Source organism: Microbacterium azadirachtae (assembly GCF_000956545.1).
Classification (GTDB): domain Bacteria; phylum Actinomycetota; class Actinomycetes; order Actinomycetales; family Microbacteriaceae; genus Microbacterium; species Microbacterium azadirachtae.
In genome coordinates this window covers 1-57,671 of record NZ_JYIT01000075.1, presented here as the reverse complement: position 1 = coordinate 57,671, position 57,671 = coordinate 1, and the positions used below count along the sequence as shown (strand labels likewise).

49 protein-coding genes, 1 tRNA gene and 1 other RNA gene (1 of these 51 running past the window's edge) are annotated in these 57,671 nt (G+C 67.6%); 40 read left to right on the top strand and 11 right to left on the bottom strand.

What is annotated here, in order from left to right; genetic code table 11:
* A protein-coding gene (locus tag RL72_RS09380; RefSeq protein WP_045250565.1) for a DUF3817 domain-containing protein crosses the window boundary here: on the top strand, positions 1-119 show its final stretch. The gene continues 367 nt to the left of window position 1, outside the view; only the last 119 of its 486 coding nucleotides appear in the window; its start codon lies beyond the left edge, outside the window; the stop codon is at positions 117-119.
* Positions 116-1,702 carry a glutamine-hydrolyzing GMP synthase gene (gene guaA / locus RL72_RS09375; RefSeq protein WP_045250564.1) on the top strand — a complete coding sequence of 529 codons (1,587 nt, stop codon included), beginning with the start codon at positions 116-118 and terminating at the stop codon, positions 1,700-1,702. Before RL72_RS09380 ends, guaA begins: the two co-directional genes overlap by 4 nt.
* Positions 1,703-1,745: 43 nt before the next feature.
* Here the strand turns inward: guaA and RL72_RS09370 are convergent, their stop codons facing one another.
* Positions 1,746-2,420, bottom strand: a complete 675-nt coding sequence (locus tag RL72_RS09370) for a DNA alkylation repair protein (protein WP_045250563.1) — start codon at positions 2,418-2,420, stop codon at positions 1,746-1,748.
* Positions 2,421-2,537: 117 nt separating this feature from the next.
* On the opposite strand from RL72_RS09370, the gene RL72_RS09365 reads away from it, so the two are divergent.
* A complete protein-coding gene (locus RL72_RS09365) occupies positions 2,538-2,963 on the top strand; it encodes a YciI family protein (RefSeq protein ID WP_045250562.1) in 426 nt (141 codons plus the stop codon).
* A 5-nt stretch (positions 2,964-2,968) separates the two neighbouring features.
* Positions 2,969-4,240 (top strand): RNA polymerase sigma factor, encoded by a 1,272-nt coding sequence (locus RL72_RS09360; RefSeq protein WP_045250561.1) that lies wholly within the window; start codon positions 2,969-2,971, stop codon positions 4,238-4,240.
* A gap of 88 nt (positions 4,241-4,328) precedes the next feature.
* Here the strand turns inward: RL72_RS09360 and RL72_RS09355 are convergent, their stop codons facing one another.
* Positions 4,329-5,258, bottom strand: a complete 930-nt coding sequence (locus RL72_RS09355; RefSeq protein WP_045250560.1) for a Bax inhibitor-1/YccA family protein — start codon at positions 5,256-5,258, stop codon at positions 4,329-4,331.
* 87 nt (positions 5,259-5,345) lie between these two features.
* Here RL72_RS09355 and RL72_RS09350 point away from each other — a divergent pair, with 87 nt between their 5' ends.
* The 10 genes from RL72_RS09350 to RL72_RS09305 all read left to right on the top strand — a co-directional run bounded on the left by RL72_RS09350 (position 5,346) and on the right by RL72_RS09305 (position 15,501).
* Positions 5,346-6,371, top strand: a complete 1,026-nt coding sequence (locus RL72_RS09350; RefSeq protein WP_248700436.1) for a glycerophosphodiester phosphodiesterase family protein — start codon at positions 5,346-5,348, stop codon at positions 6,369-6,371.
* Between the two features lie 45 nt (positions 6,372-6,416).
* Complete coding sequence (locus tag RL72_RS09345; RefSeq protein ID WP_045250559.1) at positions 6,417-7,394, top strand: ABC transporter ATP-binding protein; 978 nt, start codon at positions 6,417-6,419, stop codon at positions 7,392-7,394.
* Complete coding sequence (locus tag RL72_RS09340) at positions 7,391-8,416, top strand: ABC transporter permease (protein ID WP_045250558.1); 1,026 nt, start codon at positions 7,391-7,393, stop codon at positions 8,414-8,416. The genes RL72_RS09345 and RL72_RS09340 overlap by 4 nt, the downstream gene beginning before the upstream one ends.
* Positions 8,417-8,521: 105 nt before the next feature.
* Positions 8,522-11,023: an ATP-dependent helicase gene (locus tag RL72_RS09335; protein WP_045250557.1), complete on the top strand. Its 2,502-nt coding sequence runs from the start codon at positions 8,522-8,524 to the stop codon at positions 11,021-11,023.
* 42 nt (positions 11,024-11,065) lie between these two features.
* On the top strand, positions 11,066-12,202 hold the full coding sequence (locus RL72_RS09330; protein WP_045250556.1) for an SseB family protein: 1,137 nt from the start codon (positions 11,066-11,068) through the stop codon (positions 12,200-12,202).
* A 161-nt stretch (positions 12,203-12,363) separates the two neighbouring features.
* Positions 12,364-12,987 carry a SipW-dependent-type signal peptide-containing protein gene (locus RL72_RS09325; protein ID WP_045250555.1) on the top strand — a complete coding sequence of 208 codons (624 nt, stop codon included), beginning with the start codon at positions 12,364-12,366 and terminating at the stop codon, positions 12,985-12,987.
* A gap of 10 nt (positions 12,988-12,997) precedes the next feature.
* The gene (locus tag RL72_RS09320) at positions 12,998-13,621 is read left to right on the top strand and encodes a SipW-dependent-type signal peptide-containing protein (protein WP_045250554.1); all 624 of its coding nucleotides are present in this window, start codon (positions 12,998-13,000) and stop codon (positions 13,619-13,621) included.
* A 38-nt stretch (positions 13,622-13,659) separates the two neighbouring features.
* Positions 13,660-14,358, top strand: a complete 699-nt coding sequence (locus tag RL72_RS09315) for a signal peptidase I (RefSeq protein WP_082072301.1) — start codon at positions 13,660-13,662, stop codon at positions 14,356-14,358.
* On the top strand, positions 14,345-14,983 hold the full coding sequence (locus RL72_RS09310; RefSeq protein WP_045250553.1) for an LPXTG cell wall anchor domain-containing protein: 639 nt from the start codon (positions 14,345-14,347) through the stop codon (positions 14,981-14,983). The genes RL72_RS09315 and RL72_RS09310 overlap by 14 nt, the downstream gene beginning before the upstream one ends.
* The gene (locus RL72_RS09305) at positions 14,980-15,501 is read left to right on the top strand and encodes a hypothetical protein (RefSeq protein WP_045250552.1); all 522 of its coding nucleotides are present in this window, start codon (positions 14,980-14,982) and stop codon (positions 15,499-15,501) included. The genes RL72_RS09310 and RL72_RS09305 overlap by 4 nt, the downstream gene beginning before the upstream one ends.
* A 7-nt stretch (positions 15,502-15,508) precedes the next feature.
* Here RL72_RS09305 and RL72_RS09300 read toward each other — a convergent pair whose 3' ends face one another.
* On the bottom strand, positions 15,509-16,189 hold the full coding sequence (locus tag RL72_RS09300; RefSeq protein ID WP_045250551.1) for a YqaJ viral recombinase family protein: 681 nt from the start codon (positions 16,187-16,189) through the stop codon (positions 15,509-15,511).
* A 350-nt stretch (positions 16,190-16,539) separates the two neighbouring features.
* On the opposite strand from RL72_RS09300, the gene rplJ reads away from it, so the two are divergent.
* Both rplJ and rplL read left to right on the top strand, forming a co-directional pair.
* On the top strand, positions 16,540-17,028 hold the full coding sequence (gene rplJ / locus RL72_RS09295; protein ID WP_045250550.1) for a 50S ribosomal protein L10: 489 nt from the start codon (positions 16,540-16,542) through the stop codon (positions 17,026-17,028).
* A gap of 49 nt (positions 17,029-17,077) precedes the next feature.
* The gene (gene rplL / locus RL72_RS09290) at positions 17,078-17,461 is read left to right on the top strand and encodes a 50S ribosomal protein L7/L12 (protein WP_045250549.1); all 384 of its coding nucleotides are present in this window, start codon (positions 17,078-17,080) and stop codon (positions 17,459-17,461) included.
* Positions 17,462-17,546: 85 nt separating this feature from the next.
* Here rplL and RL72_RS09285 read toward each other — a convergent pair whose 3' ends face one another.
* Entirely contained in the window at positions 17,547-18,566 is a 1,020-nt protein-coding gene (locus RL72_RS09285; RefSeq protein WP_045250548.1) for a LacI family DNA-binding transcriptional regulator, read from the bottom strand.
* Positions 18,567-18,803: 237 nt separating this feature from the next.
* On the opposite strand from RL72_RS09285, the gene RL72_RS09280 reads away from it, so the two are divergent.
* The 5 genes from RL72_RS09280 to RL72_RS09260 all read left to right on the top strand — a co-directional run bounded on the left by RL72_RS09280 (position 18,804) and on the right by RL72_RS09260 (position 24,021).
* Positions 18,804-20,135, top strand: coding sequence for an ABC transporter substrate-binding protein (locus RL72_RS09280; RefSeq protein ID WP_045250547.1), 1,332 nt, complete (start codon positions 18,804-18,806; stop codon positions 20,133-20,135).
* Between the two features lie 111 nt (positions 20,136-20,246).
* Positions 20,247-21,590 (top strand): carbohydrate ABC transporter permease, encoded by a 1,344-nt coding sequence (locus tag RL72_RS09275; RefSeq protein WP_082072300.1) that lies wholly within the window; start codon positions 20,247-20,249, stop codon positions 21,588-21,590.
* Positions 21,590-22,558 carry a carbohydrate ABC transporter permease gene (locus RL72_RS09270; protein WP_045250546.1) on the top strand — a complete coding sequence of 323 codons (969 nt, stop codon included), beginning with the start codon at positions 21,590-21,592 and terminating at the stop codon, positions 22,556-22,558. Before RL72_RS09275 ends, RL72_RS09270 begins: the two co-directional genes overlap by 1 nt.
* Positions 22,559-22,692: 134 nt before the next feature.
* Positions 22,693-23,340: a phosphatase PAP2 family protein gene (locus RL72_RS09265; protein ID WP_045250545.1), complete on the top strand. Its 648-nt coding sequence runs from the start codon at positions 22,693-22,695 to the stop codon at positions 23,338-23,340.
* A gap of 63 nt (positions 23,341-23,403) precedes the next feature.
* Positions 23,404-24,021, top strand: coding sequence for a GNAT family N-acetyltransferase (locus RL72_RS09260; RefSeq protein ID WP_045250544.1), 618 nt, complete (start codon positions 23,404-23,406; stop codon positions 24,019-24,021).
* Between the two features lie 144 nt (positions 24,022-24,165).
* On the opposite strand, the gene RL72_RS09255 is transcribed toward RL72_RS09260, so the two are convergent.
* A complete protein-coding gene (locus RL72_RS09255; RefSeq protein WP_045250543.1) occupies positions 24,166-25,218 on the bottom strand; it encodes an asparaginase domain-containing protein in 1,053 nt (350 codons plus the stop codon).
* Positions 25,211-26,710, bottom strand: coding sequence for an amino acid permease (locus tag RL72_RS09250; RefSeq protein ID WP_248700435.1), 1,500 nt, complete (start codon positions 26,708-26,710; stop codon positions 25,211-25,213). Before RL72_RS09250 ends, RL72_RS09255 begins: the two co-directional genes overlap by 8 nt.
* Before the next feature lie 180 nt (positions 26,711-26,890).
* On the opposite strand from RL72_RS09250, the gene RL72_RS09245 reads away from it, so the two are divergent.
* Positions 26,891-27,529, top strand: a complete 639-nt coding sequence (locus RL72_RS09245) for a FadR/GntR family transcriptional regulator (protein ID WP_082072298.1) — start codon at positions 26,891-26,893, stop codon at positions 27,527-27,529.
* 98 nt (positions 27,530-27,627) lie between these two features.
* Here RL72_RS09245 and RL72_RS09240 read toward each other — a convergent pair.
* Positions 27,628-27,715 (bottom strand) — tRNA-Ser (locus RL72_RS09240).
* A 120-nt stretch (positions 27,716-27,835) separates the two neighbouring features.
* On the opposite strand from RL72_RS09240, the gene RL72_RS09235 reads away from it, so the two are divergent.
* Positions 27,836-29,248: an LssY C-terminal domain-containing protein gene (locus RL72_RS09235; protein ID WP_248700434.1), complete on the top strand. Its 1,413-nt coding sequence runs from the start codon at positions 27,836-27,838 to the stop codon at positions 29,246-29,248.
* 30 nt (positions 29,249-29,278) lie between these two features.
* Here RL72_RS09235 and RL72_RS09230 read toward each other — a convergent pair whose 3' ends face one another.
* Entirely contained in the window at positions 29,279-29,737 is a 459-nt protein-coding gene (locus RL72_RS09230) for an Lrp/AsnC family transcriptional regulator (protein ID WP_045250592.1), read from the bottom strand.
* 224 nt (positions 29,738-29,961) lie between these two features.
* On the opposite strand from RL72_RS09230, the gene RL72_RS09220 reads away from it, so the two are divergent.
* The 3 genes from RL72_RS09220 to RL72_RS09210 all read left to right on the top strand — a co-directional run bounded on the left by RL72_RS09220 (position 29,962) and on the right by RL72_RS09210 (position 34,028).
* Positions 29,962-32,295, top strand: coding sequence for a transketolase-like TK C-terminal-containing protein (locus RL72_RS09220; RefSeq protein ID WP_045250540.1), 2,334 nt, complete (start codon positions 29,962-29,964; stop codon positions 32,293-32,295).
* Positions 32,296-32,366: 71 nt separating this feature from the next.
* Complete coding sequence (gene trhO / locus RL72_RS09215; protein ID WP_045250539.1) at positions 32,367-33,263, top strand: oxygen-dependent tRNA uridine(34) hydroxylase TrhO; 897 nt, start codon at positions 32,367-32,369, stop codon at positions 33,261-33,263.
* 99 nt (positions 33,264-33,362) lie between these two features.
* Complete coding sequence (locus RL72_RS09210) at positions 33,363-34,028, top strand: DedA family protein (RefSeq protein WP_045250591.1); 666 nt, start codon at positions 33,363-33,365, stop codon at positions 34,026-34,028.
* 33 nt (positions 34,029-34,061) lie between these two features.
* Here the strand turns inward: RL72_RS09210 and RL72_RS09205 are convergent, their stop codons facing one another.
* The 3 genes from RL72_RS09205 to RL72_RS09195 form a co-directional block, all read right to left on the bottom strand.
* On the bottom strand, positions 34,062-36,374 hold the full coding sequence (locus RL72_RS09205; protein ID WP_045250538.1) for a transglutaminase TgpA family protein: 2,313 nt from the start codon (positions 36,372-36,374) through the stop codon (positions 34,062-34,064).
* A complete protein-coding gene (locus tag RL72_RS09200) occupies positions 36,364-37,644 on the bottom strand; it encodes a DUF58 domain-containing protein (RefSeq protein ID WP_248700433.1) in 1,281 nt (426 codons plus the stop codon). The genes RL72_RS09205 and RL72_RS09200 overlap by 11 nt, the downstream gene beginning before the upstream one ends.
* A gap of 62 nt (positions 37,645-37,706) precedes the next feature.
* Positions 37,707-38,744, bottom strand: a complete 1,038-nt coding sequence (locus tag RL72_RS09195; RefSeq protein ID WP_082072296.1) for an AAA family ATPase — start codon at positions 38,742-38,744, stop codon at positions 37,707-37,709.
* A 714-nt stretch (positions 38,745-39,458) separates the two neighbouring features.
* On the opposite strand from RL72_RS09195, the gene RL72_RS19835 reads away from it, so the two are divergent.
* From RL72_RS19835 to RL72_RS09160, 14 genes are all read left to right on the top strand, one after another.
* Positions 39,459-40,628, top strand: coding sequence for a hypothetical protein (locus tag RL72_RS19835; RefSeq protein ID WP_156156760.1), 1,170 nt, complete (start codon positions 39,459-39,461; stop codon positions 40,626-40,628).
* 199 nt (positions 40,629-40,827) lie between these two features.
* Positions 40,828-41,859, top strand: coding sequence for a glycosyltransferase (locus tag RL72_RS19830; protein ID WP_156156759.1), 1,032 nt, complete (start codon positions 40,828-40,830; stop codon positions 41,857-41,859).
* A gap of 225 nt (positions 41,860-42,084) precedes the next feature.
* Positions 42,085-43,332 (top strand): hypothetical protein, encoded by a 1,248-nt coding sequence (locus tag RL72_RS09190; RefSeq protein ID WP_045250537.1) that lies wholly within the window; start codon positions 42,085-42,087, stop codon positions 43,330-43,332.
* Entirely contained in the window at positions 43,319-44,920 is a 1,602-nt protein-coding gene (locus RL72_RS19175; protein ID WP_082072295.1) for a nucleotide sugar dehydrogenase, read from the top strand. Before RL72_RS09190 ends, RL72_RS19175 begins: the two co-directional genes overlap by 14 nt.
* Before the next feature lie 77 nt (positions 44,921-44,997).
* Positions 44,998-45,852, top strand: a complete 855-nt coding sequence (locus tag RL72_RS19525) for an alpha/beta hydrolase (protein ID WP_248700432.1) — start codon at positions 44,998-45,000, stop codon at positions 45,850-45,852.
* Positions 45,836-47,308 (top strand): class I adenylate-forming enzyme family protein, encoded by a 1,473-nt coding sequence (locus tag RL72_RS19170; RefSeq protein ID WP_169748225.1) that lies wholly within the window; start codon positions 45,836-45,838, stop codon positions 47,306-47,308. Before RL72_RS19525 ends, RL72_RS19170 begins: the two co-directional genes overlap by 17 nt.
* A gap of 13 nt (positions 47,309-47,321) precedes the next feature.
* Entirely contained in the window at positions 47,322-48,218 is an 897-nt protein-coding gene (locus tag RL72_RS19520; RefSeq protein ID WP_169748224.1) for a TauD/TfdA family dioxygenase, read from the top strand.
* Positions 48,219-48,224: 6 nt separating this feature from the next.
* The gene (locus RL72_RS19515) at positions 48,225-48,458 is read left to right on the top strand and encodes a phosphopantetheine-binding protein (protein ID WP_082072292.1); all 234 of its coding nucleotides are present in this window, start codon (positions 48,225-48,227) and stop codon (positions 48,456-48,458) included.
* Between the two features lie 4 nt (positions 48,459-48,462).
* Positions 48,463-49,236: a class-II aminoacyl-tRNA synthetase family protein gene (locus tag RL72_RS19825; protein ID WP_156156758.1), complete on the top strand. Its 774-nt coding sequence runs from the start codon at positions 48,463-48,465 to the stop codon at positions 49,234-49,236.
* Between the two features lie 1,332 nt (positions 49,237-50,568).
* Positions 50,569-52,353: an asparagine synthetase B family protein gene (locus RL72_RS09170; protein ID WP_156156757.1), complete on the top strand. Its 1,785-nt coding sequence runs from the start codon at positions 50,569-50,571 to the stop codon at positions 52,351-52,353.
* Positions 52,354-54,156: an ATP-binding cassette domain-containing protein gene (locus RL72_RS19510; protein WP_082072291.1), complete on the top strand. Its 1,803-nt coding sequence runs from the start codon at positions 52,354-52,356 to the stop codon at positions 54,154-54,156.
* Complete coding sequence (locus tag RL72_RS19505; protein ID WP_156156756.1) at positions 54,153-55,955, top strand: ABC transporter ATP-binding protein; 1,803 nt, start codon at positions 54,153-54,155, stop codon at positions 55,953-55,955. The genes RL72_RS19510 and RL72_RS19505 overlap by 4 nt, the downstream gene beginning before the upstream one ends.
* A 1,245-nt stretch (positions 55,956-57,200) precedes the next feature.
* Positions 57,201-57,297: signal recognition particle sRNA small type (gene ffs, locus RL72_RS19500), an RNA gene on the top strand.
* A gap of 56 nt (positions 57,298-57,353) precedes the next feature.
* A partial coding sequence (locus tag RL72_RS09160) for a hypothetical protein (RefSeq protein ID WP_248700431.1) occupies positions 57,354-57,671 on the top strand: 318 nt, incomplete at its 3' end.

Genomic DNA, 57,671 nt, shown 5'->3' with positions numbered 1-57,671 from the left:
TCCTCTCCTTCTTCATGGAGACCCGCGTCGCCCGCGAGGTGAAGGCCTACCTCTTCCGGCGCGAGGCCGACGCCGACCAGACCTCCTCGACCACTCCCGCCACGGAAGGTGCCCGTTGACCGACAACACTCCCGACACCGAGCAGCGCCCCGCCCTCGTCGTCGACTTCGGTGCGCAGTACGCGCAGCTGATCGCCCGCCGCGTCCGCGAGGCGGGCGTCTACAGCGAGATCGTGCCGCACACGGTGACCGCGGCCGAGATCGCGGCCAAGAACCCGGTCGCGCTGATCCTCTCCGGCGGCCCGTCGTCGGTGTACGAGGAGGGCGCCCCGCAGCTCGACCCGGCCGTGTTCGACCTGGGCGTGCCGACGCTCGGCATCTGCTACGGCTTCCAGTACATGGCGCGCACTCTCGGCGGCGAGGTCGCCAACACCGGACTGCGCGAGTACGGCGCGACCGACGCGATGATCCCGGTCAACGACTCCACGCTGCTGGGCGGTCAGCCCGCCGAGCAGAACGTGTGGATGAGCCACGGCGACCAGGTCGCGAAGGCGCCCGAGGGCTTCGCGGTGCTCGCCTCGACCCCGGCCACGCCGGTCGCGGCGTTCGCCGATGAGCAGCGCAGGTTCTACGGCGTGCAGTGGCACCCCGAGGTGAAGCACTCCGACCACGGCCAGGAGATCATCGAGAACTTCCTGCACAAGGGCGCGGGCCTCCCCGCCGACTGGAACAGCGACAACGTGATCGCCGAGCAGGTCGAGCGCATCCGCGCCCAGGTCGGCGACGCCCGCGTGATCTCCGCGATGTCGGGCGGCGTCGACTCCGCCGTCTCCACCGCGCTCGTGCACAAGGCGATCGGCGACCAGCTCACCGCGGTCTTCGTCGACCACGGCCTGCTGCGCAAGGGCGAGCGCGAGCAGGTCGAGCGCGACTTCGTCGCGGCGACCGGCGTACGCCTGATCACCGTCGACGCGGCCGACACGTTCCTCGGCCACCTGGCCGGCGTGACGGATCCCGAGACCAAGCGCAAGATCATCGGCCGCGAGTTCATCCGCGCGTTCGAGCAGGTGCAGCGCGACCTGGTCGAGGAGGCGAAGGCCTCCGGCGAGAAGGTCAGGTTCCTCGTGCAGGGGACCCTGTACCCGGACGTCGTCGAGTCCGGCGGCGGCGCGGGCACCGCGAACATCAAGTCGCACCACAACGTCGGAGGCCTCCCCGACGACCTCGACTTCGATCTGATCGAGCCGCTGCGCACCTTGTTCAAGGACGAGGTGCGTGCCATCGGACGCGAGCTCGGGATCCCCGAGGCGATCGTCGGCCGCCAGCCGTTCCCCGGGCCGGGCCTCGGCATCCGCATCATCGGCGAGGTCACCCGCGAGCGTCTCGACATCCTGCGTGAGGCCGACGCGATCGCCCGGGAGGAGCTCACTCTCGCCGGACTCGACCAGACCATCTGGCAGTGCCCGGTGGTGCTGCTCGCCGACGTCCGCTCCGTGGGCGTGCAGGGCGACGGCCGCACCTACGGCCACCCGGTCGTGCTGCGTCCGGTGTCGTCCGAGGATGCGATGACCGCCGACTGGACCCGCCTGCCGTACGACGTGCTCGCGAAGATCTCCAACCGCATCACGAACGAGGTCTCCGAGGTGAATCGCGTCGTGCTCGACGTCACCTCGAAGCCGCCGGCAACCATCGAGTGGGAGTGATCTCCCCGGTCGGGGCCCGCTGAGCGAGGACGGCGGAACCGCCTCAGCCCAGGTGCTTCAGCGCCTCGCGGCGGCTCAGCGGCGAGAGGGACGGGTGCGCGTCGACGAACGCGCGCACCCAGTCCGGATCCGCCCTGGCGTGATCGCGCAGCGCCCACCCGATCGCCTTGCGGATGAAGAACTCCTCGTCGCCGAGGTTCGCCTCGATCACGTCGGAGAGCAGGCCGTGATCGACGCGGTCCCTGCGCTGCAGCTGGGCGATGATCGCCGCGCGCCGGATCCAGAGGTCCTCGTCGTCGGCCCACACGCGCAGCTCCACGGCCAGCTCGGCGGGGTGGGAGTCCAGGAGGTCCGCGAGACGGTGCGCGACTTCGTCGACGTGGTCCCACCAGGCGCCGGTGCGGATCATCTCCTCGTGCACGTCGAGCAGATCCAGCCGTCCGCGCAGCGGCTTCAGGGCCATCAGGGCCTGCGCCGCGTAGCGCTCCTCGCGGTACCCGGCCGCACGCCACAGGTCGAGCGCCGCGTCGCGCAGCTCGTCGACGTCGTCGATCCCGCGCGCCGCCTGAGTGGCGAGCCGTCGAGCGTCCGGCACGCGCACGCCGAGGAACGGCATCGCCGACTTCATGTAGGCCTGCTGGCCGGGTGCGAGGGCGGGATCCGCGGCCGCGCGCAGGGCCTCGCGGATCACGTTCGCGAGCGCAGAGGAGGACGTCACATCCGGAGTCTAGAAAATCTTCGAAGAATCTTCGACGCGCTGTCGATCCGGCGTCTTCTCGTTCGACGTCTTGAGTGAGAGGGTCGAAGGACGACCCCCGATGAGGAGACAGAGATCATGAAGTTCATGCTGATCATGCGCGCGGACGACCAGGGTGTGCGGGCGTACGAGGACATGCCGTTCGAGCAGGTCATCGAGGCGATGGGCCGGTACAACGAGTCGATGATCAAGGCGGGGGTGCTGATCGCCGGCGAAGGGCTCACGGACGCCGCAGAGGGCTTCGTCGTCGACTTCTCGGCCGAGACGCCGCTCGTCACCGACGGCCCCTACGGAGAGACGAAGGAGCTGTTCAACGGCTTCTGGATCATCGAGGTGTCCACGCGTGAGGAGGCCGCGGAGTGGGCCAAGCGTGCGCCGCTCACGCCGGGCGCGTACCTCGAGGTGCGCCGCGTCACCGAGCTCGAGGACTTCCCGGCCGACAACGAGTGGATCCAGAAGGAGGCCGGCTGGCGCGAGGAGGCGGCCGCGCGCGCGGCCGAGTGACGGCGATGGCCGGATCCGACTCCGCGGCGACGGGCGCTCAGACCGAGCGCGCCGTCGCCGCGGTGTGGCGTATCGAGTCGGCGAGGATCGTCGCCACCCTGACGCGCTTCACCGGCGATTTCGGCCTCGCCGAGGATCTCGCGCAGGACGCGCTGCTGGAGGCGCTCGCACAATGGCCGCGCGACGGCGTGCCCGCGAACCCCGCGGCCTGGCTGACGGCTGTCGCCAAGCGCCGTGCGATCGACGGATGGCGGCGCAGGGAGCGCTACGACGATCGACTCGCGGTGATCGCGCACGATCTCGAGCGGGAGCAGGACGCCGCCCTGGACGCCCCGCCCTGGGATCCTGACGCGATCGACGACGACGTGCTGCGGCTCGTCTTCATCGCCTGTCACCCCGTGCTCTCGCGCGAGGCGCGCGTGGCGCTCACCCTGCGTGTGGCGGGCGGTCTGAGCACGGAGCAGATCGCGCGTGCGTTCCTGGTGCCGACCGCCACCGTGCAGCAGCGCATCGTGCGGGCGAAGAAGACGCTCGCGGCGGCCAAGGCGCCGTTCGAGGTGCCGGGGCGCGACGAGTTCCCTGCGCGGCTCGGTGCGGTGCTCGGGGTGCTCTACCTGGTGTTCAACGAGGCGCATGCGGCGACGGCGGGAGAGGATCTGCTCCGCCCGGATCTGGGACGCGAGGCGATCCGGCTCACCCGCGTGCTGGCTGCGCTCATGCCGACAGAGCCGGATGTGCACGCGCTGCTCGCGCTCATGGAGCTCACGGCCGCGCGCTTTCCGGCGCGCGTCGACGCGCACGGCGACCCGGTGCTGCTCGCCGACCAGGACCGTCGTCTGTGGGACCGCGGTCGCATCGCCCGTGGCCGCGCCGCCCTGGCTCAGGCGGACGCCTTCGGCCGCGGCCGCGGGGCCTACGCGCTGCAGGCGGCGATCGCCGAGTGCCATGCGGTCGCACCATCGGTCGAGGAGACCGATTGGGAGCGCATCGTGCTGATCTATGAGGCGCTCGGGCGCATCGCCCCCTCGCCGGTCGTGGAGCTCAATCGCGCCGCGGCGGTCGCGATGGCGACGGGCCCGGCGTCCGCGCTGCGCATCGTCGACGGGCTCATCGCCGACGGCGCGTTGCGCGGCTATCACCTGCTGCCCGCCACGCGCGCCGAGCTGCTGCTGCGTCTCGGGCGCGCGGAGGAGGCGCGCTCCGAGTTCGCGGTCGCGGCCGCGCTGGCCGGCAACGACCGCGAGCGTGCGCTCCTCGAGCAGAAGGCCCGCGGCTGAGCGAGCCGTCGTGCGCCGCCGGGCTGCGCGGGAACGACGAAGGCCGCCCTCCGAGGAGAGCGGCCTTCATCGTGAAGCGCGGTGGCGGCTAGTTGTTGCCGCGGGCGATCGCGATCATGCGCAGGATCTCGACGTACAGCCACACCACGGTGACCATGATGCCGAAGCCGCCGAGCCAGCCGTACTGGCGCGGGGCGCCGTTGCGCACGCCCTGCTGGATCTGGTCGAAGTCCATGACCAGCGAGTACGCGGCGAGGAAGACGACGAGCACACCGATGATCAGGCCGAGCGGGATGCCGGCGACCTTCGCGCTGTAGAGGCCGAACATCTGGTTGGCGGGCAGCACGTTGAACACCATCAGCACGACGTTGAGCAGCGAGAACAGCAGGTAGCCGAGCATCGCGATCATCACGATCTTCGTCATCTTCGCGGACGCGCGGACCTTGCCGCTCGCGAACAGGGCGAGGGTGACGGCGACCACGGCCGCGGTGGCGAGCGTCGCCTGCAGCACGATGCCGGGCCAGAGCACCTCGAAGAAGGCAGAGATGCCGCCGATGAAGAGGCCCTCGAACGCCGCGTAGGCGAAGATCAGCGCCGGACGCACCTTCTTGCGCGAGGTGAAGCTCACGATCATCGCGAGCACGAAGCCGCCGAGCGCGCCCACGGCCCACGGCCAGATCGCGACGGCGGTCGGCGTGCGCGGCACGGCGACGCCGCCGAGCGTGAAGAACCAGCCGATCGCCGCGAAGACGAGCAGGATGCCGAACAGGCCCGCGGTCTTCCAGACCGTGTCCTCGACCGTCATCCGGTCGGTCTCGATGGCGCCGGCCGACGGTGCGGCGTACATGCCCTCGAGGTTCGCGTTGACGGCCGCCTGCTGGGCCGCGGCGAACTGGCCGGCCGGCGGAGGCGGCGCGTACTGACCGTTCTGGCCCGCCTGGGCGCCTCCGGGATAGGTCGCGACGGCGCGCGGATCCCGCTCCTTGAACGCCGGGTTGTTGAACGCGAAGTTGCTCATGGTCGGCCTCACTCCTCAGAAGTGGTGGTCATCTTCCTTCTACAGTACCGGCGGAACCCGTGAGGAGCACTGCCGTACGCTGAGAGCGTGACCCGACGGATCCCGCAGGACGTCTCGCCGACGGATCCGTCCGTCCGTCCGCTCCTGATCGGCCACCGCGGCGCTCCCGGCTATCGTCCCGAGCACACCGCCTCGTCCTACCGCCTCGCCTTCGCGATGGGCGCCGACGCCGTCGAGCCCGACGTCGTCGTCACCGCGGACGGGGTGCTCGTGATCCGTCACGAGAACGAGATCTCGGGCACCACCGATGTCGCCGACCATCCCGAGTTCGCGGATCGGCGCACCACGAAGCGCGTCGACGGGGAGCGTCTCACCGGGTGGTTCACCGAGGACTTCACCTGGGCCGAGCTCGCCACCCTGCGCTGCCGGGAGAGGATCCCCGCCCTGCGTCCCGGATCCGCCGAGCACGACGACACCGAGCCGATCCTGCGCCTGACCGACCTCCTGGAGCTCGTCGGCGAGGCCTCGGCCGAACAGGGCCGGGCGATCGGGGTCGTGCTCGAGGTGAAGCACGCCACCTACTTCGCCGGGATCGGACGGGATCCGGCCCCGCTGGTCGAGCGCGACCTGCGCGAGGCCGGGTGGGCCTCGGGGGAGCACCCGCTCTGGATCGAGTCGTTCGAGCAGACGGTCCTGGCGGAGCTGCGTGGGCGCGGCGTGCGGGCCGTCTTCGTCTACCTCCTGGAGGCGGCGGGCTCGCCGGCGGATCTCGTCGCACGGGACGGGCACCTCGCGCAGACCTACGCGGACGCGCTCACGCCGGCAGGCCTCGACGTGCTCGCCCGCGACGTGGACGGAATCAGCGTCGACAAGCAGCTGCTGCTGCAGGACGCCGGGCCGCACCTCGTCGACGAGGCGCACCGGCGCGGGCTGCGCGTCTTCACCTGGACGTGCCGTCCGGAGAACGCATTCCTCGACCGGCGTTTCCGCCGCAGCGGCGGGGCCGCCGCGTTCGGCGACTACCGCGCGGAATGGGCGAGGATCGCCGAGACCGGCCTCGACGGCGTCTTCGTCGACCACCCCGACCTCGGTGCGGAGACGTTCCGGAGCTGAGCGCGGCCACCCTGCGGTCGGCGGGGCGTCTGGCATGCTGACCTCATGGATGAGCTTTCGGAGGGTGGGATCCAGGTCGCAGATCTTGCGCGGTCGTTCGGATCGGTGCACGCCGTGCGCGGGGCGAGCTTCGCCGCGGCGCCCGGGCGGGTGACGGGACTGGTCGGGCCGAACGGTGCAGGCAAGACGACGCTGCTGCTGATGCTCGCGTCCCTGCTCGCCCCCGACCGCGGCCGCATCCGCATCGACGGGATCGATCCGGTGGCCGACCCCTCGGCCGCCCGTGGCGTGCTCGGCTGGATGCCCGATGCGCTCGGCGCGTGGCCGGCCCTCACGGTGCGCGAGACCATCGTCACGACCGCGCGGCTGCACGACTTCGATCGCGACGAGGCGGCGGCGCGCACGGAGGAGCTGCTCGAGCTCGTCGACCTGCGAGACCTCGCGGCGACGCCGGCCAGGGTGCTCTCCCGCGGCCAGAAGCAGAAGCTCGGCCTCGCCAGGGCCCTCGTGCACCGGCCGCGGGTGCTGCTGCTGGACGAGCCGGCGTCCGGGCTCGACCCCGAGGCGCGCGTGCAGCTGCGCGTGCTGCTGCGCGACCTCGCCGCGGAAGGGCTGACGATCCTCATCTCCAGCCATGTGCTGGGCGAGCTCGAGGAGGTGATCGACGACGCCGTGTTCCTCGTGCAGGGCGAGGTGGTCACCGCTCCGGAACCGGTGGCGCGCGCCTGGCGGATCCGGCTCCTGCCGGACACCGCGCCGCCCGAGGCGGCGGCACAGAGCGTCCCGGACGGCGGGTTCGTGCCGGAGACGGGCTCGGCGCCGCTGCGGGTCGCCGCTGCGCTCGGCGTGGACCCGCACACGCTGGGAACGGACCGCGGCGACGTGCTCGCGGTCTTCCCCGACGAGGCCGGGGCCGCCGCCGCCCTCTCGCGCCTCGTCGGCGCGGGCTTGCCGGTCACCTCGTTCGCGCCCGCGCAGAGCGGGCTGGAACAGGCGTTCCTCACCTTGGCGGGTGCGCGATGAGCCTCACCCGGATCTGGACCATCGCGCGTCTCGAGCTCACGCAGCGCCTGCGCAGCGCCGGCTGGTACATCCTGCTCGGCGTGTTCGCGCTCGTGCTGCTCATCGTCACCGTGCTCGCCCTGATGGCGTTCTCGTTCACGCCGGCCGCGGGATCCGGCGCCTACTCGGCGATCGTGATGCTCGTGCTGCTCCTCGTCGTGCTGATCTCGCCCACGCTCAGCGGATCCTCGATCAATGGCGACCGCGAGGCGGCCACGCTCGCCAGCGTCCAGACCACCCTCGCGAGCACGGGCGACATCATGGTGGGCAAGCTCCTGGCCGCGATCATCACCGGCGCGGCGTTCCTCCTCGTCGCGGTCCCGTTCCTCGTGGTGTCGATGCTGGCGGGCGTGGTGCGCGTCGACGTCCTGCTGGTCTCGCTGCTCATCCTCGCGGCGGAGATCGTGATCGTCGCCGCGATCGGCGTCGGCTGGAGCGGGCTCGTCGCACGGCCCCTGTTCTCGGTCGCGAACACGTACCTCGTGGTGGCGGCGCTGTGCCTCGGCACGCTTCTGTTCTTCGGGCTGGCCGGGTCCGTCATCCGCACCGACGTGGAGTTGCGCGACCGCGCCTGGGATGCACAGGGCCAGCCGATCTGCGACCGCTGGGAGACGCGGACCGTGCTCCAGCCGCGCTTCGACTACGTGTGGGGCTTCCTCGCCGCGAACCCGTTCGTCGTGCTCGCCGATGCGACTCCGACGACGTACACGCCGTACGGCTCGCCGGCCGACATGTTCGGCGGGATCAAGCTCTCCGTGCGCTCCGCCCAGCTGCCGCCGCAGACGCTGAACGTCTACGACCCCTGTCTGCAGAGCCCCGATGACGGCCGTCCGACGCCCAAGGAGATCATCGAGTCGACGACCCCGAGCTGGTTCGTCGGGCTCGGGATCCAGACAGTGATCGCGGCGGGCCTGTTCGCCGGCGCCTGGGCGCGCACCCGCACCCCGGCGCGCCGGCTGCCCCCGGGCACCCGGATCGCCTGACACCGGCGCGCGGGCCGTCCCTGCGGAGCGGAGCCGCCGCCCCGCGGGCCGGGCGCGCGCCCGACCGGGATCGATGTCCGCGGCCAGACCTAGACTTGTGAGGTCATGAGCGAAGCACCTTCCCCCGTCATCCTGCCGCCCGGGTCCGCCGTCGGAGCGCCGCGCGCGAGCGCGTCCGCGCCCTCGGCCGACGATCTGCTCGCGGGGCTCAACCCGCAGCAGCTCGACGCGGTCACCTACCGGGGCCAGGCGCTGCTCATCGTGGCCGGCGCGGGGTCGGGGAAGACCAGCGTGCTCACCCGACGCATCGCGCTGCTCCTGCGCCAGCGCGAGGCGTGGCCCAGCCAGATCCTCGCCATCACGTTCACGAACAAGGCCGCGGGCGAGATGCGCGAGCGCGTCGCGCAGCTGGTGGGCGACACCGCCCGGGGCATGTGGATCTCGACGTTCCACTCCGCGTGCGTGCGGATCCTGCGCCGCGAGGCCGAGCAGTTCGGCTTCACGAAGTCGTTCACGATCTACGACTCCGGCGATTCGCGCGCGCTCATCAAGAGGCTCGTCAAGGAGCACGAGGCCGACGCCTTCGGGTACACGCCCGCAGCGGTGCAGTCGCGCATCTCCAGGCTCAAGAACGAGCTGCAGGATGCGGAGTCCTTCGCCCGCCAGGCGAACATGTCGGATCCGGCCGAGCGCGTGTTCGCGGAGGTGTTCGCGGACTATCAGCGCCAGCTGCAGAAGGCCAACGCCTTCGACTTCGATGACCTCATCGGGCAGACGGTCTACCTCTTCCGCGCGTTCCCGCAGGTGGCCGACACCTACCGCCGCCGGTTCCGGCACATCCTCGTCGACGAGTACCAGGACACCAACGCGGCGCAGTACGCGCTCATCCACGAGCTCACGCGTCCGGTGCAGGGCCCTTCGACAGGCTCGGGGACCGGGAGGGAGCCGTTTGCCTCGAACGGCATGATGATCTTCGAACCCGACCCGCAGGACGCCGCCGGAGCGGAGCCGGGCGCCGCGCTCACCGTCGTCGGCGACTCGGACCAGTCGATCTACGCCTTCCGCGGCGCCGACATCCGCAACATCAGCGAGTTCGAGCGCGACTTCCCCGGCGCCAAGGTGGTGCTGCTCGAGCAGAACTACCGCTCGACGCAGAACATCCTGTCGGCCGCCAACGCCGTGATCAGCAACAACTTCGACCGCAAGGAGAAGAAGCTGTGGAGCGACAAGGGATCCGGTGACGCGATCGTCGGGTTCACCGGCTACTCGCAGCACGACGAGGCCCAGTTCGTGGCGGACGAGGTCGAGGCGCTGCGCCGGGCCGGCATGCCGTACGGGGAGATGGCGGTGTTCTACCGCACCAACTCGCAGTCCCGCGCGCTGGAGGAGATCTTCATCCGCTCCGCCGTCCCGTACAAGATCATGGGCGGCACCAAGTTCTACGAGCGCGCCGAGATCAAGGACGCCCTCGCCTACCTCGTCGCCGTGGCGAACCCGGCTGACGAGATGGCCGTCCGGCGCATCCTGAACAAGCCGCGTCGCGGCATCGGCGACGTCACCGAGACCTCGATCGCGCGCTTCGCGGAGGAGCACTCGCTGAGCTTCCGCGATGCGCTCGCGCACCCGGCGCAGCTCGGCGTGGGGCCGAAGATCCAGGGCGCGATCGCCCAGCTGGACGCGGTGCTGCGCGAGGCGACGGAGATCATGCTGCCCGCGAGCGGCGAGGTCGCGCCGCCCACCGCCGTCGCCGAGGGGCTCACCCTCCTGCTGCAGAAGAGCGGCTACCTGGACGCGCTGCGTGCCAGCCGCGACCCGCAGGACGAGGCGCGGCTGGAGAACCTCGACGAGCTCATCGCCGTCACCCGCGACTTCGCGCGCAACAACCCCGAGGGCTCGGTGTCCGACTTCCTCGCCGAGGTCGCGCTCGTCTCCGACGCCGACGACCTGGACGACGAGTCCGGGGTGGTGTCGCTCATGACGATGCACACCGCCAAGGGACTCGAGTTCGACGCGGTCTTCGTGACCGGCGTCGAGGAGGACCTCATCCCGCATCGCATCTCCGCGAACGAGCCCGGCGGTCCGCAGGAGGAGCGCCGGCTGTTCTACGTGGGCATCACGCGGGCCCGCAAGCGCCTGCATCTGTCCCTGGCGATGACGCGCGCGCAGTTCGGCGAGGTGTCGGTGGCCATGCCGAGCCGCTTCCTGCAGGAGATCCCCTCGGAGCTCATCGACTGGAGGCAGTCCCCGGGAGATGTGAACTCCCGCGGCGGCACGCAGTCGCGCGCCCTGAACGCCCGTCGTCCGGGCGGGTTCGGCGGATCGGGGGGATCGGGCGACCGCTTCGCCGCCCGCGCGCTCCCGAAGCGCGAGGGGCTCACGCCGCTGTCCACGGCGATGGACAAGTTCCCGAACCGGGTGACGGCGAAGGTGCGCGACAACGGCGACCTCGAGCTGAACGCCGGAGACCGGATCCGTCACGACGACTTCGGCGAGGGCAAGGTCGAGGCGATCACGGGCGAGGGCGCCAAGCGCATCGCACACGTGCGCTTCGACGCCGCGGGGCAGAAGAAGCTGCTGATCAAGATCGCGCCCATCCAGAAGCTCTGACCCGAGGCGTATCCGGAGCGCCCGCGCGGTTAGGCTGGGGCAATGGGCCTTTTCTCGCGCCGTAGCAAGCAGGACGACGTCGTCTCGCCGGAGTCCGCCTCCGCCGCCGAGGGGGCGGTGCCGGACGCCGTCGCCGAGGGCGCAGGGGAGACGGGCGCTGAGGAGACGGCCGCCGAGGCCGCACCGGTGGTGAACGTCTCGGTGCAGGCCTTCCGCGGTCTCGGAGCGCCCGCAGGCCCCGAGGTCGCCGCGCCCGCCGACGCCCCCGATGCCGGCCACGACCTCATCGACCCGGTCGTCGACGAGGCGCCCGTTCCGCCGGCGCCCGCGCCGTCGGGCCGGCCGCCCCTTCCGCTGGCGCCGGCCGACCCGCCGGAGCAGACCGAGTCGATCCCGGGCATGCCGGACAACGTGCTGCTGCGCGAGGCTCTGTCGATGCTCGGGACGGACGCGAGCCAGGCCGAGCTGCTCGGCGTGCTGCGCCAGTCGCTGCAGGGCAACCTGTTCCTCCGGGTCAGCGGCGACGCCGGCGAGCAGATCCGGGAGGGCAAGCCGCTGGCCGTCGCCGTCGTGAACGACGGGGAGAACTCGTTCATGCTCGCCTTCAGCTCCGCGGCCGCGGTGCGCGACTCCGTGCAGCAGGGCGACGAGGATCCGTCCGAGACGTCCGCGGTCGTGCAGCCCGTGCAGGCGGTCTACCAGAACGTCATCGAGGGACCCTTCGCCGGGCTCATCATCGACAACGCCTCGGAGCCGCACCGCGTCGTTTTCCCCTCCGAGATCCTGCAGAAGGCCCTCGAGGAGGCTGACCCGACGTTCGCCGTGAAGGCGCTGCTCGCGACACCGCGCGCCGCGGACTCCGAGGCGCGCGTGGCGGAGGCCCTCACCACGGCGCGGCTGTGGGTCGCCGTGAGCGACGTCGACGGCGACGGCCAGTACGGCGTGGCCGAGGCGCACACGCCCGACGGCCAGCGCTACCTCCAGCTGTTCAGCCACCCGCTCGAGGTCATCGCGCTCGGTCGCGGCGACCAGCCCATGCCGTTCTCGGCAGAGCAGATCGGCACCGTGATGGTTCAGCAGCCCGCCCTGAGCGGTGTGCTCATCGACGCCGCGGGCCCCGCGATCACGGTCGGCCGGGACGCCCTGGCGCCCGTGATCGCCCTCGCCCCGGCGGAGTAGGGCGCGGTCGTCCGGACCTTTTCTTCGCGGTGCGCGACCGTTCCGCGAGCGCTCCTCAAGGTTGTGTGAAGGAAGCCTGAAGACCTGTTCAGTGGTCTTGTCAACCGGTATCTCGGAATCCAGTATGGGCGTATCAGGTCCAGACGACGCAAAGGATTCTCATGGACACCGTGACACCCACCACCCGCAACCGCCGTAAGGTCCTCGCCGTGCTCGCCGGTGGCCTCGTGCTCGGCGTCGGCGCGGCGATCACCCTCGCCGCCTGGAACGACTCCGAGTTCGCGACCGGCACCTTCACCGCCGGCTCGTTCAACCTCCAGGGCTCCACCGACGGCACCACCTTCGCGGACCACAGCGCCGCGCCCGGCGCCGGACTGACGTTCAGCGCGAACGTCGGGAACCTCACGCCCGGCGACAGCGTGTACGCGTCGTACTGGGTCCAGCTCGACAAGAACACGACCAGCCCGGCGACGGTGACGCCGGCCCTCGACGCGACCTCCGGCACGGGCGTCAACGCGGCGGCCATCTCGTACAAGGTGTACACGGTGCCCAGCGCGACCGCCTGTGACGTGAACGTGGCCACCACGGGCACGCTCATCCTCTCCGGAGCGAACCTCAGCACCGCCACCGGTGCGACCACGTTCCCGCTCGCCAAGGGCACGCCGCCGACCACGGCCGGTGCCGCGCAGAAGCTCTGCTTCGTCGCGACCGCCGGAACCCAGGCGGTGCTGCAGCAGGGCGGCGCCGGGACGGCCGTCTGGAAGTTCACCGCGACCTCGAACTGAGGACCCCGCGATGCGGGCTCACCAGAAGAGGCGAGCGGCGACGCGCGCCGGCGAGCGGAGGATCCGACTGCTGCGGATCCGTGCTCTGCTCGCCGGCGGGCTCGTGCTCGGCACGGGGGCGACCTCGACGCTGGCGAGCTGGAACGACGCGGAGTACGCGAACGGCACGTTCACGGCGGCGAGGTTCGGCATCGAGGGCTCGCTCGACGGCACGAACTACTCCAAGCACGCCAGCACGGGTGCCGCAGCACTGAGCTTCAGCCCCGCGGTGACCGGACTGTTCCCCGGAGGCACGTCCTACGCCGCCTTCGCCGTCCGCGCGACGACGGGCTCGGTCGCCGGCCATGTGCAGGTCTCGGCCGGAACGGCGAGCGGGGGACTGTCCGATCTCCGGTACGGCGTCCGGACCGTGAGCAGCATGGGCCAGTGCTCCGCAGCCGGGTACGCGGGCGGCGGGGCGGTGATCCCGGACGGCTCGACCCTCGGGACCTCGGCCGCCGGCTCGCAGACGCTCGCGGCCGACCGCACGCCGGTCTACTACTGCTTCGCGCTCTCGCTGCCGGTGGGAGCGTCCAACGGGATGCAGGGGCTGGCGATCGCGCAGACCTGGCAGCTCGTCGCGACCTCGGGATGAGGTCCGGAGTGAGCACGTCACAGAGAGAGAAGGACAGCATGACCGAGACGACGCAGCCGACCACGCGTCGCGCCGCGCGCGAGAGCGCGGCGGCAGAACTGCGCCACGGCGTGCGACCCGGAACGCGCGACGAGGCACCCGAGGGGAGCGCCGACGCCGGTCCGCGGCCGGGCGGCGGCCGTCGGCGCCGGGGCTCCGTCCGCGGAGTGCTCAGTGAGATCCTGCTCTGGGTCGCGGCGCTGGCGGGCCTCGTCTGCATCGTGCTGGTGATCCTGGCGTTCGTCGCCCACATCACGCTCATCATGTTCCGCACCGGATCCATGGCACCGACCATCCCGACCGGGTCCGTCGCGATCGTCCAGCAGATCCCCGCGTCGCAGGTGCACGTCGGCGACGTGGTGACCGTGGACCGGCCGGGGGAGCTTCCCGTGACGCACCGCGTGCGGGCCGTCGCGGACGGCTCGACCTCCGGCGAGCGGCTCCTCACCCTCCGGGGTGACGCGAACGCGCAGGACGATGTGGCGCCCTATCCGGTCTCGACCGTGCGGATCGTGCGCTTCGCGATCCCGGGACTCGCTCCGGTCATCGTCGCGTTCGGCAACCCGTTCGTGCTCGGCGGCATCACGATCGGCGTCGCGGTCCTCGTGATCTGGGCGTTCTGGCCGCGTCGTCGCGCTGCGACGGAAGAAGAGGCGGAGGCCCCGGGGCCTCGGCGGGCGAGCCATGAGTCGCCGTGACCGTCGCGCCCGGGCGGCCCTCGCCGCGCTGGCGGGGGCACTGCTCGTGATCGCGTCGGCGCCTGCGGCCGCCGCGGCTCCGGCGACCGAGATCGTGCAGGGGCGCTACGTGCGCATCGTGTCCCGTGCCGACTGGGCCGCCGCCGCGGCGATGGGCCCGGAGGCCAGTGTGCGCTGGGATCTGGAGATCAGCGCGGCCGCGCCGAGCCCCGGCACCGTCCGCGTCGGCGTCAGCGCACTCGGGGACGCGCCGGTCGCCGTCGACGTGCGGCTCTGCCCCGTGGCGTGGCAGGGCGAGGACTGCGTCGGCGGAGCTCAGCTGCTGCGCCGCGCCTGGGGTGTGCCGCGGAACGGCCGGACGGTCGAGCTCGACGCGATCTCCTCCGACGACGTCGCCCACGTCCGCCTGGACGTGCGGCTCGCCGGTGGCCGCGAGGCGGGAGCCACGCAGATCCGCGTCCACGCGGACGGGCTCGGCGACCGGATCCAGACGGGGCCCGGGGGGCAGCTTCCGGCGACCGGGGGATCCCTCCCCCTGCCGGCCATCGTCGCCGGCGGAGCCCTGCTCGTCGCCGCGGCGGTGGTGCTGGTGTTCGCGCGTCGTCGCAGAGGAGGGGACTCATGATCGCCGCGAAGCGCTCGCGCCTGCGCCGTGCCGTGCTCGCGGCGCTCGTCGTCGCGGGATGCGCGGCGGCGCTGCTGTGGCCCCGTCCGGCGATGACCGACGCCTCCTACACGGACGGCGAGTACGTGGCGAGCGGGACCGTGACCGCGGCGACCCTGTCGAACCCGTCGAACATGACGTGCACCGTGACGAAGGGGGTCGCCGGCATCTTCGCGAGCGTGACGATCGGCTGGCAGTCCGCGTACCCGCTCACGGCGACGGTCGGCGGGATCACGGTGCTCACGGCGAGCTCGTCGGTCAAGACGAGCACGGTCACGGGGATCAGCTCCTCCGGGACGGGCCCCTACACCTACTCGGTGACCCTCGATCAGACCCTGCTGCTGAGCCTCGTCACCAACCTGCTCGGGAGCACGACCACCTTCACCGTCGTGAACGCGGCGGGCACGAACTGGACGTCGGCGAGCCTCACGAAGACGCTCACGATGTCGGTGGCCGGCCTCAACGCGAAGTGCGTCTGAGGCGCGCTCACTCCGCGAGCGCGAGGGCCCGGAACATGTCCCGCTCGCGCAGCGCGTCGCGCCGGCTCTCGGGCGCCGACGGCGTGCGCGACGGGGGAGTGCGACCCGTCGTGCGGTGGTAGAGCTCGTCGATCAGTCGCGTCGCGAGCCCGACCAGGGTCTCGATCTCGCGCTCGTCGCGGTCGATCCAGACGCAGTGCGGCTCGTCGTGCACGGGACGGAAGTCGTCGTGCTCCTCCCAGACGAAGAGCGTGCGCTCCGCGCCGAGCACATGCTGCTGCCACCACACCTGGCGCAGGTAGGTGCGGGGGATCTGCCGCCACGACTTGTTGGTCGTCTTGATCTCGGCCAGCAGGATGCGTCCGCCCGGATCCTGCAGGATGCCGTCGGGCGTGGCCAGGTGCCGCGCCTCCACCTCGGCGCGGAACAGCGCGGAGGACGGCATGATGCCGTGCGTCGCGGCGACCCAGGCCGCGATCTCGGGCTCGCGCCGGCGGCCGTGGTCGGTGTAGGCGTTGCCGGCGAACCGCGGGCCTGCGCCGAGCTTGGCGTCGGCGGCGCGGGCGATGGAGACCTCGCTGGTGAGCCCGGCGACGTCGGTCGCGGTGATGCCTCGGGCTCGCGCGCGCAGCCAGGCGACCCGGTCGCGCGAGTCGGCCACGATGCGCGCTTCGAGTTCCGGGGTCACCCATCGAGGCTACCTCCGCCCGCCGACGCCTCCGCGCCGGGCACGCCGATGCACCGCGGTCGCCGTCCGCCGCGGCCGCCCCGATTTGGGGGAGCGCGGAGGATGCCGTAGTCTTGGATCAACCGAAGACCGCTGGTCATCGTCGTGCACGCGAGTGCGAGACGATCGAAGCACTGCCGGATCCCCGGATCCACTCAGCAGAGGCCCGCGCAGGTGACACGAACGTCCTCCAGATCTTGGATCCCGCTCCGTGCGCTTGCGCCGGAGCGTTTTTGTTTGCCTGCAGAGCGCAGCGGTCGAGGCCGGTGCTCCACCGCCGTGGAGCATCCCGTACTCATCAAGGAGTGACCATGGCGCAGAAGGATGCATCGGTCGCCGAGCTCACGAAGAATTTCGAGGACTCGAACGCCGTTCTGCTGACCGAGTACCGCGGTCTGACGGTTGCCCAGCTCAAGCAGCTGCGCAACAGCATCCGTCAGGACGCGAACTACGCCGTGGTGAAGAACACGCTGACCAAGATCGCCGCGAACAACGCGGGGATCACGGCGCTGGACGACGACCTCAAGGGTCCGTCGGCCGTTGCGTTCGTGCACGGTGACTTCGTCGCCACCGCCAAGGCTCTGCGTGACTTCGCCAAGGCCAACCCGCTTCTCGTGATCAAGGGCGGCATCTTCGAGGGCAACGCCCTGAGTGCCGACGAGGTCAACAAGTACGCCTCCCTGGAGAGCCGTGAGGTTCTGCTGGCGAAGGCTGCGGGCATGATGAAGGCGACGATGGGCAAGGCTGCGGCCACCATCGACGCTCTTCGCGAGAAGCTGGAGACCGCCGAGGCCGCCTGAGCCTCCAAGGTCTTCACCCCACAAACCCCATCTATCTAGGAGATACATCATGGCGAAGCTCACCACCGAGGAGCTGCTCGACCAGTTCGCTGGTCTGACCCTTGTCGAGCTCAGCGAGTTCGTGAAGGCGTTCGAGGAGAAGTTCGACGTCACCGCTGCTGCTCCCGTCGCCGTCGCCGGCGCCGCGGGTGGCGCGGGTGCCGCTGAGGCCGAGGAGGAGAAGGACTCGTTCGACGTCATCCTCGAGGCCGCCGGCGACAAGAAGATCCAGGTCATCAAGGTCGTCCGCGAGCTCACCTCGCTCGGCCTCGGCGAGGCCAAGGCCGTCGTCGACGGTGCCCCCAAGGCCGTCCTGGAGGGCGCCAACAAGGAGGCCGCCGAGAAGGCCAAGGCTTCCCTGGAGGAGGCTGGCGCGACGGTTACCCTCAAGTAATCTCGTTCCCTCGAGGCGCAGCAGCGCCTCGCCTGCGCTCAAGAGCGTCTGCGAAGGCCCCGGGTCCGCCCGGGGCCTTCGTGCGTCACCGGGCGGTGTCGAGGCGCGGGGCGGCCGTGGACTGACGGGCCACGAGCGTCGCGGGCGAGATCACGTGCCTCAGGGGCGCGTCGGCGTCCTGCATGCGGGCACGCAGCAGGCGCACCGCCTCGATGCCCTGCTCGCGCGGGCTCTGACGGATCGTGGTGAGGCTGAACATCTCGGCGTAGCGGTGGTCGTCGACGCCGGTCACGCTCAGGTCGCTGGGCACTCCGATCCCGAGACGCTGCGCCGCGATGATGGCTCCGACCGCCGCCTCGTCGCACACGGCGGCGATCGCGGTCGGGCGGTGCCGGCGGTCGGCGAGCAGTGCGGCCGCCGTGGCGAAGGCCTCCGGGATCGTGGACGGCGTGCGCACGGCGCGGATCCGGTGCTCGAGTCCGGCCGCGGTCATGGCCTGGCGGTAGCCGTCCAGGCGCTTGCGCTCGCCGTAGCTGAAGCGGTCGCCGTCCAGCGCGTCGCCGAGGAACGCGATGTCCTCGTGGCCGAGGTCGATCAGGTGCTCCGTCGCGACCCGCGCGGCGGCCACGTCGTCGATCGTGACGGTGTCGGCGCCTTCGGCGAAAGGGCCGACCGACACGAGCGGGAGCCCGATGCCCGTCAGACGCTCCAGCTCATGCGCGCCGGGCTGCAGGCAGACCGCGATGATGCCGTCGAACCGGCGCCCCGCGAGCGCATGGTCCAGCATCCTGGCACGCTCGGCGCTGCCCTCGGCGGCGCCGTAGAGCGCGAGGTCGAGGCCGTCGGCGATGAGCGCCTGCTGCAGCCCCGCGAGCAGCTCGGCGAAGTACCAGCGGTCGGCCACCGGCATGATGACGCCGATCGTCGAGGTGCGTCCGGTCGCGAGACTGGAGGCGCTGGAGTGCGCGGAGTAGGCGAGCTCCCTGGCTGCGCGCTCGACGCGCTCCCGGGTCTCGGCGGAGACGTAGCCGTTCCCGCTGAGGGCGCGACTGGCCGTCGATTTCGCCACGCCCGCGCGCAGTGCGACGTCGATGATCCCGGTCACGGCGAATCCTCCTCGAAACGGATTCCCTCACCATAGCGATATCTCAGACGCTATGGAACCGGTTCCTTGAAAGCGCTCCCATGGATCCCGGGGGCGCGATGACGCCGGTTATCCAGTTGTGATCCGATGCACGTTGCGCAAAGACCGGGAGGGTCACTAGTGTCGCCTGGAAGCGGTTCCTGAGAGGAGCCCCCAGCGTTGGGGAAATGGCCCCCGCGAATTCGAAGGAGAAAACGTATGGGAATGTCTCAGCGACGTCGCCTGATCGCGCCCCTGGCGCTGATCGCGGTGTCCGGTCTCGCTCTCGCGGGTTGCGCCGAAGGCGGCTCGTCGGGCGGCGGGGATTCGTCCGGCAAGGGTGAGACCGTCAAGATCTCCGGCGGTATCACGGGATCCGAGGCCGACCTGCTGAACAAGTCCTTCGATCAGTTCACGAAGGACACCGGCATCAAGGTCGTCTACACGGGCGACAAGGGCTTCGAGGGCAACATCGTCACGAAGGTGTCCGGCGGCAGCGCCCCGGACATCGCGATCGTGCCGCAGCCGGGTCTGCTGAAGAGCCTCGTCGGCACGGGCCAGGTCAAGGAGGCCCCCTCGGAGGTCTCGGCCAACGTCGACAAGAACTGGTCGAAGGACTGGAAGACGTACGGCACCATCGACGGCAAGTTCTACGCCGCGCCGATGCTCGCGAACGTCAAGGGCTACGTCTGGTACTCGCCGGCGAAGTTCAAGGAGCTCGGCGTCGAGGTGCCGAAGACCTGGGACGACCTGCTGACGCTCACCAAGACGCTCCAGGAGAAGACCGGCGCCGCTCCGTGGTGCGCGGGCTTCGCCTCGGGTGACGCCTCCGGCTGGCCGGGCACCGACTGGATCGAGGACCTCGTCCTGCGCCAGAGCGGCACCGACGTCTACGACAAGTGGGTCGCGGGCGACGTGAAGTTCACCGACCCTCAGATCAAGCAGGCCTTCGACGCCGTGGGCACGATCCTGCTCGACCCGAAGTACGTCAACGCGGGCTTCGGCGACGTGAAGAGCATCAACTCGACCGCCTTCGCGGACGTCGCGGCCAAGGTGGCCGACGGCACCTGCCTCATGACGCACCAGGCCTCGTTCCTCTCGTCGAACTTCCTCGACGTGAAGACCAAGGCGGGCGCCGCGCCGAAGGTCGCCCCCGACGGCGACGTGTACGCGTTCGTGCTCCCCGGCCTCAAGGAGGGTGAGAACACCATCGAGGGCGGCGGCGAGTTCGTCGCCGGCTTCACCGACAGCGCCGCGACCAAGAAGGTCCTGGAGTTCATGTCCTCGCCGGAGTTCGCGAACGCCCGCGTCAAGCTCGGCGGCGTGATCTCCGCCAACAAGAACGCGGACGCCTCGCTCGCCTCCAGCCAGTTCCTGCAGGACGCGATGAAGACGCTGCAGGATCCCAAGACCACGCTGCGTTTCGACGCGAGCGACCTGATGCCGGCCACCGTCGGCTCCGGATCGTTCTGGAAGGGCATGGTCAGCTGGATCGACGGAAAGCCGACCGATCAGGTGCTGAGCGATATCCAGGCCGGTTACAAGAACTAGTCTGAGTACCACCTGAGAGACTGCGGGGTCGTCCGCCAGCGCGGGCGGCCCCGCAGTCGTCTCGGGAAGGTCCTGAAAGTGTTCACCGTCGAACCGTCATAAGGGGTCCACATGTCGCAAACCACAGCGACCGAGACCACGCGATCCAGTCGCAAGACCGAATCCGTGAGCTCCGGCCGCACGACCGCTTCCCGATCCGTCACGGTCGGCGCCTACATCGTCGGCGCCGTCGTGATCATCGGGGTCTTCTTCGCCCTCCTCGCCGGTGGTCCGGCGGACAACCCGAAGCCGACGTCGCTCGGCTTCTCGCTCAACAGCTTCTTCACCTGGATCGGCCAGCTGAACCCGCTGCTCCAGATCCCTCTGGTGCTCCTCGTGTTCGCCGTCGTCGCCGGAGTGCTGCTGGTGCTCATCGAGTACGCGCCGCGGCATGGGAAGGGCTACTTCTGGCTGCGCCTGGTGGCGTGCTTCGCCATCCCGGTCCTGGCGTTCATGATGCTGCGGCCCTACCAGAACGCCGTCGTCTACGTCATGATCATCGCGCTGGTCGCCGGCGGGCTGCTGTTCTTCGCGGACTACCGCGCGCGTGAGGGATCCGGCTACCTGTTCCAGCTCACGCTGTTCATGGCGCCCGCCACGCTTCTGCTCATCGTGGGACTCATCTACCCGGCCGTGAGCACGATCATCCAGTCGTTCTTCGACAAGACCGGCAAGGACTTCGTCGCGCTCGAGAACTACCAGTGGGTGTTCACGAACCCGGAGGGCTTCTGGTCCGTCATCAACACGCTGATCTGGGCGCTCATCGCCCCGATCGTGTCGACGATCTTCGGACTCGCGTACGCCGTGTTCATCGACCGGGCGCGCGGCGAGAAGATCCTCAAGGTGTTCGTCTTCATGCCGGTCGCGATCTCGTTCGTCGGCGCCGGCATCATCTGGAAGTTCATCTACGACTTCCGGCAGGGCGCGCAGATCGGTCTGCTCAACGCGATCGTCACCCTGTTCGGAGGCAAGCCCGTCTCCTGGCTGGACACCACCCCGCTCGTCAACACCATCTGCCTGCTGATCGTGTTCATCTGGACGCAGACCGGCTTCGCGATGGTGATCCTGTCGGCGGCCATCAAGGCGGTCCCGACCGAGCAGATCGAGGCCGCGTCGCTGGACGGCGCGAACGCCTGGGAGAGGTTCCGAAACGTCACGGTGCCGGGCATCCGCTCGTCGCTCATCGTGGTGCTGACCACGATCACGATCGCCTCGCTCAAGGTCTACGACATCGTCGCGGTGATGACCGGCGGCCGGGCGAACAGCACCGTGCTCGGCTTCGAGATGGTCAACCAGCAGCAGCGGTTCCAGAGCTACGGTCACTCGTCGGCCCTGGCCGTGGTGCTGTTCCTGTTCGTGCTGCCGCTGATCATCTACAACGCCCGGCAGATGGCCAAGCAGAGGGAGATCCGCTGATGAGTGCGACACAGGCGATCGTCACCGACAATCGCAGCAAGCGCCAGGTGGAGCGCGACACCCGCCGCAACGAGGCGACCGCGCAGAAGCGGCTCACGTCGCGGGGGGCCACGATCGCGGCGGTGATCATCGCGATCTTCTGGACGATCCCCACCCTCGGCCTGTTCGTCACATCGTTCCGTCCCGGTGCGGACTCGAACAGCACCGGCTGGTGGACGGTCTTCGTCGACCCGTCGTTCACGCTGAGCAACTACGCCGACGCGCTGACCTCGGGGGGCACCGCCCTCACGCTCGGCGCCTCGTTCGTGAACTCGCTCGCGATCACGATCCCGGCCACGGTGATCCCGATCTTCATCGCCTCGCTCGCCGCCTACGGCTTCGCGTGGATGAACTTCAAGGGCAAGAACCTCGTGTTCGTGTTCGTGTTCGCGCTGCAGATCGTGCCGATCCAGATGGCCCTGGTGCCGTTGCTGTCGCTGTTCTCGCGGGGGCTCACGCTGTTCGGGACGCAGATCTTCCCGGGCTTCACCCTGCGGGATGTCGACCACAGCTTCGCGACGGTGTGGATCGCGCACGCGATCTTCGCGATGCCGCTGGCGATCTTCATGCTGCACAACTTCATCGCGGAGATCCCCGGTGAGGTCGTCGAGGCTGCTCGGGTGGACGGCGCGGGCCACGGACAGATCTTCTTCCGGATCATCCTGCCGCTCGCGATGCCGGCCATCGCGTCGTTCGCGATCTTCCAGTTCCTCTGGGTCTGGAACGATCTGCTCGTGGCGACCATCTTCGCGCCGGAATCCTCCCTGCCACTGACCCAGACGCTGAACTCGCTGTCCGGCACCTGGGGCAACCAGTGGTACCTGCAGTCGGCCGGAACGTTCATCTCGATCATCGTTCCGCTGATCGTCTTCTTCGCGCTGCAGCGCTTCTTCGTGCGCGGCCTGCTGGCCGGCGCCACGAAGGGCTGAGCCCCCGCCGCCCCCGCTTCCGTCTATTTGCGTCAAACGGTGCCGTTTCGGCACCGGAACCCACGGTTTGACGCAAATAGACGGAGCGGGGGCGGCGTCGCGTCTGCCGGGGGGAGGTGGGGGAGAATGGGCGGATGACTCGTCGGGTGGCTCTCGTCCTTGGTCTCGCCGGGGTCGCGGCGACCCTGGTCACCGCCATCGTGCTGGCGACCTCGCCGAGCCTCATCGTCTCGCTCGACGACGCCTGGAACCTCGAGATGGTCGAGTGGCGCAATCCGGTGCTGACGGGCTGGGCGCTGGTGATGAACGTGCTCGGCGGCGGCTGGGTCGCGACCATCCTCGTCCCGCTCCTGATCGCGGTGCTCGCCTGGATCGGTCGCGGCTGGCGTGGGGCCGTCTTCGCGCTCGTGGCCTTCGTCTTCAGCGCAGGTCTCGTGCAGCTCGTCAAGAGGGCCCTGGGCCGCGATCGTCCCCAGGACCTGCTGATCGCCTCGGACTTCGGGTCCTTTCCCTCCGGTCACACCGCGAACGCCGCCGCCCTCGCCGTGGTGCTCTGGTTCCTGTTCCCGATGCTGTGGGTCGCGATCGGCGGCGCCCTGTGGACGGTCGCGATGGGTTTCTCGCGCACGGTGCTCAGCGTTCACTGGTTCAGCGACACGGTGGGCGGTGCGCTGATCGGCGCCGGAGCGGCCTTCCTCGTGGCCGCGGCGCTGTGGCGCTGGATCCGTCCGCCCCGTGCCCTCGCCGAGGCCGACGATCGGAGCGCGGATCCGCCTCGCTAGGCTGAGGGGGCGGCAGGCCCCGAACCCGTGCGGAGGGCCGGCGCATCGATCGAAGGGCATTCCGTGGCACGCATCCGACCGTTCCGCTCCGACGACATCGACGGGCTGTACGACGTCTGCGTGAAGACCGCGGACGTCGGCGCCGACGCCACCGGCATGCTCGAGGACGACGCCCTCTGGGGCGATCTGTTCGCGGTGCCGTACGCGCGGCGCGACCCCGGCCTGTGCTGGGTGGTGGAATCCGACGACGGCCGGGTCATCGGCTACGTGGTCGCCACCGACGACACCGACGCCTTCGCCGCCTGGTTCCAAGACGAGTGGTGGCCCTCCCGCCAGGACCGCTACCGCCGTTCGGGAGCGTCGGAGCCGACCGCGCAGGACCGCTTCATCGCATACGGCGACCGGCAGGCGCCGGGCGACGACCCGATCGTGCGGGAGTACCCCGCGCATCTGCATATCGACCTGCTGCCGGAGACCCAGGGGCAGGGGCTCGGACGCCGTCTGATCGACACCCTCCTCGCCGAGCTCGCGCGTCGCGGCGTGCCGGCGCTGCACCTCAGCATGAACGCCGCCAACGCCCCGGCCGGTGCGTTCTACGAGCGGCTCGGTTTCACGCAGCTCGCCTCGGGCGACGGCAGCACCACCTACGGCATCACGATCCCGGCGGCATCGCTCCGCTGAGCCCGCGCCGAAGATCCGCACCGGCGGGAGCCGTGGCGGCGTGCGGCGGGCGGGAGATCCCCCGACATCCCGTCCACCGCACGCCGCGTCTGCTCCCTCGTGGCGGAGAAGCTGCGCATCGCCGGCGCCCCGCCACGGGGCGTCTCATCCGCGCCGTTCGCCGATCAGGTTCAGCGCGAGGAGCTCCCCGAGCTCGTCGCCGACGACGCCGGCGCGCACCAGCGCACCGAGCTTGCCCAGCGCGGCCTCGCTCGTCATGTCGCCGCCGCCGATCGCTCCGGCATCGGCCAGAGCGGACCCCACCGCGTAGCGGTCCAGCACCACGGGACCGTGCTCGCACTGCGTCACGGCGAGCACGACGGTGCCGCGTGCGGTCGCCGTGCGGATCGGGCCGAGGAGGCCTCCGCTCACCGCCGGCGCGGTGCCGGATCCGTAGCATTCCAGCACGATCCCGGTGGGGCACTCCTCCAATGCGGCGACGAGCTGCGCCGCGCTGAGCCCGGGCGAGACCTTGACCAGCCCGGTTCTGGGGGAGGGGGTGCCCGCCGCCTCTCGCAGCGCAGCGGCGAGGCGTCGATCGACTCCGGTCGGGGACTCTGCGAGGCTCCGCGGCGCCGCGAACGCGCGCAGGCTCTGGGTCGATCGCTTGGTCGCGCGCACCGCCGGAAGGAGGGATCCGCCGAAGGCGATGTGCACTCCGTGCGGAGCGTCGCGATCCGCAGCGGCCACCGCCAGTGAGAGGTTGTCGACCGCGTCGGAGCCCTCGGCGCCGAGCGGACGCTGCGCGCCCGTGAACACGATCGGCGTCGGAAGGTCGGCGAGCGCGAAGGCGGCGAACGCGGCGCTGTAGGCGAGGGTGTCGCTGCCGTGGATCACGACGACCCCGCGCGGATCGTGCCGGGCGATGATCTCCCGGAGCTGGTCCGCGAGCCTGCCGAGGGCCTCATCGTCCATCTCGGCGCTGTCCACCGCGGACGCGGTCGCCGAGTAGACCCATGCGAGCGGGCCGCCGTCGGCTCCCCGGGCGTCCGCCATGAGCCCCTCGACCTCCTCGCGCAGGTGCGGGTTCGGGATCAGGCCCTGGGCAGAGGGGACCATGCCGAAGGTGCCGCCCGTGTACAGGACCGCGAGCGGACCCGAGGATCTCGGCCGATCGACCGCGGGCGATGCCGGATCCGTCCGTCGCGACTCAGCCATCCGCATCCGCTGCTCCCCTCGTCCCTGCATCGTCCTCGCGTCCTCTCAGGTCGATCGCGGCGGTGAGCGCCTGTGCGTCGACCCGGCCCCGGACCGCGTACCAGCCGACCACGAGCAGCACGATCACGGCGCCGAAGGCGATGAGCGTGATGCGGCCCACGCCCTGGTCGAGCGCCATCAGGAGCACGACCAGGGCGAGGAACCCCAGGGTGATGCCGTTGGTGACGGGCGCCCAGGGCAGCCGGAACGACGGGCGCTCGCGCCCCTCCGCCTTCATCCTGCGGACGAACAGCCAGTGGCAGACGATGATCGACGCCCAGACGCCGACGATCCCGAGGCCGGCGAGGTTGAGCACGATCTCGAACACCTGGCCGGGGACGACCATGTTCAGGAAGACGCCGATCACGCCGAGGCCGGTGGTGATCAGGATCCCGCCGTACGGCACTCCGGCCTTGTTCATCCGCCGGGCGAACTTCGGGCCGGTACCCGCCATCGCGAGCGAGCGGAGCGTGCGACCCGTGGAGTACAGCCCGGCGTTCAGGCTCGACATGGCGGCGGTGAGCACGACGAGGTTCATGATGTCGCCGGCGTGCGGGACGCCGATGGCGCTCATCACCGTCACGAAAGGGCTCTCGTTCGCCTTGTACGCGTTCCACGGCATCAGGAGCGTGAACAGCACGACCGAGCCGGCGTAGAAGAGCATGATGCGCCACATGATCGAGTTGACCGCGCGGGGGACGACGGCGCGCGCATCCTTGGCCTCGCCCGCGGCGACGCCGACCATCTCGGTGCCGCCGTAGGCGAAGACCACGCCGAGGGCGATGACGAACATGGCGCCGATCCCCATCGGGAAGAAGCCCCCGTTCTCGGTGATCATGGCGAGGCCGGGACGATGCCCGTCGATGGGCGTCTGCGTGACGATGAGGGAGATGCCGAGGATCCCGAACAGCACGATCGCGCCCACCTTGATCAGCGCGAACCAGTACTCCAGCTCCCCGAACAGCACCGCGGACGTGACGTTCATCGCCATGACGATGATGAGCGCCACGAGGGCGATGACCCACTGGGGGATCGGCGTGAAGAACGACCAGAAGTGGGTGTAGAGGGCGATCGCGGTGATGTCGGCGATGACCGTGGTGCCCCAGTCGAGGAAGAACAGCCACCCGACCGTGAAGGCGCCCTTCTCGCCCATGAACTCACGGGCGTACGAGACGAACGCGCCCGACGACGGCCGGTACATCACCAGCTCTCCGAGCGCCCTGACGACGATGAAGGCGAAGAGGCCGCAGACGATGTAGACGACGGCGAGCGACGGTCCCGCGATCTCCATGCGGCCGCTCGCTCCGAGGAACAGCCCCGTTCCGATCGAGCCGCCGATGGCGATCATGTTCATGTGCCGGCGCTTGAGCGCCTTGCGATATCCCTGGTCGCCGACGTCCGCGACGACCTCCTGCCGCTCGTTCTCGACCCGAACCTCGTTGTTCTGCGTCACCCCAATGCCTTCCTGCATCGTCGATGGTTTCTGTCTGGCTGTCGGACAGCTTATGGCGAGGGGGAGGGGCGTGCAACATCGGCGCATCGAGGCCTGAGAGGGCGTCGGTATGCTGGGGCTTCCAGAAGACCGGGGGAGATCGTGCTCGAGGACGCTGTTCCCGTCACCCCGATTAAGCGCGTGAGCGCGGCGGAGGCGACGTTCCAGGCCCTGCAGGCCCTCATCGCGAGCGACGGCGTGGCGATCGGCGACCGTCTTCCCGGGGAAGTCGAACTGGCCCGGAGATTCGGCGTGAGCCGGGCGATCCTGCGCGAGGCGCTCGGCGCCTGCGCGACGCTCGGCCTGACCGAGACGCTGACGGGCAGCGGCACGTACATCCGTGCGAAGAAGCCCCGCTCTCAACTCATGTTCGGCGGCTACTCCGCGGTCGACCTGATCGAGGCGCGGCCGCACATCGAGATCCCCGCCGCGGGCTACGCCGCCGAGCGCCGCACGCCCGAGCAGCTCGAGCGGATGCGCTCCCTGCTGGACCGGATGCGTCAGGCGGCGGACCTGCGGGCATGGGTGCGCCTGGACGGTGAGTTCCATCGCCTGATCGCGGAGGCCAGTGGCAACCCCGTGCTCGCCGCCATGGTCGACTCGCTGCGGCAGGCGCTGGATCCCCAGTCCGAGTTCCTCAACATCACCAAGGCCCGGCAGTCGTCATCGGACGAGGAGCACGCGCGCATCGTCGAAGCGATCGCGTCGGGCTCGGCGGAGGCGGCGCGGGAGATGCTGGCCCGCCACCTCTCCCAGGTCGCGGAGGCGCTCGCCGAGTGAGACGCCGGCCACGGTGCCTGCCGGCCGACCGGTCCGGCAGGGACGTGACGAAGGCCCCGATCTCCCCGCGGCTTCTGCGGGAGTCGGGGCCTTCGATCTGGCGGTGACGGCGGGATTCGAACCCGCGGTTGCTTGCACAACACACGCTTTCCAAGCGTGCTCCTTCGGCCGCTCGGACACGTCACCAGGAGGACAACCTGATCAGTCTATCCGATCCCGCGGCGTGATCCCGACCAGGTGCGCCGGGTCAGGGCGGTGAGCCCGTCGGCCGTGCCAGGATGAGGACGACCGAGAAGGAGAGCCCCCGTGACCGGCACCGATCCCGCGCACGCCGACGGGCAGCACCCGTCGAGACGCCGCTGGGCGCTGCAGATGCAGCAACCGCTGCCGTCGTCCACGGTGTTCGACCGGATCGCCTTCCTCGTCGGCACGGCCTCGGCGGTCTGGCTCGCGGTGATCATCTCGCTGCAGACGTTCCGGTACGCCTGGTCGGTGCTGCTGTTCGTGCCGGTGTGGGCGATCATGGCGTACCTCGTGCTGCCGCGTCTGCACCGCATGCTCTCGGACCTCTACGTGCCCGACTACTTCTTCGGGCGCACCCGCACCGCCGACGGCCTGCTCGGGGATCCGGTGAACCTCGGCGTCGACGGCACGGCCGAGCAGCTCGACGCCGTCATGACGCGTGCGGGCTGGCACCGCGCGGACGAGATCACCGCGATGTCGACGTGGGGGATCATCGTCTCGACGCTGACGCGGCGGAGCTACCCGACCGCGCCGGTCTCTCCCCTGATGCTGTTCGGGCGCCGTCACGACGTGGCCTATCAGCAGGAGGTCGCGGGCAATCCGAAGCAGCGCCACCACGTGCGGTTCTGGCACTGCCCGCCCGGGTGGCTGCTGCCCGGCGGCGCCCAGACCGACTGGCTGGGCGCGGGAACCTACGACACCGACGTGGGGCTCAGCCTGTTCACCCTGCAGGTGACCCACCGCATCGACGAGAACACCGACATCGAGCGCGACTTCGTGGTGCAGAGCGCCCGCGAGGCCGACCCCGCGGTGCGGGTGCGCGACCTGCGCGACTTCACCACCGGCTATCACTCGCGCAACGGCGGCGGCGACCGCTTCATCACCGACGGCCATCTGCCGATCCTCGACGTGACAGCGGTGGTCGTCCCCCGCGCGACGGATCCGATTCCCGCGACGGATCCGCCGCCCGCATCCGGCGATGCCACGGCGCAGCGACGAAGGCCCGGGCGCGGCGAGCCGCTGCGCGTCACCGCCCAGCGCTCGATCCGGCGCGCACCGCTGTCGACGTTCTTCGCCGTGGGGGTCGTGGTGCTGGGGGCGCTGCTGGATCTGGGCGGGCTGCTGATCGGCGCAGCGACCGATGCGGACATCCGCCGGATCCTGGCCGACGGGCCCACGGATCAGGCCGTCGTGCTGCTCGTGGTGATCGGCTTCGGCGTGCTGGTCTCGCTCGCGCAGCTGCTGATGGCGTGGGCGGTGCTGCGGCGGGGTCGCCGCTCGAGGGCCGTGCTCATGGTGCTGCTGGCGATCGGGGTGCTCTCGACCGCGATCGACTACATCGACGGGCGGGCCGCACTCGGCTTCAACGGCACGCTGCTCGCGGCGTCTCTGCAGTGCCTGGCGCTGCTCGCGCTGTCGAGCGAATCCGCGGGGGCCTGGGCCCGCCGTCGCTCCGAGCCCTCGCGCGAGAGCTGACCACGACGTCGGGGCGGATCGTCGGACGGCTCAGAGCAGCTGGGCCACGCGGTAGGGGACCATCTCGCGCATGACGAGGCCGGTGCTGGTGCGCTTGACCCCGTCGACGTCGAGGATCCGTCCTGCGATGCGGTACAGGTCGTCGGTGTCGCGGGCGGCGACCCGGATCAGCAGGTCGGTGACGCCGGAGAGCCCGAGCACCTCGATGACCTCCGGGATGCCGGCCAGCTCTGCGCCCACGCTGTCGAGCTTTCGCTGGGTGACCCGCGTGACGATGTAGGCGCCGAGCGGATAGCCGAGGAAGGCCGGATCGACCCGGCGCTCGAGCGAGCGCAGCACGCCCTCGCGTTCGTAGCGGTCCAGGCGCGACCGCACCGTGTTGCGGGCGAGGCCGGTCGCCTCGGCGAGGGCGACGATCGTGGCGGCGGGGGAGCGGATCAACTGGCGCAGGAGGGCGGTGTCCGTGCGGTCCGCGGCGCGAGGGCTCATCCTGATCACGTCCGATCTTCGGGGAGAGGCTGTTTTGAGTGATCTGATCAACATCAGATCAATCTATTGTCAGGGTGGTGTGGCGCTGGTGCAATAGGGCGACAATCTGCTTCTGCACAGATGCTTCGTTCCGGTTCGCGACGCGCGCGCCGGCGCGACACCCCACGAGGGCCGGCATCGAGGCCGCGGCGAGGACGCCGCGCGCCCGTCCGAGGAGGAATCCGATGACCCCGCTCACCGCGCCTGCGCCCGCCGCCGTGTCGACCGACGACCGGCTCTCCGCCCTGACCCGCATCGAACGGCGGGTGCTGTGGCTGGCCACCTCGATGGTGCACCATGCGAACCGCGTGCGCCCCAACCCCTCCGGCCTCAAGGTCGGCGGACATCAGGCCTCCAGCGCATCGATCGCGACCATCATGACCGCGCTGTGGTTCGAGCAGCTGCGCCCCGAGGATCGCGTCTCGGTCAAGCCGCACGCCTCGCCCGTGCTGCACGCGATCAACTACCTCCTGGGCGGCCTCGAGGATCACCACATGACGTCGCTCCGCCAGTTCGGCGGCGTGCAGAGCTACCCGAGTCGCACCAAGGATGCGGACGTCGTCGACTACTCGACCGGATCGGTCGGGATCGGAGCCACGGCGCCGATCTGGGGTGCGATCGCCCGCCGCTACGCCTCCTCGCTGTCGGGGGAGTCGCCGAGGGGGCGTCAGTACTCGCTGGTGGGCGATGCGGAGCTCGACGAGGGAGCGGTGTGGGAGGCGCTGCTGGATCCGCACGTGCACGACCTCGGCGAGATCGTGTGGATCGTCGACCTCAACCGGCAGTCCCTGGACCGGGTCGTGCCGGACATCGCGGCAGGCAAGCTCGAGCGCATGTTCGCCGCCGTCGGCTGGCAGGTGATCACCGTCGCGTTCGGACGCCGCCTGGAGGAGCTGTTCTCCCGGGAGGGCGGTGAAGCTCTGCGAGGCCGGATCCTGGACATGCCGAACCCGGAGTACCAGAGGCTGCTGCGCTGCCCCGTCGACGAGCTGCGTCGTCGCCTGCCCGGTGCGGGGCCGGATGCGGCCGCGATCCGCGCCCTGCTGGAGGGCATCGACGACGCCGACCTGCGCGCGGCGATCCGCAACCTCGGCGGCCACGATCTGGAAGCGCTGCGCGCGGCGTTCGCCCGGATCGACGACACCCGGCCGACGGTGATCATCGCGTACACGATCAAGGGCAACGGGCTGCCCACCGAGGGGCACCCGCAGAACCACTCCTCGCTGCTGACGCGGGACCAGTACGCCGAGCTCGCCGAGCGACTGGGCGAGGACCCGGCCGCGCCCTGGCGGCGCTTCGCCGCCGACACCGCGGAGGGCGTGCTGTGCGCGCAGACCGCCGAGCGTCTCCGCCGCCCCGAGGTCCCGGCGGCCGCCGCGCATCCGGTTCCGGTCGACTTCGGCCGCACGCCGGCCGGCACGGGCACCACCCAGGCCGCCCTCGGGCGCGTGCTGCTCGACCTCACCCGATCCGCCCCCGAGGTCGCGCGGCGCGTGGTGACAGCGAGCCCGGACGTCAGTTCCAGCACCAACCTCGCCGGGTGGCTCAACAAGGTCGGGGTGTGGTCGACCGACGACCGGCCGGACTGGTTCGACGACGACGGCGAGACGATCATGCACTGGCGCGAGCGTCCGAGCGGACAGCACATCGAGCTCGGCATCGCGGAGGTGAACCTCGTCAGCCTCCTCGGCGAGCTGGGCGCGACCTGGAGTCGCTGGGGTCAGCCGCTGTATCCGATCGGCGTGCTGTACGACCCGTTCGTGGAGCGCGCCCTGGAGCCGTGGTCGTACGGGATCTACGCGGGCGGGCAGTCGATCCTCGTGGGCACGCCGTCGGGCGTGAGCCTCGCCGGCGAGGGCGGTGCGCATCAGTCCATCAAGACGCCGTCGATCGGCCTGGAGCAGCCGGGCTGCACGAGCTACGAGCCGGCGTTCGTGCAGGACGTGGAGTGGACGCTTCTCGCGGCCATGGCGCAGATGGGGCGCCCGGGCGGGAAGTCGGCCTATCTGCGCCTGTCCACCAAGCCCGTCGATCAGGCGCTCGCCGCGATCCCGTCCGACCCGGCGGCCCGGGAGCGCCGGCGGCGCCAGGTCGTCGCCGGCGGATTCCGGCTGCGCTCGGCCGATGCGCCGCGGGTGGCGATCGCCGCCATGGGCGCGATGATCCCCGAGGCCTGCGCCGCGGCGGACCGTCTCGAGGCGCTGGGATGCGCGGCCGACGTGGTGTGCGTGACGAGCCCCGGCCTGCTCTTCGAGGCTCTGCGTGCCCGCGACGGCGACGGCGACGGGGAGAGCTGGATCCTCGAGCAGCTCCTGCCGGCGGATCGGGCCGTGCCGCTGGTGACCGTGCTGGACGGGCACCCGCACGCCCTCGCCTTCCTCGCCGGCGTGCGCGGGGTGCCCGCGCGGCACCTGGGGGTCAGCCGCTTCGGGCAGGCCGGCGACCTGGAGGACGTCTACCGCTACCACGGCATCGACGTCGACAGCATCGTCCGCACGGCCCTCGACCTCGTGGACTGATCCGGGCGGGCCGGGCGCATCCGGGGCGGACCCGGGCGGGCGCGGGCGGATCGCACGCCTAGAATCTCCTGGTGCCCACCCCGAAGATCGTGCTGTTCTACGCCTTCGCGCCACTCCCGGACCCCGAGGCGATCCGGCTCTGGCAGCGCGACCTGTGCGAGGCGCTGAACCTGCGCGGCCGGATCCTGATCTCCGCGCACGGCATCAACGGAACCCTCGGCGGCGACCTCCCCGCGGTGAAGAAGTGGCTGCGCTCGTTCCGCGCGTACGCGCCGTTCCGGGGCGCCGACGTGAAGTGGAGCGAGGGCACCGCGGTCGACGCCGAGGGACGCAGCGCCGACTTCCCGAAGCTGAGCGTCAAGGTGCGTGACGAGATCGTCTCGTTCGGCGCCCCGGACGAGCTGCGCGTCGACGAGCAGGGAGTGGTCGGCGGAGGCGCCAGGCTCACCCCGGATGCCCTGCACGACCTGGTGGCCGAGCGCGGCGACGAGGTCGTGTTCTTCGACGGGCGCAACGCCCTGGAGGCGCAGATCGGCCGGTTCCGCGGCGCGATCGTGCCCGATGTGGAGACCACGCGGGACTTCGTCGGCCTTCTCGACTCGGGTGCGTACGACGACCTCAAGGGACGTCCGGTCGTCACGTACTGCACGGGCGGGATCCGCTGCGAGGTGCTTTCGAGCCTGATGACGGCCCGCGGGTTCGGCGAGGTGTACCAGCTGGAGGGCGGCATCGTCCGCTACGGCGAGCGCTTCGGCGATGACGGGCTCTGGGACGGATCGCTGTACGTGTTCGACGGACGCGGATCCGTGGACTTCTCCGATCACGCCGCCGTCATCGGCGTCTGCGCCGGGTGCGGAACGGCCACGAACCGCACGGCCAACTGCCCCGATCCGTCGTGCCGCCACCAGGCGGTCGTCTGCGCGGAGTGCGTCGCCGTGCCCTGCCAGGAGCACGCCGACGCGGCGTGATCCGGCGGAAGGGCGCCCTACCGCGGTCGGGGTGAACAGTTCGGAACATCACTCCAGGGGATGACGACGGCGCCCGGGCCGCGCCGTAGCGTGGTGCGCATGGACCTGCTGAACGCCTGGCTGCTGCACGCCGCCGGACAGCTCTGGCTGTTTCCCGTGCTGCTGGTGTTCTTCTTCATCGACGGCTTCGCGACCATCCTCCCCAGCGAGACGGCGCTCGTGGCGCTCGCGGCCCTGTCCCTGCACAACGGGGAGCCGAACCTCCTGGTGCTGGGGATCGTCGCGCTGGTCGGGGCGGTCGCGGGCGACAACATGGCGTACCTGCTGGGGAGCACGATCGGGACTGAGCGGTGGGCGTGGATGCGTCGCCCGCGCGTGCACAAGATGTTCGAGTGGGCACGATACGAGCTCGACAAGCGGGGAGCCGCCCTCATCTTCACCGCGCGGTACATCCCGTGGGGCCGGGTCGCCGTGAACTACATGGCGGGGCAGACGGGCTATCCGCATCGGCGGTTCTTCCTGTTCGACCTGTTCGCGTGCCTCACCTGGGTGGCGTACGCCCTCGGCATCGGCCTCCTCGCCGGGCAGTGGGTGCACGACAACCCGCTGCTGGGCGTGGGGATCGCGGTGGTGTTCGCCGTGATCCTGGGATTCGGCATCGACCACGTGCTGCGCTGGTGGCATCGGCGCCGCGGCGACGCCGAGCCGGCGCGTCCCGGATCCGCGCGGGAGGGCGTGTCGCCGACGGCGGCGACGGGCGAGTGACGCGGATCCGGCGGGCGCGACGAGGTCGCCGGATCAGGAGGCGGAGGCCGCGAGCAGGCGGGCGCCGAGAAGCGACCGCGGGATGAGCGCGGCGGCGATCCTGTCTCGGCGGGACACCTGCCGTCGGAGCGCGCGGCGGATCGCGTCGAGCGGTGCGCGGAGGTCGCCGGCGTCCGCCGACGATCCGGGCGGCGCGTAACTCGTTCTCTCGATCGCCCGCACCAGCGCCTCCATGGCGGCAGGATCCACGCCGCGTTCCCGCACCAGCCGCTCGCCGCGGCGTCGCGGCGACTCCGCGGGCGGCGCCGGCAGCCCCAGATCCTGCAGCGCGGCGCGCAGCTCCGTCCACGCGGCCGCGGCGTCCCCGCGGCGCGCGGCGGAGCGGCGTCTCACGATCTGCAGGCGACGCAGGGCCGCGGGCATCAGCAGCACGACGACCACGCCGCCCATCGTCCAGAGCACCGGTGCCGTGAGAAGGCCGTTCGGGGTGGCGGAGCCCGTGGCGCCAGCCTCGGGCACGTCGAGGTTCTTCGGATCCTTCGTGCCCCCCGTCGAGGTCGGCACCGGCGTCGGGCCCGTCGTCGCGGCGGTGTCGCTGCCGGAACCCGAACCGGTCGCCGCCGCGAACGCGGTCGGCACGCCCCGGCTCGCGGTCGGCTCGAACGGGATCCAGCCGATGCCGGAGAAGTACACCTCCGGCCACGAATGCAGCTGATCCGAGGACACCTCGAAGACGACCTTGCCGTCGTCGGAGCGGCGATCGGTCGCCGTGCCCGGAAGGTAGCCGACCACGATGCGTGTCGGCATCCCCAGCGAGCGCGCCATGAGCGCGAACGCTCCGGCGAAGTGCACGCAGTAGCCTTCGCGCACCGTGAGGAACTTCGCCACGGCATCGACGTTCGTGCCGTCGAAGCGGTCGTCGACGGGCGTCTGCAGCGAGTAGCGGAACCCGGCCCGGAACCACGTCTGCAGCGCGATCAGCCGGTCGTAGTCGTTGGTCGCCCCGCCGATCACCTGACGCGCATCGTCGGAGATGATGGCGGGAAGGTCGGACGGCAGCGCGCGCAGCTCCGCCGGCGCGTCCGATCCGGAGGCGCTGGCGGCGCGGATCTGGTCGAGCGTGGGCACGAGCGTCTTCGTGTCGATCGTGTAGTTCTGATCCGCTGCGTCGGCGTTGGCGGCGACCACCGTCCGGTTGTCGGCGGCGGCGTTCCAGGTGCCGGTCTCGCCGCGCACGCCGGTGGCCTGGTACGGCACCGGGAGCCAGGATCCGGCGATCCCTGCGGTGCGCACCGTGGTCTTGCCCGTATGCACGGCGACGCCGTCGGGGGCGATCACCTCGCCGAAGCCCTGCGAGAGCGGCACGGTGGCGGGACGATCCGGCTGCCAGGTCGAGCCGTCGAACCGGCTGAGCGTGGCGATGCGCAGATAGGGGGGCGTGCCGTCCTGAGTGATGAGGGTGAGGGCCGTGACGGGGGAGGGGCGACGCAGGTCCTGGCCGAGGTTGAGGGTGGCGCTGAGGGTGGTGGTGCCGCCGCCGGTGCTGATTCCCGCCGCCGACACCGGCAGGAGCGGTGCGACGACCAGCGCCGCGACGATCGCGAGCGCGCCGATCATGACGGCCGGGAGGCGACGCGTCGGTGCCGGCGCCGCGGCGGCCGTGCGGGCTCCTTCGCGCGCCGGGCCGTCTTCCTCCGGCGCCCGGGAGGATCCGGTGGGACGGAAGCGCACGCGCAGGAACAGCAGGATCACGATGGCGAGACCGATGAACCACACCGGGTCCACGCCGTGGTGCACGACGATCGCGGGCACCGCACCGAGCAGCGAGACCAGGACCGCGGCCACGATCGGCGAGCGCAGCGGCACCAGCACCAGGTCCAGGACGACGGCGATGAGCCCGGCGGCGAAAGCGATCGACACCGCCAGCGCCGGCGTGGAGGCCAGTGGGGCGACGCCGCCGCGGATCTCGCCGAGCGCCGCCGAGACGAGGGCGTCGACGGCGCGCCACACCTCGGGCGTCGGCAGCAGCCACGCCGTGCCGAGCTGGCGCGCAGCGAAGACGGTCAGGGCGATCGCGCCGGCGATGAGCTGCACGACGGGAACGGCCGGGATCGCGACCCATGCCGGTGCACGGCGGGCGAGCAGCCGCACCGCGGCCCCCGCCAGGATCACGGTGGTGGCGACGCCGGTGGCGCCTGCGCTCCAGCTGCCCGGCTGCACCACGGTCGACAGGGGCCACACGCCCACGACCAGACCCAGGGCCGTGAGCAGGGCGGCGGCGACGGGCCCGCCCTCGGCGAGCGGCCGCCGCGCGGGTCCCGCGTAGGCGCTGGACTCAGCGGACATGGGCCGACTCCGTCTCCGCGCCGGCGGCATCTGTTCGTCTGGGGCTCCCGGAGGACCGGGCGAGGGGGGCGGCGCCGGCGTCCACGGTGGCGGATCCGGGCTCGGCGGCGCCGGCGTCGGTCCAGGCGTCGGCGGGGTCGTCGCCCAGGGCGGCCGTCGCCCAGCCCTGCATCCCGGCGGCGGCCAGCGCGTCGGCCGTCGTCGAGGTCGCCAGCAGGATCGGGGATCCGGCGCCGCCGTGGGGCAGGGATCCGGCGTCGGCGGGGTCGATCGTGCCGGTGATGACGACGAGCGGGCCGACGGTGTGGCCCTCGGCCGCGGCCGGGAGTCCGTGGTCGCGCTCGCCGGAGCGCGGCGAGGTGCCCGCGAGGCTCACCAGGAGACCGTCGCGTTCGTCCTCGGCGCCGCGCAGCCGGCCGATGAGCACCCCGGTCGCATCGACCACGTCGACGGCGAAGCCCTGATCCACCAGGTGCACGGCGATCGACGCGCACGCCGTCACGGCACGGTCGAAGCCGTTCAGGTCGGTCTCGCCGTCCGCGTTCTGCCAGCGTGCTCCGGCGCGGTCGAGGACGACCAGCGCGTCGGGGCTGGACTCCTGCTCCTCCTGCCGCACCATGAGATCGCCGCGGTGCGCGGTGGCGCGCCAGTGGATCCGGCGCATCGAGTCGCCCGGCACGTACCGGCGGGGGGAGAGGTTGTCGGTTCCCTGCCCGAGGCGGTGAGAGGACGTCTGCGCGGTGCCTCCGGCGCGTCCGGTGCGGTCGGCGAGCCGAGGCAGCGGCAGCACGGCGGGGACGATCGTGATCGGGGTGACGTCGCCGAGCTCGTCTGTGCGGGCGAACAGACCGAACGGATCCGACGTGGTCAGCTGCAGGGGGCCCAGAGAGGCCAGCCCGCGGCGCACGCCCGAGATCGGATAGACCATCGTCATCGCGGTGCCCCCGGGAACGGCCTCGGCATCGGCGGCGGGGAAGCTCCCGGTCGCGGAGCCGAGCACGGCGGGCGGGAGGACGTCGCGCCAGAGGCCGGCGGGCGGCCGCATCACGGTGCGCACCTCGACGCGCATCCGGACGGTGGTGTCGTCGCCGACGGTCAGCAGGTCGGCCGCGACGGTGCGGTCGACTCGGATGCGCCGGCGCGGTGCGAACACGAACAGCGCGGCGAGCACGAGCATGCCGAACAGCAGCGCGGCGACGTAGAGCAGCACGGGAGCGGCGAGCACGTTCGCGGCGATGGCGAGCAGGATCCCGGCGAGGAGCGTGCTCACCCCGCGCCCGGTCATCCTGCGGCCGGGCGGATCCGCCGCGTGTCGCGGCCGCTCCCGCCGGCTCACCTCGGCAGGCCCACCGGGACCGGGATGCGCCGCACGATCCCCTCGAGCGCCGCCTCGATGGGGCGGGCGCCGGCTCGGTGCAGGCCGCGAGCGGCGATGAGGCGGTGCGCGAAGACCTCCGGCAGCAGCGCGATGAGATCGTCGGGGATGACGTAGTCGCGGCCGTCCAGCGCCGCCTGCACCTTCGCCGCGCGGACGAGCTGGAGGGTCGCCCGCGGGCTCGCGCCGAGGTGAAGATTCGGGTCGGAGCGCGTGGCCTGCGACAGGGCCACCGCGTACTCCTCGAGTGCGGGGGCGACGTGCACCGCCCGCGCCCAGGTGATCAGGGCGCGCACGTCGGTCGCCGCGAGCACCGGCCGGATCGCGTCGAGCGGGTTCGCGGTGTCGCGCTGACGGAGCATCAGGGTCTCTGCGGCCGCATCGGGGTAGCCCATCGAGATGCGCATCATGAAGCGGTCGCGCTGCGCCTCGGGGAGCGCGTACGTGCCCTCCATCTCGAGCGGGTTCTGGGTGGCGACGACGAGGAACGGGTCCGGCAGCGGCCGCGAGTGCCCGTCCACAGTGACCTGATGCTCCTCCATGGCCTCCAGCAGCGCCGACTGGGTCTTGGGGGAGGAGCGGTTGATCTCGTCGGCGATCACGATGTGCGCGAACACGGCGCCGGGCTTGAACTCGAACTCCTGCGCGACGGGGTTGTAGACGCTCACGCCCGTGACGTCGCCGGGGAGCAGGTCGGGCGTGAACTGGATCCGGCGCACTGTCGCGTCGATGCTCGCGGCCAAGGCGCGGGCGAGCATGGTCTTGCCGACGCCAGGGACGTCCTCGACGAGCAGATGCCCCTCGGCGAGGAGGCAGACGAGAGCGCTGCGCACGGCGTCGTCCTTGCCGTCGATCACCGCGGTGATCGAGGCGAGGATGGCGGAGGTCTGGCGGGCGAACTCGGCGGCGTCGATGGCGCCGGACGAGCCGGCGTGCGACGACGACCCTTCCTCGGTGCTGGTTGTGGCGACGTCGGCGGTGTTGGTGGCGTGCATGCGTCCCTCTCACCGGGCGCCGCGGTGCGCCCGCGTCTTGATCGTAACCCGGCACTGCGACGCGAGGGCAGGGCGACCGTGCGGTCGGCCGGAGCGACGGCTCAGGTGAACTGGACGCGGGGCGATGGGGTGTCGGTGTAGGTGTGGCGTCGGGGCTGGTCCATTCGATGATGCCGCCGGGGTGCGGGGTCGCGGTCTAGCGCCATCGGTCGTCCTGGTCGGGGTGTTTCAGGCCGTGGTGCCCGCGGCAGAGGCAGCACAGGTTGGCCGCTGTCCATAAGTCTGACCTTTTATGCTCTTCCGGATTCGACCGTCGATCACGCCGGAGGACTCAGCGCAGGAACGGGAGGCGAGGTAGAGAACGATCTGAACTCAGCGAGATAGGGGTCAGGTGTCGCGCTCCGCTCCGCTACACGCGCCACCTTCCCCGAGCGAGGAAGTGGAAGCCAACACGAGCCCGAGTCCCAGCGGCCACGCAGGCCCTGTCCCAATTTCCCCTACTTAGTCGAGACCGCGCTCTATGCTGTCCAGACGACCGCGACCTGCTGGTCGAGCCAGAAAGCGCGCGTTCCCCACAGCCCTCGGCGCTTCAACCCTCAGGAACGGAGTCACGTGGGAGTATCACGCTCGGCGGGCCTCACCTCCGGACAGACCGCGTATTTCGACTACTTGGCGGCCGGGTATCCAGAGACCGCCACGGCCCTGAATTGTCGTGTGACCACGGCGAAGCCGATCTCGGCGATCGAGAGCGCAGCGAACGAGCTTGTTGCTCGCCACGAAATCCTGCGGACCAGCTTTGAAACGCCCGTGATCGCGCCAGCATTTAGCCTCAGCGTCGATCAGCGCCCAACTCAGGTCGCGCGCGAGACATCGTCCGCGGTCGTCGAGACAACTGCGGCGCTGTCGCTCGATTCGATCGAAGCACGGCATGCCCGCGAAGCGAGAGCTGATCCATTCGCGCAGTCGGGACCCGCCATTCGGATTGGCGCCCGGGAGCTCGACTGCGGAGGGTCGGAGGCGATCATCACCGTTGGCCACATGTTCGCGGACGGTGCAGGCATGCACGACCTCAAACAGGACTTGCGAGCGCTCCTCGACACCAGGCCGCTGAAAGCCCCGGTTCATCCGATCGATGTCGCGCTGCTCGAGCGATCGAGTGAGTGGGTAGGGCGAAGTGAGCGAAATCTCGCGCATATTGAACACTTGCTTCATCGCCATGCAGGTCGTCTGTCTTGGGCAGCGCAACCGAGCTGGGCTTTCGGACGCCAATACGAAGTAAAGTCGTCGGCTCTCGCCGAATGTGTGTCGGTTATCTCCAACAACCTGAGGATCTCTCCCGCTTCCGTGGTCATCGGCGCAATTGGCGCCGTCGACTGCGACGTTTCTGGTCATGGATCGTCATTGATTCGGTCTCTATTCACGCGACCGAGACCCGGCAGCGGGCTCTACCTCGCGCCGCACAATTTGAACGCGTTTATCGAGGTCGATGCTGCAACATCCGCGGCATCGAAATCGCTCCTCATTCGAGCGCACGAAAGCGCACTGCGAGGGTATCGCCGCACTGAATACGACGTGACTCGTCTCGCAGCTGTACAGGCGGCTGTAGCGGAGCAGAATGACCTGGCCGGGCTCGACAGATTCCTAATTCTAAACTTCCTCGACGACTCTGCAGGCAGTTCCATCAATAATCAACATGTCGAGGTAGCGGAGGTAATTCGCCGCCCCGCGGTGCCCTACACATATGCATTTGTGGACTATATTCGTCGAGCCGGTTTTGACCAGCTGAAGGTGACGTGTCCGATCGCAGGCGATGTCGACCCGGCCGATTTCGGGTCGCGACTGACGAGTCTTCTCGCTAGGTGGCGGGGGCAAATATCTATGTAGCAGAAGGAAGGAAGAAGCAAAGCCGTGAACTGTTACTTTCGAGGCTTGGGTTCCAGTTCTTCGACGTCAGAAATCGAACAAGGTGCGGCTCGCCGCATAGTGCGTGCTAGTCTCTCTGGCCATGACTAGCACGAGGCGGCACATTGGCTTCAAGGCGCCTGAGGATTCCTTCATCGCAGACAGACGTCACACAGTGACTGTGCCCTTACTCAACCACGAGTTCGGTGGAAATCCGGAGATACGCGCATGGTGTAAGGGGCTTCTAAGCGATCCCGACTACCTCGTGAGGCCAATGCGGCGTCTGGCCGAGATCACCTACGCACCTTCCATCCTATATGTGCACATGCCTGAATGGCTGATCCGGCGGCACGGGTCGATCGAACGGGTTACCAGGGGCGCCATCGGCGTGCTCGCGGCAATCCGACTGGCAAAGTGGCGCGGTACTAAGGTGGTATGGCATCTAAACAACCTGATGCCGCATGAGACCGATCGACACGGAATGACCGATCGCTTCGTAGAGTCGTTCTCCAAAGAGGTCGACCTCGCAGTCGCGAGTACTCAGTCCGCCCTCGATGAATTCATCGAGATGTACCCAATGCTGCGCAGAACGAACACCGCAGTCATCCAGATGGGTCACTATCGAGACTTGATCTCCTATCGCCCCCCCGAGAAGTCCATGGTTCGCGCGCGCCTAGGCATACCGAGCGACGCGCGGGTAGTTTCCTCGCTGGGAATGATGCGAGCATACAAAAGCCAGGAAGCGCTTCTCGACGCTTTCAGCCGTATTCCTGATCGAGATGCTGTTCTCGTTCTTGCTGGAGAGTCGCGCGATGGAGACCTCGTCGCTCGACTGGCCCGTCGCGCCGAACTGGATCGCCGAGTAGTCCTCCGTCCGGAGTTCCTGCGCGAGGAAACGCTTGTCGACTGGGTCGTAGCATCGGACCTCACGGTCCTCGCCGCAGCCCGGTCGGCGAAGTCTGGGTCGGCAACCCTCTCGCTGTCGTTTGGCACGCCAGTGCTGGTGCCGCGTCGGGGTGAGTTCCTGGAGTGGGCAGACGAGCTCGGTACCGACTGGGTGCGCACGTATGAGGGCAGTATCAGACCAAAGGTGCTGGCCGAAGGACTCGCCTTGGGGGCACCTCCAACTCCAAGTGGCATTGATCGCTTCTTCGATTGGGCGCGAGCTCACGAGCTGCTTGCCGAAGCGTTTCGAGAGATACTCCCTCGCTGACAGACCAGATGGCGCGGAGCCCTCCGGTGCGCCTAGCAGTTCTCCGATGCGCGGTCTTGCACTTGTTGAGACGTTCTGGGCGATGTATGCTGAAATCGATTTCTAGACCGTGCCCTACGCGAACGAGTGGTTCGGCGGGAGGGACGACCGTGATGGCCGCCTGGGCCTTGTCCATCCGTCCGAGCGCGGTTGTGCGGCGCATACGATAGTTGAAAGCGGTGGACGATGAGGTTCCTGGTGTCGGCAGAGGCCTATGGGTTCGGTCCTGTGTCCAAAGCCATGGCGATCATTCGCCAGCTACATGCCCTTGGTGAAGAAATCGATTTCCTAGCGGAGGGGACTGCGTTGTGGTTTGCGCAGCAGGAGAACGAGCTCTTTCGAGTGCTGGATGATTCATCCAAGATCGTGATCGACGGCGCGACGGCGGAACTCGACCTGGAGGGGTACGACGGAGTCGTCTCGGTGATGGAGCCAAGCATCATCGCCTGGGGCCTTCACACGGGCGCGCCGACTTACTATGTCGACAGCCTGTACTGGATGTGGGAGTGGGACGAGATTCCCACCCACAAGCGATATGAGGCCGTTGCCGCGATACGTGAGGCGTCGAATCGTGAGGAAGCGGTCCTTCGCATGCGTGCATTGCCCATGCATCTCGCCCAATTCGTGGCGCACGCGCTCGCAGATGTGTCGCTCGTGCAGCGGTATGGTGCCACCGCGCAGTCCCGCGCGCGTGCCGACATCGACCCCTCACCCGTCGGCGCCATCGTGGATGCGCGATTCGTGAGCCCGGAGACCGAGAACAACGTGCTTGTGAGCGTCAGCGGCTCAGCAAATCCCCTTGTCACCCCTGACCTCGCGCACGCGTGGGTCGGTGCGGTACTAAGCGCCGTCAGCTGCGCTCACGCCCGATCGGGGGTGTCCGCTGAACTCCTCTTGGCGGGAAACCCGGACTTTCTCGCGTCGGGAGACGCAGTCATTGGGTACACCCATTACGCCACTCATCATCGACACGAGACGCATCTTGCGACGTTGGGACAAACTCTGGCCAGCGTTGCCCCACCCGGAATTACTTCGTTGGCAGAGGCATGGGTCTACGGCGTTCCATTCCTCTCGCTTCCGGTCCAGCACTACGCCCACGAGGTCATATGGCAACGAGCAACCGCTGGCAACGAGAGGGCCTTCCCCTCTTTGAGGGTGGCCGCCGAGCTTACGCCGGACGCTGATGTGCTCGTGAGAACAAATGAAGCGGTCCGGGCAGTCATATTCGCACTTTCTGGAGCAGCTGCGGCCGAGCTGACCAGCGAGATCGAGGCTGGCCTTCGTGCTGTTTCCGACCCGCGGACACGCGCACAACTTGTCGAGGATCAAGACCGCGCGCTGAGTGTGGTGTTCGGTTCCAAGACTGGCACAGAAGAGGTCGTCAAAGTCGTCCGTGGGTCTCGGGCCTGCAAGGTGCTCAATGCTCCGCGCTGACATCCGAACCGAGGAACACCGGCTGTCCTCGCACCTGACCGATTGCGTTACAACACGCGTGGTCGTTGTAGGTGCCGGACGAGTCGGACTTCCGATTGCGCTCGCCTTCTGCGCAGCCGGCTGCCCGGTCGCGATCCTGGAGACCGAACCCCGCCGCGTCCAGAGCCTGCGCCGCGGCGCCTTGCCGTTTCAGGAGATTGGGCTTGAGGAGCAACTTCAGACTGCACTGGCGAGCGGCGCGTTGACAATCAGTGCCGACACTGCTCTGGTCTCCGAAGCAGACGCGATCATTGTCACGGTCGGAACGCCGCTCCTCCCCGGGCTTGAAGCGGACCTATCGCATGTCCGCCGGGCCGCTGAATCGATCGGCCCAAGGCTCCAGAGTCATACTCTTGTGGTTTGGCGAAGCACACTCCCACCCGGCGGCACACGAATGGCTGCCGAGTGGCTGAGAAGGTCCTCGCGGGGCCGGCCCGATATCTCGATCGCGAACGCCTATTGCCCCGAGCGCTTGGCCGAGGGCCGGGCTGTGATGGAACTGGGTTCGCTTCCTCAAGTGATCGGCGCCGACGATCGCGAAGCGATGGAGCAAGCCACAAGCCTGTTCAACATGGTCAGCCCGAAGACCGCAGCGACGAGCATTATCAATGCTGAACTCGGAAAGATCTTCTCGAACGCTGCGAGATACGCCGAGTTCGCGATCGGCAATCACCTCGCGCTTAGTGCCGATGAGCTCGGAGGTGACTACCACGAGATCAGGCGAGTCTTCACCGATGACTATCCGCGCGGTATGGGTGCACTTCCCGGATTCACGGGGGGCCCCTGCCTGCGAAAGGACTTCGCGCTCGTAGGTGAGCGGTCGTTTGGCCCCGATCTTCTAACGGCGGCGTGGAGAGTTCATGAGACGACGCCCGCAAGGTTGATTGGAGGAATGCGGAGGCGCCAGCGGTTGGAAGGCGCGCGCGTTGCAATTCTCGGCTTGTCATTCAAGGCCGACGTCGACGATCTTCGCGACAGCCTATCGACGCGGCTTTTCCGCGAGCTTGAGCGGGAATTTGTCGATGAGATTCGAGCTTCTGACCCCTACCAACCGGAAACGATCACGATTGAGGGAGTCGGAGAGGTCAGAAACTGGTCAACACGCGACGCCATAGTCGACGCTGACGTCGTGATCGTTGCGGTGAATCACTCCAGCTACCATCGCGAGTTGTATCACGATCGACTCGAGAACGGCTCGCTGATTGTGGACATCTGGAACGTTACCGGCAAGGGCAAGCTATTTTGGCGTGAAGATAGGAGAGGTGAGACATCAATGACAGCGTCGAGTGAACGTTTCGCGCATGTCTTGCGTTCGCTCTTGAGACCTATGGAATCTACCCCTCCTTCCGGCACGCCGGAGTGGTGGGAAGCGGATCTGGTTTGGGACCTAGGAATGGACTCGCTGGCCGTAATGGAAATGATTTCAGACCTCGAGGTGGAGTTCGATATCGCAATCGATGACGAGTCCATCACCCGCGAGGCAATTAGGTCGCCAAGTTCTCTGTGGGCGCTAGTGCGGAGCCACATTCAAGATTGCCGTATCGACTAGAGATCCTTTTTGACATCAGGCTAAGTGCCGTCTCTTCAAAGACCAACCGCTATTGCTAAGACTACGGGGGAGTGACTATGAGCCAGCAATTGAGAATGCCGTATCCGGTGCAACCCACTTTTGACAGCGCGGTCGTGTATACGCATGGCCCCGACTCGATCCAAAAGGTAGGCGTACGTCCCGGACGTACCGTCGAATTCACACTGCAAAGCCACCGATTCTTCCCCCATGCAAGTCATAAAATCTCGATTCACGTGCCGCACGGTATTGACGAGACCGAAACAAGAGTAACCGTATTTCAAGACGGCGCGATGTACCTCGACCCAGCGGGCGAGGTACGAGGCGGTATCGTTCTCGACAACTTAAGCGCCGCGCAACAAGTGCCATCAATGGTCGGAGTTTTCGTAGAGCCTGCTGAAGGTCTTAGGAACGCTGAGTATGATGCTTTCAATCGCGACTACGCCACATTCGTTGCCGACGAAGTGCTACCGGCTGCTCAAGATGCTTTGCGCGCCGCACTCATCCTTGATGACGTCGCCATTGTAGGTGGTAGTAGTGGAGGGAATTGTGCCGTAACTGCCTGCTGGTTCCGACGAGATACGTTCAAGCGGGCGGTGAGTTTTCTTGGTAGCTTTGCGCAGATTCCGGGTGGAAATCCATTTCCGAACGAGATTCGCCAAACGTCCCATGCGTTCCGAGTTTTCATGCAGATTGGAAACCACGATCTGAATTCGCGGGAGCCGCGGATGAACTGGTTCGCCGAGAACATGAGGGTAGCAGCGGCCTTTGCTGAGGCGGGATATCCGCTGCGGGTAGTCCTTGGTGACGGCGGACATGATCCCAACCACGGCGGAGTTCTCCTCCCTCACGCTCTTCGCTGGGTTTGGGGCGACTTGCCTGCAGTTCCTTGCGAAAATGCCGATCCAGCTTGATATGTTCGGCTCGACATGGACTCCCGGAGCTGCTCCGGCGCTATTGACCGATCTTCGCACCGGTCTCGCTCTCACGCGGACCGAGCTGGGTCTCGCTACGGCGCGGTTCTACCGGGCCATCGGCGAGCCCGCGCCCTCCACTCGGATCGCAATCGAAGCGAAGCATGATCTCGTCGACGTGATCGCGATCCTAAGCTGCTTGAGATACGGGCTGACGTCGATTCCGGTCGATCCGCTCCTCGGACCACGCGCAGTGGCACACATCATGGATCAGACCGCACCAGTCGTTGCTATCCTCGCCGATACGCGCACGAAGGTCGCGCAGGCGTGCGTAGACATGAAGTTCGACCCGGGGTCGACCGATGCGGACGAGAATCTGATGTTCTCCGGATCTAGCCTTGCGATGCTCCTATACACCTCGGGCACAACCGGTAAGCCCAAGGGCGTCATGTTCAGTCGGCAGCAGATTTCTTTCATTGTCGAGACGCTTGCTGGAGTCTTGGAGTATTGCCCTCTCACGAAGGTCCATTCTCGATTGCCGCTGACCTTCGACTACGGCATCTTCCAGATCTTTCTTGCCGCGATCTTCGACCAAGAACTGCAGCTTGCACATCGGCTAACACCAATGGAAAGTCAAGCCACGCTGGTTCGCGAGCCGGACGAGAGCGTGGTGCTCCCGATTGTTCCGCGGATGGGCTCTGCTCTCATTGCGGCGGCGAAGCGGCGACGGGAGTTCGCTACTTCTGTGGCTTTGGTGACCTCCACCGGCGAGCGGCTCGCTTCTTCGATCGCCGATGAGCTCCAGATCGTTTATCCGAGGGCGCGTATCCAACCGATGTACGGACTGACTGAATGCATGCGCGTGTCAGTGGGTCCTCCATTTCGAGGTACAAGGCCGGACTCCAGGGCGGTTGGCCGTGCGCTTCCCGGCACTCAGGTACGCGTCTGTGATGACGGCGGCAGGGAATTGCCCCGAGGTGAGGTGGGTGAGATAAGGATACGAGGACCGCATGTGAGTTCTGGATACTGGTCTGAGGAAGGCCCCCCGGACGGTGCTTGTCTAGGCCACGGCGGAGGGCGTGAACTCCGATCAGGCGATCTTGGCTTTCAGATGCTTGACGGCGAGCTTTGCGTGATCGGGCGCCGTCAGGATGGCGTCATCAAGCACCGCGGGCACCGGGTTAGCCTCCACGAGGTGGACGCCGTCGCTGGAGAACTATCCAACTTCGGGGACGCCGCCTCGATAGCGAACAGCGACCGCATACATGTCTTCTATACGGGCCCAATATCGCCCGATAAAGCCGAGGAACACCTGTTGAGCGCGCTCGGGCCGCTTTACGCGCCAATCATCGCCCACCACCTGCCTGAGCTTCCGGTGAACGCGAGAGGAAAGTTGGACAGAGCGATGCTCGAGCACTTGGCAGATGACAGTAAGGCCTGTGATAACAATGCGTGACAGCGTAGTGGAAGTGCGACAGATCGAGGACTCGAGTACTGCGACCGATGAGATCACGCGGTACGTCCACGCCGAACATGACCACTCGGGAGCGCACGCGCTCCTGGTGCGCGGCCAAACTGTCATGGAACCGGGCGAGTTTTCGAAGTTCGCTTCAAAGGTAGGGCTGGAGCCGCATTCATATCGACGCGGAAACTCGCCCCGGCGTCAACTCGGCCCGAGTGTGTTCACCTCGACCGACTTCAACGCGGCCGCGTATGTGACGATGCACCATGAGTTGTCGTACGAGATGGATGTCCCCCGGTTCTTGCTCTTTCATTGCGTAGTCCCCGCCCAAGCCTACGGCGGAGAAACGCTAGTGGCTCGCTCCGAGGACGTGACTTCCGCGCTTCCGCACGACTTGAAGCGAGCTTTCGAAAGCGGGATCAAGTACATACGCCGCTTGTCAAGAACTCGGACGGGACTCCTTCAGTCGTGGGTCGATGTGTACGGGTCTGATGACATCCGTGTGGTGACAGCGAAACTCGAACGCGAAGGAGTTCTCTACGCCTGGGACGGTGATCTTCTGGTAACCGAAACGCTTATGTCAAGTTTTCGTGATGTCGGCAACCTCGGCCGAGTTTGGTTCAACCAGGCGGATCAGTGGCATAGCAGTCATTTGCTCGATGATCGACGTCGACAACTAATGGCAAGAGTGTACAAGACCGGACTGCCTCACGACGTTGTGTTCGCAGATGGCTCCGAGATTCCGGCCGCTCTCGTCGAGGAGATAACGCGCATTGCCCTCGACTGTGCCACACCGGTGTCTTGGCAGCCCGGCGATCTGCTTGTTTTTCAAAACGAGGTATTTATGCACGGTCGCGCACCTTACTCGGGTGAGCGAGACGTGATGGTTACGCTGGGAAGGTAGCGATAGATGAATGTTCCTGAGTCGCTCATCTCGTTGATTGAACGTCACCTCGACACATCTGGTTTTCAGATAGACAGCAGTCTCGCGCAGGCAGGGCTCGACTCACTTGCACTTGTCGGACTCTTGGTCGACGTGGAGGATACGTACGGGGTCACTATTCCCGACGAGCTTCTGAGTCAAGAATCATTTGCCACGCCACGGGTGCTCTGGGCCACGATTGTTGCCGCGAAGAAAGGGTGACGTGATGCCAATCAATACTGAGCGGTGGTTCGGAACCGACTACGCCCGCAGGGATGCAATGGTGCGGGCACTTGTCGAAACGGCGTCGACCGACTTGAGCGTAGTTCATCACACCTCGTCACCGCTAATCGCCCGACGACACTACGCGAACCTTGGGTATCTCGACAGCCTGCCATCGGTGCCGTTCGATGTGCGGTCGTTCGATCCTCGACAATTTGAGCTACCTGAGCCGCACATTCTTCGCCCTGCCCTCTGCGTCGAAACAATTCTCTTTGCGGATACCTTTGGATCAGACTCGGGTCCAGAAGTGGACTCGAGTCTGCGAGTATTCGGGTCTCGTGGCATTTGCTTCCGAGCTGAAGCTAGCATCGACGCTCATGAACCACTTCGTCTTCCGGCATTTGAGATGCAAGAGCTTGTGTTCATCGGGGATGCAGTTCGCGTCGAAGCAGCCGCTCGTGCTTCCTTTGCTCGCGTCATAACCTGGATGCGCGAGAACGGTATGAACGTTGCAACGGAGGTCGCCGCAGACCACTTCTACGGTGTGGATGCCGGGAGACGCCGGCGAGTGCATCGCGCGCTCGAGCAGAAGATCGAGGCCCGCGTCCCGTGGAGCAGCGAGTTGAGCATCGCTGCCGCTTCTCTGAACCTGCACGGGTTCCGCATCGTTGAAACGCTTACCGAGAGGAAGTCCCAGGCGAGTGCCTGCGTCGCATTCGGTGTTGATCGGATGTACGCGCTCTACGCGCGGACGCATGCCGCGCCGGACAATGACTGAACAAATGGAAAGCACTACGCCGCAGGCCGCGCCGTCGCCACGGTCCGAAGAGGAAACGCTGCCGCTGTCATGGTCGCAAGCGCATCTCCTCGGATATTGGCAGGAGTGTGGGACAAGCGGAGATCTTGTGACCGTGCACCGTGCTTTTGAGCTGCCGAATTCGTGCAATGAAGAAATGCTAACTGCCAAGCTCAACAATCTTGCCTCTGTGTGCCCTACACTTAGGACACGGCTAGCACGCAATGGCGCGGGGATTCTAGTGAACGGAGTGACAGATGTGGCGCTCTCGCGCCACGTATCCACCTCAGATTCTCGTTACCAGGATAAGTTCTTTCGTGCACGCAACAACTCGCGGCGACCGCTGCCCGCATTTGGCATAGCGCTCGTTGACGGCGCCCCCGAGCTTTGGACTCGTATTCCTCATTTGCTTATGGACGGGCGCGGGCTTGACGATTTGGAAAAGTCGCGCGCTGCGGATCATTCGAGATTTGTGCATCAGAAAGAAGTCACAAGAGTTGAACGCTCGGATTTCGTTCGTGGCACCGTTCTACGTAGGAACGTGGACTACCTGACTTCGCTCCCCGTACCCACCCGGTCGGCCCCCGGATCGCTCGCGGAACTGACGGGATTGGAAACCGTGTTGAGTTCCCCGCTTCGGACGTCTGTTCACAGTTCGGGAACCGACGTTACGGCATGGGCGCTCCGGGTCGTCGACGCTGTGATAGGTGCGGAGTCGCGCACTGTCGAACTGTTGGCTCGTTTGCCGCTGCCGGGACACCCTGGGTTGCCGATCTGCGGCAATTCGACCTTCCCCTGCTACTTTCTGGCGCACGGGGGAGTTGACTCCCAAACATTGTCTTCACGCATCTTCCGCGCTTGTGCACGTGGATATGTCGACGCGTCGAACCCTGAGTTCCTTCAATGGCAACGGGCGCTCGATGGCGTCGTATCAGTGAACGTTCATCGGCTGCCTGCATCGTTCAGTCCGTTGTATTCCACAACGCGCGAGCCAGTTGTCTGGCGCCCGAACGCGCCCTCTCGAGTGTGCGCGGCGGTCGACATCGCTCTCCTCGCTGATGGTCGATGGCGCGTCAGAGCAGCTTTCCGCGGCGCCCTTGAGGAGGACGTCTTCCGTTCGCTTCAGGTTTGCGCGGTCGCCGCGTGAGTGTTGGGCGCTCGACGCATGCGGCAAGAGAAGCCGCGCGTCTCACATGTACTTTCGCGACCTCGCGGCGAGCGGTCGTGTGTGTGGTCCAACGGCTGATGGCTAGTGAGTGAACACGACAGCCGTGTGTGACTCGGTCGAATTTATTAGGGAAGGCGGTCTTTCTGATGGCTCAGGAAGTGCTCGTAGTCTGGTCCGAGGAGGCGTGCGCCGTACCCCCTGAGTCGGTCTTGGATATCCGAGCTAACTTCCGACAAATAGCGGGTGCGGGCGTGGCTGGCGCGCGCGATCTGGCCGAATGGCGGTCAGCCGATGGGACGATATTCGCTCTCTGGTCCGATGGACTTTTTGATGAGGATACGTTGATCAGTAGTCAGGCGTTGCCGCATCGGTTGTCTCTCGGGCACCAGTTCGGCAGCACGGATGCACGATCCGCTCTCTCCACCCCGCTCGAGTCAGTGGCTCGCGACGCGGACGGGAGATTTGCACTGATTGAACTCGCAGACACTGTCAGGTATCTCACGGACCCCGCGGGGCTCTATCCGCTCTACTCACGGAGGTGGTTCGAGAGGGGGCGCGCCTTCTTTGCGCTGAGTAACCGAGCGCCTGTGCTCCGGCTTGCGACTGACGCGCTGTCGCTGGATGCACTTCGAAACTTTCTTGCGCTCGGCTGCGCCCTGGATGACGAGACTCTGTATGCGAACGTGCGCAGAGAGCCGCCGGGAGTTCTGTCAACGGTGACCTCGGACGGGAGTGTCACCCGACAATTGGCGGGCGCGCTAAGTCCGGAGGACTTCGCCGATAATTCTGACGCCATCGCTGCGAGCGAGCAGCTCATGGGGGCACTAGCCAGTGGCCTGGCGACGATTCCAGGACAGGAATGGCTGCTCCAACTGACCGGTGGAAACGACAGCCGGTTGGTGCTGTCGGCCCTACTCCGTCGCGGCGAGCGCATCGCCAGCGCGACGTTTGCGCTGCCCGGATTCCCTGGATACCCGCTAACGGAGGACATAGAGATCGCGGCCATGCTCGCACGTGAGCTTGGCTTCGACCACAAGGTGTACGACTTTGCCCAGTTCGGTCAGACCCTGTCGCACGCAAGTAGCTTCGAGACGCTGCGTTTGCGGTCGCCAGGCAACGTCTGTCTGTCCGACGCGATCGAGTTCGACCTCCCTGTACGCCCGGGGCTCACGCTGATTGACGGCGTCGGAGGCGAATTGGGCCGCGGGTCCTTTGACTACCAGCTGGGAGTGCGTGGCGATCTCTCGATCGCTAAGTCTCCACGTGAGTTCGCGGAGAATTACGTTTCTCGGATGACCTATCAGCGGTCGAACAGGCCGTTGATAGGTCAGGCCTTCCTGGCGTCCCTCACTGATGAGGTGAGCGCCAAGTCTGATTCGTTCGTGTCACTGGGCTTCGCGCCCGAACATTTGAATGACGTTTGGTTCCTCAAGTATCTGGCGACCTGGCACGGTTCGAAGACCTCACTCGTGGACCCGCTGCGACGAGTCTTCTCGCCACTGGTCTCTAGGGCGCTCTGGCCCCACTACTTTTCCTACCTTCGTGAGACGAACTCGGAACCGATCTCCCGTCGGATGCTTGCCGCCTTGGCCGGTCCACACGCACTTGGGGCGATTCCTGTCTTCACCCGTGGAGCGCAATACGGCGGCGCGGCCGAACGATTGAGGCGACGGGCATGGCTTGAGCATCGTCGGACGATCGAGCGCTCGTCCGACGATGTTGTCGACCACGAGCACGTCCGAGCGAAGCGTCTCGCTGCGCTCGGCGTAGAAGCCGTCGAAGGCTTCGCCCCAGGATTGCTGGCAACGGACGCAGTTGTGGATCTCCTCCAGCAACGAGATACAGCGCCCGCTCGCGTTGAGCGCGTATTCACGGCTCGACTCGCCACACTAGCGCTTCACCTTACTGACGTTGAACCGATCGGCCCCTAGATGAATCTCTTCAGTTATCTTTTGTCGCTCAGCCCGGTCGCAACCGCTGTTGCCCTCCTGGCTTCGACTGTCGAGGGCGTTGTTCAAGTGTGTTTTCCCTTGCTGATTGGGATTACCGTGGGACGCGCGGCAATGGGCGAGTCAATTTTCGTTTACCTCGTGCTCGCATGTTTGTCACTGGGACTCGGTTACGCGATGCGTCCTATCATCTCGGTGGCAGGTCTGAGAATTCAGGGACTCACCTCACGCGATCAGCTCCTGCGCCTCGGTGAGGACTCGCTTTCTTCTCCGTTTCTGGAATCGATCGAGAGTCCCGCCCATCGGGAGGCGCTCGCGGTCACGAAGTCGCGGTTCCCGCAACTGGATCTTGCGTTGAGCTATCTCACAACGGAAGCCCCTAGGGTCTGCGTTGTGACACTTGGCGGCGCGGTGCTGGTCGCATCTTTAGGCTACTGGGGTCTAGCGCTTGCGCTCGTCATGGCGATCGGTCTCGACGGTCTTTGGTCGGCCAAGGTTTCCCGCCGTGAAATTGACGGTAGAGATGAACTTGGCGAGAACCTCGCCATGGCGCAGTACGCTGGCTCGGTCCCGCTAATGGCGGAGAACGCAAAGGAGCTGCGCATCTTTGGGATGCATGGCTATTTTCGTAGCCGCTACGATGTTAGCGCCGGCGATGCTCACAGACGATTGCGTTCTCTTCGCGTTTCGACTGTGAAATCAACGTGGACCGCAGGCGTAATTCGCATAGTCACCGCGGCAATTTGTCTCGTGGCTGTTGGGCTTCAAATGACCGGCGCGCCGGCGGTCGAATCCGTCGCAACGGTGATTCCAATGATCGTGCTGCTCGCGTCGATCGATTTGTCGCCACTTCGTACGCTCGCTGCCGGCAGCCGAGCCGTGCGCGACCTCTCGACGATGAGCAGGCTGCCTCCGTTGAGCCTCAAGGCCCGGCCGCGAGAGTGGCCGCCGCCGGCGCATGGTCGCGCGAACGACCCCTTGAGCTCTGGCCCCGGCGAGGTCGAATTCGTCGACGTCAGCTTCAAGTACCCGGAGAGCGATCGTCTCGTACTATCCAACCTCTCGTTGCATCTCAAGGCGGGTGAAGCCCACGCCATCGTGGGTGTGAACGGCGCAGGAAAGTCGACGATTCTCAAACTTCTTATGGGCGGGTACACACCTAGTAGCGGTGATGTTGTCGTCGACGGTACGAGCCTGGCGTCGCTCGCGCCGGACAGCTTATCTGCGTGGCAACGCTCAATTTCCGTCGTCGCGCAGGATGCAACGCGCCTGCCGCTTTCCGCCGTCGCGTCGGTGACGCTAGAAGAAGGTGCTCCAGATGGTCACGTCGACTGCGACTTTTCTGCTCTTCTGCGTGCTTCACGACTGGCGTCGTTCGAGGACGTAGTCAAGCGACTGCCCGATGGATGGCGAACTCCGCTTGGCGCGGGGAGGCGAGGGGCGGTAGACCTCTCCGGCGGCGAATGGCAGAAATTGGCGTTGGTGCGCGCGTTGTACAAGGCTCACAGATTGGGTTCTCTCCTCGTGATGGATGAACCTTTGTCCGCATTGGACGCATCGTCCGAGGCGGCGATTGTGAGCGACTATCTACAGATGGTGAACGGGATGTCCTCAATCATCGTCTCGCATCGTCTATCAGTCGTGAAAGTTGTTCCTGACATCGTACTCATCGATCGAGGAGGCGTCTCCGAACGCGGGAGCCATCAAGAATTGATGACTCTCAACGGCAGGTATGCCAGGATGTTTCGAGCACAAGCTGCCCAGTATGTGGGGCCCAAGAAGTGAAACTCGACCTTCGTTCTCTCCTACGTGCTGTTGCCGGCTGGGTCGCACTTGCCTTCCGTGCGAGCGCGAGCCTGACTATGCTCGCGACCTCAATCTCAGTCGTGCAAGCCATTCTTCCGGTTCTGGCATCTTGGGCAGTCGCGATCGCTATCTCGACCGTTCTGATCAGTGGAGCCGATCTGTCGGCTTTGTCGATGTGTGTCGTCTTGATCTTGCTCTCAGCTGCGATCGCGCGGATCGGGCCAATCGTATCCGAGTCACTCCAGGATGCCGTGGAGCGGCAAGTTCGACTTGAACTCAGCATTCAGATGGAAGCGCGCACCTCGCTCAGCACCTTCTTTAGCGCGAAAGCACTCGACAATCTTCGCCTTCTGGACCGCGATGCCTACCGCTTAAGCGGAATTCATCAACTGATTTTGGGGATCTCCGCTCTCGCGTCGGTGACAGTAGCGGTTATTGCACTCGCAACGGTCGATGCACGACTGGCGTGGCTCGTGCCGTTAGCCGTCTTACCCTGCCTGGCCGCCGCGATCGCCGACTTCCGCGCAGGACAGATTTGGCTTGGGAACGAAGCCTTCCGTCGCGACGCCGACAGCGCAACTGACATCCTGAACGATCCGCGTCACGCGCTAGAGGTTCGCGCCTTCGGCCTGCTTCTCCCGCTCCTGAAAGTCGTTAGCCGATCACAAGACCGGCAGGCGATCTTGATGCTGCGCTCCCGCCATCGGCACGGCGCCGCGGAACTTGTGGGAGTCGTGGCGCTCTCGTTCGCGATGTTAGCAGTGACTCTGCCGCTCGCGACGTCTGCGATGTCGGCATCCAATCGCACCTCTGCTGCGTCTCTGGTGCTACTTGTCATTCCACAGGTGTTTCTGGCGACACGGTCGCTCGCGGCGAGTCTGATGGGAGTGATTGACGGCGCGAATACCTTCCTTCGGATGCTCTGGATTCGAGACACAAACACGGAACGGAGTGAGGGTTCCCCGGAACTGGGGCCGCCATCATCGTTGGTGGAAGAGTTAGTTCTCTCAGGTGTCACCTATACGTACCCTGGGTCGAGTTCCCCAGCTTTGCTGGATGTTAGTCTTCGTCTACCAGCCGGTGCGACTGTCTGCTTGGTCGGCGAGAACGGTTCCGGGAAGTCCACGCTCGTCAATATTCTTGCCGGGCTGATCGCGCCATCCACCGGCACAGTCGAAGTTGATGGTACAAGGCTCGAAGAATTCGACCGCCGTTCTTGGCAGAGGCACGTCACTGCAGGGTTCCAGCAAGGCGCCCGGTTTGAGATCCCGATCGAAGATTCGATCTCCGGCGGCAAGCTAGCATCGGCGCACCGACTCGAATCGGCCCTTAAAGCATCGCTATTGACGGATATCGTCCACTCCCTGCCTAACGGAAAGGACACCGTCCTTGGGCATCGGTTCCGTGGCGCCATCAACCTGTCAGGGGGCCAGTGGCAACGGGTAGCGCTTGCGCGCGCGATCTATAAGGAAGGTGCAATCGTCTCGTTGCTCGACGAGCCAACTTCCGCACTCGACCCGGAGACGGAGGTTCAGATTTACACGAACTTCGGCCGTATCGCGCGAGCCACAGGCGAGACAGCGGGCGCAATCACGGTCTTCGTGTCGCACCGGCTCTCCACGGCACGGCAGGCAGATCTGGTCGTTGTGCTCGATCGTGGTCGAGTGGCGGGCGTCGGCAAGCATGAGGAACTTCTCGCTTGCCTGCCGCACTATCGCCTTCTCTTCGACCGTCAAGCTGCACCCTACGCGGATGACCCGGGATCACAGCACGGATAAGTGACTGTCAGTTTGAGGTGACTGGTCCTGGATCGGCCGTTGAAGGACGACGTTGGCCGGCTGCACCCGTTGCGATCGATGGGCGACTGACCTGCGCTAGTGGTGTCGCAGCTCGTGAGGAGGGCGCATTGGCAGCGTTCTCACAGACAGCTCTGTCAGCCCTTACGCTCGTCGAGTGTCAGGTGAGTCTGGTCTGCTGCTCGACTCGATGCCAACCGGGATTCTCTCGCACTCGGCCGAACCGCATGTTCGAGAAGTTCGATCTCCCGACGAGCCGCGTCGTCTCTGGACAACGCCTTGGTCCACGCGATAACGGCTGGGTCGCGGATGTCGGCGCGGTAGATCATGGTGCGTTTGTCATATCGCGTGGCGAGGACTCGCCATGCTTGGCAACGCAGAATCGGCGTTCGACGACGTCGGTTCTTGTAGCCGACCCAAACAAAGTCGAACCGGCGTGCGCCTTGTGATCCGCGTCGCAAGCGGTGCCCTTTTTGGTCATCAGACTCGGGGATGACCACCTCGAAGCCCTTCAACCGACGACTGACCCCCTCGCAACGCCGGCGACCCTTAAAAGGTGCGTTTTATACCTTGTGCCGTTGGCGACGTCGGTGGGGCCGCCCCGAGCGTGGTCGTGGTTGTGGTCGATGTCGCACGGACGGGCGGGCATCCGGCAGCCGGGGAATTGGCAGTGCCGGTCCCGTGGTCGGAGGAAGCGGCGCATCCGCTCGGTGGGCGCGTACGTGTCGGTGCGGGTGAGCATCCCGCGTGCGTCGAGGAACAGCCTGTCCCACACGCCGCCGCCGTCGATCCTCCCTGGGCTCAGCGGCGGGCTGCGCGGCGTCGCCGGTCGACCGGATCCGCCGAGCCATCGTCGTCAGCCGATCGTGCGCGGCGTGCGCGAGCACCGAGGGCAGCAGGATCCCCAGCCACGCCATTCCGTCGTCGACGTCGGTCACCCGCACCTGCCGATCGCCCCGAGCTCGGCGATGCCGCTGAGCCACCGTCTGCGGGGCGACCGCCGCCACCACCCCCCGAGCAGCGCCGCCTTCTCTACCTCCAGCCCGGCGATCCGGCGATCGATCCGGGCGCACCGGTCCACGATCTCGCCGCATCGGGCGGAATACGAATCAGGGGCGAGTGGCATGAGCCAAGAACAAAACGGCGGTGACGCGGGACGCCCGCGCCCCAGGGTCGCCGATGCCGCCCCTCAGGTCGCCGACGCCCGCGGCCTCGGGTAGACTGGACGACGGCTCTCCGCGTGGCGGCACCCAGGCCAACTCCCCCAGGGCGGAAACGCAGCAAGGGTAACCAGGCTCTGTCGGGTGCGCGGAGGGTCTTTTCTTTTGCCCGGGCCATCCGGATCCGGATCCGCGCGCGCCGACGCGCTAAGGTCCGAGCATGGCATCGGACGAGCCAAGGCCCACCGTGTACTCCGCGGTGCCGAAGAACCTCACCGCGCCGTACGTGATCCCGCCGCTCGAGCACGATCGGAACGGGAGGCCGCAACCGGTGGGCGCACCGGAGCCCGCGCCGCCGCCGCGCCGCTCCTGGACGCCCGTGATCTTCATCGGGATCGCGGCCCTCATCGTGATCCCCGCCGTCCTCGGCCTGGTCGCGGGCCTGTCCGACGTTCCCGCCGACGACGTCGTCTCTCCGCCGGTGGACGTGGTCGAGACGCCGGCCGCCGCAACGACCCCGGACCCCGCGACCCCGGAC

What these genes read in the sequence shown, in the direction of transcription:
- RL72_RS09365 (WP_045250562.1), top strand. Translation starts at nt 2,538, where the DNA reads ATGAAGTTCATGCTGATCATGCGCGCGGACGACCAGGGTGTGCGGGCG.
- RL72_RS09360 (WP_045250561.1), top strand. Translation starts at nt 2,969, where the DNA reads ATGGCCGGATCCGACTCCGCGGCGACGGGCGCTCAGACCGAGCGCGCC.
- RL72_RS09355 (WP_045250560.1), bottom strand. Translation starts at nt 5,258, where the DNA reads ATGAGCAACTTCGCGTTCAACAACCCGGCGTTCAAGGAGCGGGATCCG.
- RL72_RS09345 (WP_045250559.1), top strand. Translation starts at nt 6,417, where the DNA reads ATGGATGAGCTTTCGGAGGGTGGGATCCAGGTCGCAGATCTTGCGCGG.
- RL72_RS09340 (WP_045250558.1), top strand. Translation starts at nt 7,391, where the DNA reads ATGAGCCTCACCCGGATCTGGACCATCGCGCGTCTCGAGCTCACGCAG.
- RL72_RS09335 (WP_045250557.1), top strand. Translation starts at nt 8,522, where the DNA reads ATGAGCGAAGCACCTTCCCCCGTCATCCTGCCGCCCGGGTCCGCCGTC.
- RL72_RS09330 (WP_045250556.1), top strand. Translation starts at nt 11,066, where the DNA reads ATGGGCCTTTTCTCGCGCCGTAGCAAGCAGGACGACGTCGTCTCGCCG.
- RL72_RS09325 (WP_045250555.1), top strand. Translation starts at nt 12,364, where the DNA reads ATGGACACCGTGACACCCACCACCCGCAACCGCCGTAAGGTCCTCGCC.
- RL72_RS09320 (WP_045250554.1), top strand. Translation starts at nt 12,998, where the DNA reads ATGCGGGCTCACCAGAAGAGGCGAGCGGCGACGCGCGCCGGCGAGCGG.
- RL72_RS09315 (WP_082072301.1), top strand. Translation starts at nt 13,660, where the DNA reads ATGACCGAGACGACGCAGCCGACCACGCGTCGCGCCGCGCGCGAGAGC.
- RL72_RS09310 (WP_045250553.1), top strand. Translation starts at nt 14,345, where the DNA reads ATGAGTCGCCGTGACCGTCGCGCCCGGGCGGCCCTCGCCGCGCTGGCG.
- RL72_RS09305 (WP_045250552.1), top strand. Translation starts at nt 14,980, where the DNA reads ATGATCGCCGCGAAGCGCTCGCGCCTGCGCCGTGCCGTGCTCGCGGCG.
- rplJ (WP_045250550.1), top strand. Translation starts at nt 16,540, where the DNA reads ATGGCGCAGAAGGATGCATCGGTCGCCGAGCTCACGAAGAATTTCGAG.
- rplL (WP_045250549.1), top strand. Translation starts at nt 17,078, where the DNA reads ATGGCGAAGCTCACCACCGAGGAGCTGCTCGACCAGTTCGCTGGTCTG.
- RL72_RS09280 (WP_045250547.1), top strand. Translation starts at nt 18,804, where the DNA reads ATGGGAATGTCTCAGCGACGTCGCCTGATCGCGCCCCTGGCGCTGATC.
- RL72_RS09275 (WP_082072300.1), top strand. Translation starts at nt 20,247, where the DNA reads ATGTCGCAAACCACAGCGACCGAGACCACGCGATCCAGTCGCAAGACC.
- RL72_RS09270 (WP_045250546.1), top strand. Translation starts at nt 21,590, where the DNA reads ATGAGTGCGACACAGGCGATCGTCACCGACAATCGCAGCAAGCGCCAG.
- RL72_RS09265 (WP_045250545.1), top strand. Translation starts at nt 22,693, where the DNA reads ATGACTCGTCGGGTGGCTCTCGTCCTTGGTCTCGCCGGGGTCGCGGCG.
- RL72_RS09255 (WP_045250543.1), bottom strand. Translation starts at nt 25,218, where the DNA reads ATGGCTGAGTCGCGACGGACGGATCCGGCATCGCCCGCGGTCGATCGG.
- RL72_RS09230 (WP_045250592.1), bottom strand. Translation starts at nt 29,737, where the DNA reads ATGAGCCCTCGCGCCGCGGACCGCACGGACACCGCCCTCCTGCGCCAG.
- RL72_RS09220 (WP_045250540.1), top strand. Translation starts at nt 29,962, where the DNA reads ATGACCCCGCTCACCGCGCCTGCGCCCGCCGCCGTGTCGACCGACGAC.
- RL72_RS09210 (WP_045250591.1), top strand. Translation starts at nt 33,363, where the DNA reads ATGGACCTGCTGAACGCCTGGCTGCTGCACGCCGCCGGACAGCTCTGG.
- RL72_RS09205 (WP_045250538.1), bottom strand. Translation starts at nt 36,374, where the DNA reads ATGTCCGCTGAGTCCAGCGCCTACGCGGGACCCGCGCGGCGGCCGCTC.
- RL72_RS09195 (WP_082072296.1), bottom strand. Translation starts at nt 38,744, where the DNA reads ATGCACGCCACCAACACCGCCGACGTCGCCACAACCAGCACCGAGGAA.
- RL72_RS09190 (WP_045250537.1), top strand. Translation starts at nt 42,085, where the DNA reads ATGAGGTTCCTGGTGTCGGCAGAGGCCTATGGGTTCGGTCCTGTGTCC.
- RL72_RS19175 (WP_082072295.1), top strand. Translation starts at nt 43,319, where the DNA reads ATGCTCCGCGCTGACATCCGAACCGAGGAACACCGGCTGTCCTCGCAC.
- RL72_RS19525 (WP_248700432.1), top strand. Translation starts at nt 44,998, where the DNA reads ATGAGCCAGCAATTGAGAATGCCGTATCCGGTGCAACCCACTTTTGAC.
- RL72_RS19170 (WP_169748225.1), top strand. Translation starts at nt 45,836, where the DNA reads ATGCCGATCCAGCTTGATATGTTCGGCTCGACATGGACTCCCGGAGCT.
- RL72_RS19515 (WP_082072292.1), top strand. Translation starts at nt 48,225, where the DNA reads ATGAATGTTCCTGAGTCGCTCATCTCGTTGATTGAACGTCACCTCGAC.
- RL72_RS19825 (WP_156156758.1), top strand. Translation starts at nt 48,463, where the DNA reads ATGCCAATCAATACTGAGCGGTGGTTCGGAACCGACTACGCCCGCAGG.
- RL72_RS09170 (WP_156156757.1), top strand. Translation starts at nt 50,569, where the DNA reads ATGGCTCAGGAAGTGCTCGTAGTCTGGTCCGAGGAGGCGTGCGCCGTA.
- RL72_RS19510 (WP_082072291.1), top strand. Translation starts at nt 52,354, where the DNA reads ATGAATCTCTTCAGTTATCTTTTGTCGCTCAGCCCGGTCGCAACCGCT.